The 54716-nt window shown below is 27.8% G+C and carries 80 protein-coding genes and 3 pseudogenes; 5 read left to right on the top strand and 78 right to left on the bottom strand.

The window, feature by feature from the left end; all coding sequences use genetic code 11:
* Positions 1-333: 333 nt before the first annotated feature.
* The 35 genes and pseudogenes from I2A75_RS11170 to I2A75_RS11000 form a co-directional block, all read right to left on the bottom strand.
* Complete coding sequence (locus I2A75_RS11170) at positions 334-747, bottom strand: hypothetical protein (RefSeq protein WP_142691636.1); 414 nt, start codon at positions 745-747, stop codon at positions 334-336.
* Between the two features lie 58 nt (positions 748-805).
* On the bottom strand, positions 806-943 hold the full coding sequence (locus tag I2A75_RS11165; RefSeq protein ID WP_195264543.1) for a hypothetical protein: 138 nt from the start codon (positions 941-943) through the stop codon (positions 806-808).
* Positions 944-980: 37 nt separating this feature from the next.
* Positions 981-1424, bottom strand: coding sequence for a hypothetical protein (locus I2A75_RS11160; RefSeq protein ID WP_195264542.1), 444 nt, complete (start codon positions 1422-1424; stop codon positions 981-983).
* 57 nt (positions 1425-1481) lie between these two features.
* Positions 1482-1712 carry a hypothetical protein gene (locus I2A75_RS11155; RefSeq protein ID WP_195264541.1) on the bottom strand — a complete coding sequence of 77 codons (231 nt, stop codon included), beginning with the start codon at positions 1710-1712 and terminating at the stop codon, positions 1482-1484.
* Positions 1705-2070 (bottom strand): hypothetical protein, encoded by a 366-nt coding sequence (locus tag I2A75_RS11150; RefSeq protein ID WP_195264540.1) that lies wholly within the window; start codon positions 2068-2070, stop codon positions 1705-1707. Before I2A75_RS11150 ends, I2A75_RS11155 begins: the two co-directional genes overlap by 8 nt.
* Entirely contained in the window at positions 2071-2370 is a 300-nt protein-coding gene (locus I2A75_RS11145) for a hypothetical protein (RefSeq protein ID WP_195264539.1), read from the bottom strand.
* Positions 2371-2372: 2 nt separating this feature from the next.
* Positions 2373-3176 carry a hypothetical protein gene (locus tag I2A75_RS11140; protein WP_195264538.1) on the bottom strand — a complete coding sequence of 268 codons (804 nt, stop codon included), beginning with the start codon at positions 3174-3176 and terminating at the stop codon, positions 2373-2375.
* Positions 3177-3184: 8 nt separating this feature from the next.
* Positions 3185-3358 (bottom strand): hypothetical protein, encoded by a 174-nt coding sequence (locus I2A75_RS11135; protein WP_195264537.1) that lies wholly within the window; start codon positions 3356-3358, stop codon positions 3185-3187.
* A gap of 68 nt (positions 3359-3426) precedes the next feature.
* Positions 3427-3768, bottom strand: a pseudogene (locus I2A75_RS11130) (single-stranded DNA-binding protein); the annotation flags it as partial.
* Complete coding sequence (locus I2A75_RS11125) at positions 3768-3929, bottom strand: hypothetical protein (RefSeq protein WP_195264535.1); 162 nt, start codon at positions 3927-3929, stop codon at positions 3768-3770. The pseudogene I2A75_RS11130 and the gene I2A75_RS11125, both read right to left, overlap by 1 nt.
* Positions 3930-3932: 3 nt before the next feature.
* Entirely contained in the window at positions 3933-4223 is a 291-nt protein-coding gene (locus I2A75_RS11120; protein WP_195264534.1) for a hypothetical protein, read from the bottom strand.
* The gene (locus tag I2A75_RS11115) at positions 4210-4497 is read right to left on the bottom strand and encodes a hypothetical protein (RefSeq protein ID WP_195264533.1); all 288 of its coding nucleotides are present in this window, start codon (positions 4495-4497) and stop codon (positions 4210-4212) included. The genes I2A75_RS11120 and I2A75_RS11115 overlap by 14 nt, the downstream gene beginning before the upstream one ends.
* Positions 4490-5164: a hypothetical protein gene (locus I2A75_RS11110; protein WP_195264532.1), complete on the bottom strand. Its 675-nt coding sequence runs from the start codon at positions 5162-5164 to the stop codon at positions 4490-4492. The genes I2A75_RS11115 and I2A75_RS11110 overlap by 8 nt, the downstream gene beginning before the upstream one ends.
* Positions 5157-5480: a hypothetical protein gene (locus tag I2A75_RS11105; RefSeq protein ID WP_195264531.1), complete on the bottom strand. Its 324-nt coding sequence runs from the start codon at positions 5478-5480 to the stop codon at positions 5157-5159. Before I2A75_RS11105 ends, I2A75_RS11110 begins: the two co-directional genes overlap by 8 nt.
* 21 nt (positions 5481-5501) lie before the next feature.
* Positions 5502-5795 carry a hypothetical protein gene (locus tag I2A75_RS11100; protein ID WP_195264530.1) on the bottom strand — a complete coding sequence of 98 codons (294 nt, stop codon included), beginning with the start codon at positions 5793-5795 and terminating at the stop codon, positions 5502-5504.
* 98 nt (positions 5796-5893) lie between these two features.
* A complete protein-coding gene (locus I2A75_RS11095) occupies positions 5894-6295 on the bottom strand; it encodes a hypothetical protein (RefSeq protein WP_195264529.1) in 402 nt (133 codons plus the stop codon).
* 12 nt (positions 6296-6307) lie between these two features.
* Positions 6308-6652: a hypothetical protein gene (locus I2A75_RS11090; RefSeq protein WP_195264528.1), complete on the bottom strand. Its 345-nt coding sequence runs from the start codon at positions 6650-6652 to the stop codon at positions 6308-6310.
* A 1-nt stretch (position 6653) separates the two neighbouring features.
* On the bottom strand, positions 6654-7109 hold the full coding sequence (locus I2A75_RS11085; protein WP_195264527.1) for a YopX family protein: 456 nt from the start codon (positions 7107-7109) through the stop codon (positions 6654-6656).
* Positions 7075-7506 carry a hypothetical protein gene (locus I2A75_RS11080; RefSeq protein WP_195264526.1) on the bottom strand — a complete coding sequence of 144 codons (432 nt, stop codon included), beginning with the start codon at positions 7504-7506 and terminating at the stop codon, positions 7075-7077. The genes I2A75_RS11085 and I2A75_RS11080 overlap by 35 nt, the downstream gene beginning before the upstream one ends.
* The gene (locus tag I2A75_RS11075; protein ID WP_195264525.1) at positions 7499-8068 is read right to left on the bottom strand and encodes a hypothetical protein; all 570 of its coding nucleotides are present in this window, start codon (positions 8066-8068) and stop codon (positions 7499-7501) included. The genes I2A75_RS11080 and I2A75_RS11075 overlap by 8 nt, the downstream gene beginning before the upstream one ends.
* 12 nt (positions 8069-8080) lie before the next feature.
* Complete coding sequence (locus I2A75_RS11070; protein ID WP_243242150.1) at positions 8081-8851, bottom strand: ATP-binding protein; 771 nt, start codon at positions 8849-8851, stop codon at positions 8081-8083.
* Positions 8787-9575, bottom strand: coding sequence for a phage replisome organizer N-terminal domain-containing protein (locus tag I2A75_RS11065; RefSeq protein WP_195264524.1), 789 nt, complete (start codon positions 9573-9575; stop codon positions 8787-8789). The genes I2A75_RS11070 and I2A75_RS11065 overlap by 65 nt, the downstream gene beginning before the upstream one ends.
* Positions 9575-10198: an ERF family protein gene (locus tag I2A75_RS11060; protein ID WP_195264523.1), complete on the bottom strand. Its 624-nt coding sequence runs from the start codon at positions 10196-10198 to the stop codon at positions 9575-9577. Before I2A75_RS11060 ends, I2A75_RS11065 begins: the two co-directional genes overlap by 1 nt.
* Positions 10199-10208: 10 nt before the next feature.
* Positions 10209-10352 carry a hypothetical protein gene (locus tag I2A75_RS11055; RefSeq protein WP_195264522.1) on the bottom strand — a complete coding sequence of 48 codons (144 nt, stop codon included), beginning with the start codon at positions 10350-10352 and terminating at the stop codon, positions 10209-10211.
* 2 nt (positions 10353-10354) lie between these two features.
* Positions 10355-10864 (bottom strand): host-nuclease inhibitor Gam family protein, encoded by a 510-nt coding sequence (locus I2A75_RS11050; RefSeq protein ID WP_195264521.1) that lies wholly within the window; start codon positions 10862-10864, stop codon positions 10355-10357.
* 13 nt (positions 10865-10877) lie between these two features.
* A complete protein-coding gene (locus I2A75_RS11045) occupies positions 10878-11405 on the bottom strand; it encodes a hypothetical protein (RefSeq protein WP_195264520.1) in 528 nt (175 codons plus the stop codon).
* 12 nt (positions 11406-11417) lie between these two features.
* Complete coding sequence (locus I2A75_RS11040) at positions 11418-11720, bottom strand: hypothetical protein (protein WP_195264519.1); 303 nt, start codon at positions 11718-11720, stop codon at positions 11418-11420.
* A 61-nt stretch (positions 11721-11781) separates the two neighbouring features.
* On the bottom strand, positions 11782-11937 hold the full coding sequence (locus tag I2A75_RS11035; RefSeq protein WP_195264518.1) for a hypothetical protein: 156 nt from the start codon (positions 11935-11937) through the stop codon (positions 11782-11784).
* Between the two features lie 27 nt (positions 11938-11964).
* A complete protein-coding gene (locus I2A75_RS11030) occupies positions 11965-12333 on the bottom strand; it encodes a hypothetical protein (protein WP_195264517.1) in 369 nt (122 codons plus the stop codon).
* A gap of 44 nt (positions 12334-12377) precedes the next feature.
* The gene (locus tag I2A75_RS11025) at positions 12378-12722 is read right to left on the bottom strand and encodes a GTP-binding protein (protein WP_195264516.1); all 345 of its coding nucleotides are present in this window, start codon (positions 12720-12722) and stop codon (positions 12378-12380) included.
* A 249-nt stretch (positions 12723-12971) separates the two neighbouring features.
* Positions 12972-13190, bottom strand: a complete 219-nt coding sequence (locus tag I2A75_RS11020) for an AbrB/MazE/SpoVT family DNA-binding domain-containing protein (RefSeq protein ID WP_195264515.1) — start codon at positions 13188-13190, stop codon at positions 12972-12974.
* Positions 13191-13202: 12 nt separating this feature from the next.
* Complete coding sequence (locus I2A75_RS11015) at positions 13203-13391, bottom strand: hypothetical protein (RefSeq protein ID WP_195264514.1); 189 nt, start codon at positions 13389-13391, stop codon at positions 13203-13205.
* 12 nt (positions 13392-13403) lie between these two features.
* Complete coding sequence (locus I2A75_RS11010; RefSeq protein ID WP_195264513.1) at positions 13404-14135, bottom strand: ORF6C domain-containing protein; 732 nt, start codon at positions 14133-14135, stop codon at positions 13404-13406.
* Positions 14136-14195: 60 nt separating this feature from the next.
* Positions 14196-14336, bottom strand: coding sequence for a hypothetical protein (locus I2A75_RS11005; RefSeq protein WP_195264512.1), 141 nt, complete (start codon positions 14334-14336; stop codon positions 14196-14198).
* A gap of 61 nt (positions 14337-14397) precedes the next feature.
* Positions 14398-14643 carry a helix-turn-helix transcriptional regulator gene (locus I2A75_RS11000; protein WP_195264511.1) on the bottom strand — a complete coding sequence of 82 codons (246 nt, stop codon included), beginning with the start codon at positions 14641-14643 and terminating at the stop codon, positions 14398-14400.
* A gap of 262 nt (positions 14644-14905) precedes the next feature.
* Between I2A75_RS11000 and I2A75_RS10995 the strand changes: the two genes are divergently transcribed.
* Both I2A75_RS10995 and I2A75_RS10990 read left to right on the top strand, forming a co-directional pair.
* The gene (locus tag I2A75_RS10995; protein ID WP_195264510.1) at positions 14906-15316 is read left to right on the top strand and encodes a helix-turn-helix transcriptional regulator; all 411 of its coding nucleotides are present in this window, start codon (positions 14906-14908) and stop codon (positions 15314-15316) included.
* On the top strand, positions 15316-17016 hold the full coding sequence (locus tag I2A75_RS10990) for a recombinase family protein (RefSeq protein WP_195264509.1): 1701 nt from the start codon (positions 15316-15318) through the stop codon (positions 17014-17016). The genes I2A75_RS10995 and I2A75_RS10990 overlap by 1 nt, the downstream gene beginning before the upstream one ends.
* On the opposite strand, the pseudogene I2A75_RS10985 reads toward I2A75_RS10990, so the two are convergent.
* The 3 genes and pseudogenes from I2A75_RS10985 to I2A75_RS10975 form a co-directional block, all read right to left on the bottom strand.
* A pseudogene (locus I2A75_RS10985) lies at positions 16996-17784 on the bottom strand (FAD-dependent oxidoreductase); the annotation flags it as partial. The gene I2A75_RS10990 and the pseudogene I2A75_RS10985 sit on opposite strands and share 21 nt — an antisense overlap.
* Positions 17784-18776, bottom strand: coding sequence for a sulfide/dihydroorotate dehydrogenase-like FAD/NAD-binding protein (locus I2A75_RS10980; RefSeq protein WP_195264609.1), 993 nt, complete (start codon positions 18774-18776; stop codon positions 17784-17786). The pseudogene I2A75_RS10985 and the gene I2A75_RS10980, both read right to left, overlap by 1 nt.
* A 386-nt stretch (positions 18777-19162) precedes the next feature.
* Positions 19163-19927: pseudogene (locus I2A75_RS10975) on the bottom strand (D-alanyl-D-alanine carboxypeptidase family protein); the annotation flags it as partial.
* 250 nt (positions 19928-20177) lie between these two features.
* Between I2A75_RS10975 and I2A75_RS10970 the strand changes: the two are divergent.
* Together I2A75_RS10970 and ytfJ are read left to right on the top strand one after the other, a co-directional pair.
* Positions 20178-20777, top strand: coding sequence for a DUF2953 domain-containing protein (locus I2A75_RS10970; RefSeq protein WP_195264507.1), 600 nt, complete (start codon positions 20178-20180; stop codon positions 20775-20777).
* Positions 20778-20788: 11 nt separating this feature from the next.
* On the top strand, positions 20789-21271 hold the full coding sequence (gene ytfJ, locus I2A75_RS10965; protein ID WP_195264506.1) for a GerW family sporulation protein: 483 nt from the start codon (positions 20789-20791) through the stop codon (positions 21269-21271).
* A 41-nt stretch (positions 21272-21312) separates the two neighbouring features.
* Here ytfJ and scpB read toward each other — a convergent pair whose 3' ends face one another.
* The 40 genes from scpB to I2A75_RS10765 all read right to left on the bottom strand — a co-directional run bounded on the left by scpB (position 21313) and on the right by I2A75_RS10765 (position 53592).
* Positions 21313-21921, bottom strand: coding sequence for an SMC-Scp complex subunit ScpB (gene scpB, locus I2A75_RS10960; RefSeq protein WP_195264505.1), 609 nt, complete (start codon positions 21919-21921; stop codon positions 21313-21315).
* Positions 21914-22660 carry a segregation/condensation protein A gene (locus tag I2A75_RS10955; RefSeq protein WP_195264504.1) on the bottom strand — a complete coding sequence of 249 codons (747 nt, stop codon included), beginning with the start codon at positions 22658-22660 and terminating at the stop codon, positions 21914-21916. Before I2A75_RS10955 ends, scpB begins: the two co-directional genes overlap by 8 nt.
* Positions 22661-22979: 319 nt before the next feature.
* A complete protein-coding gene (locus tag I2A75_RS10950; RefSeq protein WP_195264503.1) occupies positions 22980-24200 on the bottom strand; it encodes a D-alanyl-D-alanine carboxypeptidase family protein in 1221 nt (406 codons plus the stop codon).
* 88 nt (positions 24201-24288) lie between these two features.
* Positions 24289-25593 (bottom strand): pyrimidine-nucleoside phosphorylase, encoded by a 1305-nt coding sequence (locus tag I2A75_RS10945; protein ID WP_195264502.1) that lies wholly within the window; start codon positions 25591-25593, stop codon positions 24289-24291.
* A 198-nt stretch (positions 25594-25791) separates the two neighbouring features.
* Complete coding sequence (locus I2A75_RS10940) at positions 25792-26670, bottom strand: tyrosine-type recombinase/integrase (protein WP_195264501.1); 879 nt, start codon at positions 26668-26670, stop codon at positions 25792-25794.
* Positions 26671-26740: 70 nt separating this feature from the next.
* Positions 26741-27376 (bottom strand): stage II sporulation protein M, encoded by a 636-nt coding sequence (gene spoIIM / locus I2A75_RS10935; protein ID WP_195264500.1) that lies wholly within the window; start codon positions 27374-27376, stop codon positions 26741-26743.
* 161 nt (positions 27377-27537) lie between these two features.
* Entirely contained in the window at positions 27538-28056 is a 519-nt protein-coding gene (locus tag I2A75_RS10930; protein ID WP_195264499.1) for an NUDIX hydrolase, read from the bottom strand.
* Positions 28057-28282: 226 nt separating this feature from the next.
* Entirely contained in the window at positions 28283-29191 is a 909-nt protein-coding gene (locus I2A75_RS10925) for an alpha/beta hydrolase (protein ID WP_195264498.1), read from the bottom strand.
* A gap of 315 nt (positions 29192-29506) precedes the next feature.
* Positions 29507-30313, bottom strand: coding sequence for a sporulation transcription factor Spo0A (gene spo0A / locus I2A75_RS10920; protein WP_195264497.1), 807 nt, complete (start codon positions 30311-30313; stop codon positions 29507-29509).
* Positions 30314-30653: 340 nt separating this feature from the next.
* Positions 30654-31844 (bottom strand): SpoIVB peptidase, encoded by a 1191-nt coding sequence (gene spoIVB / locus I2A75_RS10915; RefSeq protein ID WP_195264496.1) that lies wholly within the window; start codon positions 31842-31844, stop codon positions 30654-30656.
* Between the two features lie 182 nt (positions 31845-32026).
* A complete protein-coding gene (gene recN, locus I2A75_RS10910) occupies positions 32027-33727 on the bottom strand; it encodes a DNA repair protein RecN (protein ID WP_195264495.1) in 1701 nt (566 codons plus the stop codon).
* Positions 33728-33745: 18 nt separating this feature from the next.
* A complete protein-coding gene (locus I2A75_RS10905; RefSeq protein WP_195264494.1) occupies positions 33746-34195 on the bottom strand; it encodes an arginine repressor in 450 nt (149 codons plus the stop codon).
* A gap of 1 nt (position 34196) precedes the next feature.
* Positions 34197-35048, bottom strand: coding sequence for an NAD(+)/NADH kinase (locus tag I2A75_RS10900; RefSeq protein WP_195264493.1), 852 nt, complete (start codon positions 35046-35048; stop codon positions 34197-34199).
* Between the two features lie 100 nt (positions 35049-35148).
* Positions 35149-35958 carry a TlyA family RNA methyltransferase gene (locus I2A75_RS10895; RefSeq protein ID WP_195264492.1) on the bottom strand — a complete coding sequence of 270 codons (810 nt, stop codon included), beginning with the start codon at positions 35956-35958 and terminating at the stop codon, positions 35149-35151.
* Between the two features lie 2 nt (positions 35959-35960).
* Positions 35961-37829, bottom strand: coding sequence for a 1-deoxy-D-xylulose-5-phosphate synthase (gene dxs / locus I2A75_RS10890; protein ID WP_195264491.1), 1869 nt, complete (start codon positions 37827-37829; stop codon positions 35961-35963).
* A 19-nt stretch (positions 37830-37848) separates the two neighbouring features.
* Positions 37849-38724 carry a polyprenyl synthetase family protein gene (locus tag I2A75_RS10885; protein ID WP_195264490.1) on the bottom strand — a complete coding sequence of 292 codons (876 nt, stop codon included), beginning with the start codon at positions 38722-38724 and terminating at the stop codon, positions 37849-37851.
* Entirely contained in the window at positions 38717-38929 is a 213-nt protein-coding gene (xseB, locus tag I2A75_RS10880) for an exodeoxyribonuclease VII small subunit (protein ID WP_195264489.1), read from the bottom strand. The genes I2A75_RS10885 and xseB overlap by 8 nt, the downstream gene beginning before the upstream one ends.
* Before the next feature lie 15 nt (positions 38930-38944).
* Entirely contained in the window at positions 38945-40144 is a 1200-nt protein-coding gene (gene xseA / locus I2A75_RS10875; protein ID WP_195264488.1) for an exodeoxyribonuclease VII large subunit, read from the bottom strand.
* Positions 40134-40982 (bottom strand): tetrahydrofolate dehydrogenase/cyclohydrolase catalytic domain-containing protein, encoded by an 849-nt coding sequence (locus I2A75_RS10870; protein ID WP_195264487.1) that lies wholly within the window; start codon positions 40980-40982, stop codon positions 40134-40136. The genes xseA and I2A75_RS10870 overlap by 11 nt, the downstream gene beginning before the upstream one ends.
* Positions 40983-41003: 21 nt before the next feature.
* Positions 41004-41408, bottom strand: a complete 405-nt coding sequence (nusB, locus tag I2A75_RS10865; protein WP_195264486.1) for a transcription antitermination factor NusB — start codon at positions 41406-41408, stop codon at positions 41004-41006.
* A 126-nt stretch (positions 41409-41534) separates the two neighbouring features.
* Complete coding sequence (locus I2A75_RS10860) at positions 41535-41921, bottom strand: Asp23/Gls24 family envelope stress response protein (RefSeq protein ID WP_195264485.1); 387 nt, start codon at positions 41919-41921, stop codon at positions 41535-41537.
* 84 nt (positions 41922-42005) lie between these two features.
* Positions 42006-42533, bottom strand: coding sequence for a SpoIIIAH-like family protein (locus tag I2A75_RS10855; protein ID WP_195264484.1), 528 nt, complete (start codon positions 42531-42533; stop codon positions 42006-42008).
* Between the two features lie 39 nt (positions 42534-42572).
* Positions 42573-43181: a stage III sporulation protein AG gene (gene spoIIIAG / locus I2A75_RS10850; RefSeq protein ID WP_195264483.1), complete on the bottom strand. Its 609-nt coding sequence runs from the start codon at positions 43179-43181 to the stop codon at positions 42573-42575.
* Between the two features lie 13 nt (positions 43182-43194).
* The gene (gene spoIIIAF / locus I2A75_RS10845; RefSeq protein ID WP_195264482.1) at positions 43195-43773 is read right to left on the bottom strand and encodes a stage III sporulation protein AF; all 579 of its coding nucleotides are present in this window, start codon (positions 43771-43773) and stop codon (positions 43195-43197) included.
* 8 nt (positions 43774-43781) lie between these two features.
* The gene (spoIIIAE, locus tag I2A75_RS10840) at positions 43782-45011 is read right to left on the bottom strand and encodes a stage III sporulation protein AE (protein WP_195264481.1); all 1230 of its coding nucleotides are present in this window, start codon (positions 45009-45011) and stop codon (positions 43782-43784) included.
* Between the two features lie 8 nt (positions 45012-45019).
* Positions 45020-45403, bottom strand: a complete 384-nt coding sequence (spoIIIAD, locus tag I2A75_RS10835) for a stage III sporulation protein AD (protein WP_195264480.1) — start codon at positions 45401-45403, stop codon at positions 45020-45022.
* 8 nt (positions 45404-45411) lie between these two features.
* Positions 45412-45609 (bottom strand): stage III sporulation protein AC, encoded by a 198-nt coding sequence (spoIIIAC, locus tag I2A75_RS10830; protein WP_195264479.1) that lies wholly within the window; start codon positions 45607-45609, stop codon positions 45412-45414.
* A gap of 14 nt (positions 45610-45623) precedes the next feature.
* Positions 45624-46142: a stage III sporulation protein SpoIIIAB gene (gene spoIIIAB / locus I2A75_RS10825; protein WP_195264478.1), complete on the bottom strand. Its 519-nt coding sequence runs from the start codon at positions 46140-46142 to the stop codon at positions 45624-45626.
* Positions 46130-47053 carry a stage III sporulation protein AA gene (gene spoIIIAA, locus I2A75_RS10820; RefSeq protein WP_195264608.1) on the bottom strand — a complete coding sequence of 308 codons (924 nt, stop codon included), beginning with the start codon at positions 47051-47053 and terminating at the stop codon, positions 46130-46132. The genes spoIIIAB and spoIIIAA overlap by 13 nt, the downstream gene beginning before the upstream one ends.
* A 426-nt stretch (positions 47054-47479) precedes the next feature.
* Positions 47480-47842 carry a CD1247 N-terminal domain-containing protein gene (locus I2A75_RS10815; protein WP_195264477.1) on the bottom strand — a complete coding sequence of 121 codons (363 nt, stop codon included), beginning with the start codon at positions 47840-47842 and terminating at the stop codon, positions 47480-47482.
* Positions 47843-47986: 144 nt separating this feature from the next.
* Positions 47987-48544, bottom strand: a complete 558-nt coding sequence (efp, locus tag I2A75_RS10810) for an elongation factor P (RefSeq protein WP_008679144.1) — start codon at positions 48542-48544, stop codon at positions 47987-47989.
* Positions 48545-48702: 158 nt separating this feature from the next.
* Positions 48703-49059 carry a hypothetical protein gene (locus tag I2A75_RS10805; protein WP_195264476.1) on the bottom strand — a complete coding sequence of 119 codons (357 nt, stop codon included), beginning with the start codon at positions 49057-49059 and terminating at the stop codon, positions 48703-48705.
* On the bottom strand, positions 49056-49469 hold the full coding sequence (locus I2A75_RS10800; protein WP_195264475.1) for a hypothetical protein: 414 nt from the start codon (positions 49467-49469) through the stop codon (positions 49056-49058). Before I2A75_RS10800 ends, I2A75_RS10805 begins: the two co-directional genes overlap by 4 nt.
* Positions 49447-50076, bottom strand: coding sequence for a hypothetical protein (locus I2A75_RS10795; protein WP_195264474.1), 630 nt, complete (start codon positions 50074-50076; stop codon positions 49447-49449). Before I2A75_RS10795 ends, I2A75_RS10800 begins: the two co-directional genes overlap by 23 nt.
* Before the next feature lie 4 nt (positions 50077-50080).
* Positions 50081-50521, bottom strand: a complete 441-nt coding sequence (locus tag I2A75_RS10790; RefSeq protein WP_195264473.1) for a hypothetical protein — start codon at positions 50519-50521, stop codon at positions 50081-50083.
* Entirely contained in the window at positions 50512-51033 is a 522-nt protein-coding gene (locus I2A75_RS10785; protein WP_195264472.1) for a prepilin-type cleavage/methylation domain-containing protein, read from the bottom strand. Before I2A75_RS10785 ends, I2A75_RS10790 begins: the two co-directional genes overlap by 10 nt.
* On the bottom strand, positions 50990-51430 hold the full coding sequence (locus I2A75_RS10780) for a type II secretion system protein (protein ID WP_195264471.1): 441 nt from the start codon (positions 51428-51430) through the stop codon (positions 50990-50992). The genes I2A75_RS10785 and I2A75_RS10780 overlap by 44 nt, the downstream gene beginning before the upstream one ends.
* Positions 51427-51903 carry a type II secretion system protein gene (locus I2A75_RS10775; protein ID WP_195264470.1) on the bottom strand — a complete coding sequence of 159 codons (477 nt, stop codon included), beginning with the start codon at positions 51901-51903 and terminating at the stop codon, positions 51427-51429. Before I2A75_RS10775 ends, I2A75_RS10780 begins: the two co-directional genes overlap by 4 nt.
* Positions 51903-52955 (bottom strand): type II secretion system F family protein, encoded by a 1053-nt coding sequence (locus tag I2A75_RS10770; RefSeq protein ID WP_195264469.1) that lies wholly within the window; start codon positions 52953-52955, stop codon positions 51903-51905. Before I2A75_RS10770 ends, I2A75_RS10775 begins: the two co-directional genes overlap by 1 nt.
* Entirely contained in the window at positions 52930-53592 is a 663-nt protein-coding gene (locus tag I2A75_RS10765; RefSeq protein ID WP_347707766.1) for an ATPase, T2SS/T4P/T4SS family, read from the bottom strand. Before I2A75_RS10765 ends, I2A75_RS10770 begins: the two co-directional genes overlap by 26 nt.
* A 300-nt stretch (positions 53593-53892) precedes the next feature.
* Here I2A75_RS10765 and I2A75_RS10760 point away from each other — a divergent pair, with 300 nt between their 5' ends.
* Positions 53893-54351: a DUF3888 domain-containing protein gene (locus tag I2A75_RS10760; RefSeq protein ID WP_195264468.1), complete on the top strand. Its 459-nt coding sequence runs from the start codon at positions 53893-53895 to the stop codon at positions 54349-54351.
* The last annotated feature ends 365 nt before the right edge of the window (positions 54352-54716 follow it).

Below are 54716 nucleotides of genomic sequence, written 5' to 3'. Positions count from 1 at the left end.
ATATAATTATAAATTCCTTCAAAAAAGCACCTGTTAAATAGTTGTTTTACAACTATAACAAGTGCTTTACTATAAAAGGGTATTGAGAATTTATGAGAGAGATTTTAGTGTATTTGGATCACCAACGGTTATCACACTCAGCACCTATCAATTAAGTTAATTCCATAATCTCGAAGGTAATCAACTTAACCCACCTGCAACCGCAAGCCCCAGAATGGATTTAAATTGCCATTCACAATTTCTATAATACTATAATAACACCTTTAATTTTAGATTACTTATAGCAATTATATAGTTTTTCTATAATTTTCTTTTATGTTCTCTAAATTCTCTCTATGCTAGATACTTCTCCATCTTCTTTATTGCTTCTCCTTCAATCTGTTTTATCCTGGAGTATGTCCTATTATATTTAATCTCTAATAATCCATATTTCTTTTGCTCTATCAATGCAGTTTCTACTATATCTCTTTCCTCTTCTTTTAATATAGTTAAAGCATTATCTATTCTTGCTATTTCTCTTTCCTTACTAGCTTTTAATCTTAACAACTTATCCTTTTTATCTAAGTGTTTCTCTGATTGTGTTTCTACACTAGAAGTTATCTTATATGTCTTTCCTGTTCTTTCTTCTAATCCTGCTCCTGTTATTCCTAGCATATCCTCTTCTAACTCTTGTAGCTTTATATCTATATCAACTATATCTGCTTTTAATTCTTTATATTTCTTTATTCTCTTTGCAGTATTCTTCATTTAATCCCTCCTATAGAGTGGACCATATAAGATCCACTCGTAATATATTTTTTATCATCTATATACCTAAATAGCTTTTTATTAGCTGCCATATTCCAAACTGAACTATAAAACCATCATCGTTCTTCTTAATCCTTAATGTTAAAAGTATTACAACAATACAAATGATAACTATAGATTTACTTATCTTTCCCATACCTTCTCCATCCTTTGCAATATTTCTGAATGACGCACTATTTATCAGAAATATTATTTCCACATTCATTACAAATTCCATCTTTATTTTTATAATCATTAAGAGTTATTACACGCTCACAAATATCACATTTATATACTCTTTCACCTTTTAAATTTATTAAAATTCCATCTTGTATCTCTACAGTTTCATCGCCATCTTTAGTATCATAATTTTCAAGACTCTCACAATCTGCATAATATAATGTTTCAACTGAAGCTCCACAATCTGCCAACCTATATAAGTATTCTCCTTCTAATGGTTCATCTACAGATAGAAATATATCTGTACCGACTTCTTCAACTATGCAACCATATCCAGTTAGTTCTAAATGCTCTTTATTAACTTCTTTGATAAATTCTTTTTCATTTACGAAAGCACTCTTTATCCCCCAAACTCTATCACCATCTTCGTTAAACCATATACTATTTATTCTCTTCATTTTCTTTACCTCCATTTATTTTATTTCGTAATATTTACAATTTACTCGTTCACTTTCTCAAATCCCGAACTCTTCTTTAAGCTCCTTTAAAACTTCTACAGTATTAAAATACCTTTGTTCTATCAAGTTAGGATTTTTTAATATTAACTTCCTTATATCATCTTTAAACTTACTTGTAGCTTCTAATTTAGATTCTATATCTTCCTCAAATTTATCTATATTGCAAAAGTACTTACTATCTACTGCTCCAGTTTTAGCAACTTTACCATTCTTAGCATATCTACTCATTTAGTTGCTCCTTAAACACATAACCTCTTTCATTCATCTTCTTTATATGTTTGTCCAAATCTCTATAGATCATATCCGTTGGTATTTCAATCATATTCATGCAGTTAAGTTTTGTTTGTACACTGTCCCAAAATTCCTCAATAGCATTATCAATATCTTTTTTCATTACAGCTTCATGAAATTCTTCATCTTCCTCGTAAGACTTTCTCATTTCATCATGTAAAGTTACATCTAGACTAGACTTTTCCATATCTAAAGGCTTTAATAATGCAACGCTTTCCTTTTCACTTGCTCCTTTTAAAAACATAATTATTAATATGACTGCTATTACCCATACCCCTATACCAATTAGAAACATTTACATCACTCCTCTATATAATTTAGAATCATCTATCATGAAGAAACTTCTCTTTCTACCCTTGTAATAATCCTCTCCAACCTTAATTTCTTCCTTCTTTATTCGCTCTTTCAATTTCCTTTTAGCTTCATCGTATTTTTCTTTTATAACCTCATTGAAAATATTTTTTATTGTGTTATGGCTTAAACTAGTTTTTCTTCTTAAATTGCTTATTATCTCTTCTCCTGTTATTACTCCTAAGTTAATTTCTATATATTCTCTTGCTATGTTTGAAGCGAACTCATTCCCTATCTTTGGCATGCTTATATCCTCCCAAACACCTTTTTAAATTCATCATAGAAGCTTTCTAATTCTGTTATATCTTTAAATGCAAGTTTGTACCCTTCATTCTCCAACGCTACTCCTACACCTGTTTTTGCTTCATACACACCGTTTCTACCTTTTAACTTAACTTCTTTTATGACAACTTCCTCTAATACTTCTAAAGTATCTGATTCTTTTGCTTCTGCCTTTTTGACAACATCGGTAATACGATCTTCTATTGATACTTCCTTCTCTAATTGTCTTGCTACTTCTGCTGCTATCTTCTTTGCATCTTCTTTTTCTATAGCTTTTTTAATATTCTTGTTATCTTCTAAAATATAAGCTGCTGCATCTTCTAACACTTTTTCATCATCTATCTCACCAAATATTCTATTAATCATATTCTTAGTAGCCTTAGGAAATTTAAATACAGTTTCCTCGATAACTTCCTTCCTGTTCTTTCCTTGTGCTATTAATCCCTTCATAAATTCTCTAACTTCCTTTTGTAACTTAGTCATATCAACATTCTCCTTTTCTAATATTTTCATTTTCTCTTTTTCATCTAGTATAAATTCTGTCATTAATATCTGAACTTTTCTTATTTCTTCAAATGTACATCCTTCACTTACTAAAACCGATATAAAGCTTCCATATATCAAATTTATAGCTTGCTCTGCCTTATCTTTTGTTATCTTATCTATAATTTCATTCATTCTCTTACTTTCATTTGCTGACAACTTCTTAACAAAATCTTTATCCTTATCTATTTCTCTATCTCTTTTTCTTCTCTCTTGCCTATTCATACTCCCTCCTATAGTCTTTCACACCGCTCTTTTAACGGACCATAAAAAGTACCATCTAGTTCTATAATGTAGTTATTCTCATGTTCAAATAAGAAGTTCCATACAGAACCTAAAGTAAATTTACTATTAAGTTCTGTACATTCTTCCTTGAATCTAATAAAACTAAATCCTAACTGTTCCATCAGAAAGGACAATCTTCTGTGTATTCTGGTGTCATATCATCATAAAAACCACCTTGATTATTTCCATCATTATTTGTTGGTCCGTCTTGCTTGTTATTGCCTTGTCCATTTCCTATAAACTCAAATGAATCTACTACTATATCAGTTGTATATCTCTTAGTTCCATCTTTAGCATCATAACTACCTGTTCTTATACTTCCTGTTACTGCTAGTTGCCTACCTTTAGTTAAATATTGTGCTATTGTTTCACCAGTTTTCCCAAAGGCTATACAATTTATAAAATCTGTCTCGTCCTTTTTAAAAGGTCTTGTTACTGCTAACCCAAATCTGCATACTGCTGTTCCAGTTCCTGCTGCAAAGTTTAATTCTGGATCCTTTGTTAATCTTCCAATAAGTATTACTTTATTCATTAATTACAATTCCTTTCTTCTATCTCTATATCTAAATTTTCACCTATAAAATCTATCAATATCTTAATCTCACTTAAATCTTCCACACATACAATTTGAGTTTTATCTTCAATCTTTACTTCTGCAAAGTCATAATAATAATCAACAATTATTTTTCTCATTACTTATTTCCCCCTTCTTATTCTCAGTGAAGCTTTTTGTTGCATTCTCTTTACATTATTTGTCCACTTTTTAAAGTCCTTATTTTTCCTAACTGCAAATATCTCTATTTTTAACTCTGCCTTACTTCTTCCACAAGCTATTATGTGATTAGTTCCCCTTTGCACTATTACATACTTAAACCATGGAAAACATAATCTAAGGTATGTTCTAAAATCACAATCTCTATAATTAACATCTTTTTTGTTTTTTCTTCTAATGTATGGCTTTAAATATGCACTTCTATACTTCCTCATTGGTTAGTTCCTCCTTATATGCCTTCCCGCAAAACGGACAATATCTATGGCTTACATTAGCCTTGCTTTTCTTTTCTTTAATTTCACCTTTTTTATTTTTATACTTCATATGCAATTGAATTTCTGAAACTGTTTCTAATACCACCTTATTTCCTTCAAATATAAAAGCTCCTGATAGAAATTCAACCCTTTCTATTTCCTTGCCCTCATAGTCCTTATTCTTTTCTGGTAACTTTTTAAAATCTTCTTGTATTTGCTTTATGCAATCACACATTATTCTCAATCTCCTTTTCTATTCTTTCAAACTCTATTACCCATACCCATGGATTGGCTTTATAAGAATAATTATTATAATCACTATCTTTTATTGTGCTGTTCCATAACCCTATAAATCCACCTCTTAATACATCTGGGGTATATTTATCATTAACATTAGGGAATCTTTGAATTACTCCTTCTTTTAAGGTCTCTTCTGTAGTAATATCTTGTAGCCTTTCTACTCTTACATTAGTTACCTTTAAAAATATTCTTGCTGCTTCTTTAGGCATATGAATACTTGGTTTCCAGTTTCCTTCATAAAACTCTGATGGATTACCTCTCTTATCCTCATCTGCTTTATATCCATAAAATTCAGCTATTCTGCAATTTTCACCTTTGCCTATTCTTTTTGTGTACTTCTTCCATGTTTCTCTTACATAAAGAATATCTCCTACTTTATAAGGTGGTCTTACATATTCATCTATATTTGCATTGCCTATATCTTCTAAACTTCCCCTACCAAAAGCAACTTTACCTTCATCCCCTTTAGGAACTGAACATGTTACAAATCCTATGAAGTCTTTGTTATTAGTTTTCTTAATAATTCTTCTAGTAACTGTCTTTCGTCCTTCAATTATTGCCTTAACCATTTCTGTGTTGAATAATATTGGTTTCTCACTCATTCTCTAAATCCCCCTTGTACAATTTCATCCATTCATCCAAGGTCATTGTTACTAGCCATTCTGACCTATCTTTTCTATGGAATACTGCTCCTAATTCATTCTCTTTCTTGTCTGCCTTAGCTTGGCTTATAGCATCATATATATTAAGTCTTTCTACTCTCTTACATTCAATGTGTATTCCAGGTAATCCAACTACATCTGCATCACCATTAGCACCACAATATTGTTGACCTCTTCTTGTTTGGTATCCATATTCTTTTAGCTTAGAAGATAATTCTCTTTCTCCTCTAGCTCCTTTTTGCTTACTATTAGTCACCTAATCACCTCTCTTAGTTCTTTATCTAACATATATAGTAATAGGTCTATATCCCAATCTTTCTAACCTTCTTATCTCAATTACAAAATCATCATATTTTTGAAAATTATCGTGGTTGCAGCTCTTTCCGTATAAGGGAAAGTTATAACCATTATTCATAGCTTCTTCTAATGTATATCTCTCACACTTATTGATATCTCCTGTATATCCTCCGAAACTTCTTTTCTCCTTATCTTCTGTTTTTTGTCCCCAGAACAATAAACCTCCATATATACTCTTATGTCTATTACACACAATTACATAATTCCTATCCATCTACTCACCTTCTTTATTGAAATTGACTATTATATGAGAATAGGAATATATAACTATGTTGGATTTACTCCTATTCTCCCTTATGTTTGAATTGCTAATTAAAGTTTTATTGCCTGTAATGGTTGCTTTACTCCTGCTGAATATGTCACTTCTACTTCCCTGCTCCATTCCAAAGTAGCTCCACAACCACAACATTCAAGCTCCCCACTATCGTCACTATATTCCCAACTATCACTGATTTCATATCCACATATAGGACATTTAATTTCATCTTCTCCACAATTCTCATCTTCTTCAGGATTAAATTGTTCAAGTTCTCTAATTATATATTTATTCCCTTGTGAGCAACATATCGAATAGAACTTACCTTCTAAATTTATTGCCCTTCCCCACAAGTCAATATCATCAGCTACAGACAACGTTTTATAAACTTTTACTTCATCCCAATCTTGAAATATATCTTTAAAATCATCATCCAAATATAGTTCAATCTTCTTCATTCCTATATCCTCCTAACTATTCTTTAACTCTACTCTTAACCATGTTAATTGTGATCTAATACAATCTATTTCTATCTTTAAGTTATCCATAGCATTTAAACATACATAGTAAGAATCCTTTGCTATATCTCTTTCTAATCTTAATTTAGCAACTGTTTCTTCTCCCTTTGCTAAATCACTTATTAGAGTTGTCTTATATCCTGCTAACTTCAAATTAAGCATTTCTTTTCTTAAAGCAATTCTATACTTATTCTCTGTATCATCTTTCTTTAAGGCTAATTGCTTTAATTGTGTATTTCCTCTACTAAGTGCTGCTATACATTGTTCTAATCTTTCTACTAATCTTTGAGGATTCATATTAATTACCTTCTAACAATTCTGGATTTTCATATATATTGCCTATTACTTCACTTCTGTATCCCGCTACATTTTTATAACCATCAAGTTTTACAAGTTGGTCTATTTCAACTTCATACATCAAAGGTTTCTTTATACATACTCCACTTGATATTAGAACAACTTCACCTATATGGTAGCCTTCAAAATTTTCTTCATTATCCCCATATCCTATTGTCTTATGATATGTTTGTTTAATTACATCTCCCTCGTATATTTCTTTTCCATTCTTATCTTTAAGTCCTGTATATTGCAAAGATTCATAACTTCTTTTGTACCAGTTCCAATTATCAGAAACAGAATTATTTAATACTGGTTTCATTTTCCCATTTACAATTGCTATTTCTTCAAAGTTCTCTATCCAATGATGCATACATTTATTTTCAACATCCCAGAATTTGATTTTTATATCCCTCATTATTTACACCTTCCTCTATAATCAATCTACCACCCATGCATTGCCTTATTACATCTTCCCTAACATATTTACCCTTCTGTAATGTTAAAAGCTTTAAAAGCCTATTTACTGCCTTATCTGATATTTGTAATACTTGATTTATTTCTTCTTTAGTTAAATACTGCTTGTCCAGTACTACTTCTAATTTATTTTGAAATTCTAGTTTAAGTTTTCTATTAAGTTTTGCCCCTTTACTTCCATGTACTCCATAAGTTCCTCTGTGGTGCTCCTGGCATAGATAAGCATAATTTAATTTACATCTTTCTAAGTTTTTATTTTCTGACCTGTAGATTATGTGATGTAGTTCTACTCCATAGCTTGAATAACATTCTCTGCAGAAATGTATTTCTCTAGTCATTTATATACCACTTGCCTTTTATTTCATCCACGTCAAAGGTATCATTATCTATCCATTCTTTTTCAAGTTTTGAATAATATTTATCTTGCTCATTTATTATTTTATATCTATAACTTATACTCTCTATTTCTTTACCTTCTTCATATGCCTTAAATGCTTCTTGGAAGATGTATTCTTTTCTTTGAAGTATGAATGTATCATCATTATCTATAGCAAAACTTCCCCTATCTGTATCTGTAAATACAAATCTTATTAATCTTCCTTTTCTATTTATTTCTTTTAAATTTCTAGCTAAACTTGCATTCTCCCAAACTTCACCCTCTTTTATATTTGCTACAACCTCTTTGAATGTTAGTTCCACTTCTTTTATCTCCTCAAAATAACCTCGAAGATTTACATTATGTTTAAAAAAATCTTCTGCTGAATCATAGCTAAAACTTTCACTTCCATTCTCCCATGTAGTTCTTCCATCTTCAAAAATATAAATCTTACCTTTGTATGCACTAGCTCCTGGTGCAATTGGTGAATTTTTAGTTTTTATGCATTTCAATTTAAAATCCATTTTTATCTCTCCTTATTCCTTCATAAATTTTTTCAATCTATAATTACAATCTTCCTTAAATGTAAGGCTAAATCTTTTCCCTGTAGTTTCTAATATCCTTCCTCCTAGTGCTTCATCTAACTCTAAAAGCATATTAGGAGTACATTCACTTGATATTATTGTTGGAAGGTAATTTAAATATCTATAATTAAGTATTGGATATATATGCTTCATATCTGTTTCACTTAACTCTGCTGCAATTCTTCCCTTTTTAACTTTATCTTTAAATAGATCATCTATTATTAAAACTTTGGCCCTAGTATATCTACTTAATAACTTCTCGTAATCTTCCTGGTACATTGCTAATGCTTTAAGTTCTTTTATAACTTCTAAATAAGGCATATAAACCACAGATATTTTCTTCTCTAATAGTGCCTTGCCTATAGCTAGTACAATATGAGTTTTCCCTGCTCCTGGTTGTCCAAGTAATGCAAAACCATTTTCTCTTGTATTTTTTATTTCATCAAAATTTCTTATATACTCTGCCGCTTTTTCTTTAACTTTCTTAGTTGAATCATTATAAGGCTCATATTCTCTAAGGAGTTTAATATCTTTTAGTTTTACACCGAAGTTTTCCCACAAGCTTTCTACATGCGCCAGTTCATAACATTCACATCTTTTATAACCTTCTTCTCCAGCTATCCAAGTTGTATCTTTGCATTTAAGGCATTTATACGGATTACTCGAACTCATATTTATCCCACTTGCTCGCATTTGACTTAATATCCTGTCTAGTGCTTCCATCTGCCCCCTCCTTGTAACCTTCTGTTTTCCAATTCTCTAATATCCCTTTAAGATAAGAATAAGTTCTCTTGCTTCTTTGATTGCCTATCTCTATAGCCTTAGTTACCCACTCTATAGAATAAATCTCAACATCAGCTAATAATTTATCTAATAAAGTTTTATTTAAAGTTCCATAACCATTACTGGTCCAGATAGACGACAACTGACGACATATATTCTCTATCTCTCTTTCTTTATCTTCTTCTTTATCTTTATCTCTTTCTTTATCTCTTTCTTCTTCTTTATCTATTGCGTTACTTTCCGTTACTATGTCGTTACCTGTAACGTTACTATCTAATAACTTTTGTTTTTCTCTGTATTTAGCAACCCTTTTTCTATTTTGCTCTCTGATTTTTTCAAGTCCTTCTATGTTCTGGTGCTCCTCCCATCCAGTTACATAAAGATTGCTTTCATCAAGATTTATCATTCCTAACCTCATTAGGGAAGTTAAAGCTAGTTGTATAGTAGTTATTTCAAAGTCAAACTCTGCTGCTAACATATCCTGAGTATAAGGAATATTTTCTGTTAGAAAGATATATCCGTTTGCATTACATTTACCAGCTTTAGCAAGTAACATTACCCATATTAGAACTATCTTATCTCCTTCTGGTAAAGTCCTTAGATACTTAATCTTTGCATTATCAAACATATCTGTGTTAAGTTTTATCCATTTTACTTCTGCCATTACTTGCCTCCCTTTTTCTCATAGCCATTACAAACTATGTCATACTCCTCCTTAGTTAAATCCTGTATCTTTTTATTAAATTTACTTAGTATTTGCTTATCTACATTAGCCTTATCATATCCAGCCTTAAATCCTAATGCATATCCTCTTTTAACTTGCGCTTCACTTAATCCTTTTTTATTGCCTTTTCCTCTACCAGATGTATCTCTACCATCTGGATCATCTACGTCTGTTGGTGCTTGGAAAAATTTTAATATAAAATATCTTTCGGCATAAGTTAATCCACTTCCAAAAGCCTTGGATATATCGTCTTGAGCTCCATATAATTGCCATGGTACTATTAATGTTTCTTCTGGATTCTCTGCATTAATCCACTTATAAGACATTTCTCCGCTTATTATATGGTCAGTACATTCTTTTCCTTTAGCGTTAACATAATCATAAGTGCTTGATATTGTGTTTTTAACTTCTGGAACTAATAGAACTCCTAAACTATCCATTTTTTCTCTTATCTTCGCTATAGCTTGGCTACCACTTACATACTTATATCCATATCCTTCTGTGTCTTTACTAAAGTTGATAACATCTTTTCTGATTTCAACTAATTTCTGATATAAATTCATTTCCTACCTCCTAGAATGGTATTATTAATCCTTTCTCTATCTCATATAGTAAACTTCTTAACTGCTTATCTACTCCTTCATAATCCTCATTTTTAAGGTATTCTAGAGTTAATCCAAGCCTAACTATTAATGCAAGTTTATTATCTTCATCCATGACTACTCCACCTTTACTGTTATAGTTTCAGTTTCTTCTATTCTTACACCAGGAATAACTTCTCCTGTTTCTGTATTTACTCCATCCTTAAATGTTTTCTTAAGTTCTGTTTTATCAACTTCTTCTTTAACTCTTATGCAGCATGATCCATTTTCTTTAAGGTAATCTAGTAACCCCTTCTCATCATCATAGAACCATTTACTAGACTTCCTAGCTGTAACTTTTCCATATGGTGTAGATAGTTTAAATTTCTTATCCTTTGCTTTTTCAGCTCTATAAAATTCTTCTAGTAAGTAGCTAAAATATTCTTTGTCCTTTGCATATTGTTCTAGTTCTTTTTCTTTCCATGCATTAACTCTATTTATTTCTTCTTCTGCTATAACCTTCATTTCAGCTTCTTTATTTTCTATTGCTCTAAGCTTTCTAAATGCCCATGTAGCACCTTCTAAATTTTCTATTTTAAAACCTTCTCTTTGTTCTACTAAATCATTTTGTAATAATGTGTTTTCCATTCTTAAATCCTCCCTACTTTCTCTCTCCACATACAAATAGCTTTGATTTATCTATATCAGCAACTAATGCGTTCATTTCATCTTCTTTTAAGCTAGATAGGTCGAAACCTAATCCTTCTAAGTATTCAGCTATCTTTTTTGAACTGCTCATACTCTTTGATACAACATAAACTTTATGATAATTAGCTTTTACTTCTTCGATTTCTTTTTCTCTTTTATCCTTAAGTTTTTGTACTTTTCCTTGAAAATCACAGCTATAAACTATATTTCTTTTGATATCAGATAATCTATTTAAACTTGTATTTATATCCCAATTACTAACATAAGCAACTTGCATATCTTCCTTCATATCTGTAAGCAAATTAGTTAAATTTGTTGAAAATCTATTAAATGTATCTTGAAGCATGTTAATGCTATCCTCATATTTAGATAAAACTTCTTGTTTCTTAACTTCTATCTCTTTATCAAATCTAGCTTCTACACTAGATATAGCCTTTCTCTCAACTCTTTCTATAAACTCTAATAAATCTTTCTTTAACATTCTCATATCCTCCTATAAATCTCTTAATACTTGTCCATTTTCCTCTATATAAATTTGGTCATTGTCTATATCTGTTCCTGGTGGTATAATCTTATTTAGTAGTTTCATAGTCTCATTCTCTATACTTTGGTCGGTTAGGGAATGAGCTTTTTTATACATTTCTTTAACTTGTCTTAATGCCGCTTGATAGCTTAATCCTTCTCGCATAAGCAAATCTACTTCTTTAGCCATATCTAACTTAATATCATTTTCTATTTTGGCTAATCTCTTTTTATAAGCGTCCATCTTAAGAATTTCTTGCATAAGCTTACCCAAGTTCTATTCCTCCTTTCTAACATAATTCCATTACTGTTAAGTAGTAACTGCTTGTACATACTTACCTCCTTATAACAACTTCTTTTTCTTTTTTAATATGATAGAATTTATAATAATCTGCTGCTGTTCCTAGAGATAAAAACTCTTCTGGATTCAATCCTTGCTCTTTAAGAAATCTCTTTTGCTTTTCTTTTAATTCTCTGCAATTTACTAACATATAAACCTCCTATTTCTGAATTGTGTACTACTCGCTCCAACTACTTAATTCTTCTTCTAAATTTGCTACAAACTCTTCTAATGTTGTTGCTCCTTCTATACGCTTTATTTCTTCTATAACTTCGTCAGAATAGCCACATCTTCTAAATTCTTCTTCTAATCTTATTAACTCTTCCTCATAGGATATATTCTTTTGTATTTCATCTAACTTTTTATACTCTTCTTGGTTGCTTTGAAAATCATCTATATATTCCCCATGTGAAGCTGCATATTCCTTTTTAGTTTCATTCCAACAATATTCACACATCATTGCTATATCTGCCATAAAAGGTGTAGGTCTAACTATTTCACCTTTATTATCACAATAATCACATTTCCCTATTTTATAAATTCCCATAATAAACTCTCCTCACTTCGTCATATTTCTGAATTACGTATTAATCAAATATCAATTTCTACTTTTTCACGTGCCGTATAGGCTATATTTTTACTCCTACTCAATATCTTATCTAAGATAATTTGCAATTCTTTTATATCTTCTTCTGTTACGTCGTCCCATATATCTTGATACCAATCTTCATACATATTATCAGCTTCACATTCTAATGCACTATCTAACATATCCTTGGCATCAATATTTGCTTTATATTCTGTAGTTGTGTATACTTCATACTCCTTATAGTCTTCTAAATCTTCTAAATAATCTTCTTTAGACATAATTGAATTATAATCATCCTCTATTAATAATATTTCATTATCTTTTAATTCACTTAACTTTATACACATTAATTCTCTTCTCCTTTATTTCGCAATAATTACAAATTTCACATTAAGTACCTTCTTAACTTCCTATACCCTTTTGTAAATATAGCCTTATCCTCTTTTAGATAAGCTATTAAAGCCATAATTAACAAAGATACTATTAAACACATTCCTATTTCGTAACTTATCTTAAGTAAAGTTAAAAGGTATATCTTAGATACATACACTTCTATCTCAACTCCTCAATCATCTTCATAGCTTTTATAAATTTGTTTATGCACTTATCGCAAAGTTTAACCCTTGTACAGTCGCAACTGCTGTATCTCCGCAGCAATGACAACCTGGTTGGTATTTCTTTAATATTATTGCTTCTCCTTCTGTATAAATTTCTAGCGGTTGTCCTTCTTGAATGTCCATTGATTTTCTAAGCTCCTTTGGTAATACTACCCTTCCTAGTTGGTCTAAGTTTCTTACTACTCCAATACTTTTCATTTTTATATCCTCCTAATAATTAGTTTCAATTCCTAACTCATATAATTTTTCACTAGCTGTTTCCCAACAACTTTTCATAAAATCAATCTGATCTTGTGGTGTTACTTCCTGGTCAACACCATCAACTTTTACCGATATTACTTCTCTTTCTAATAACTCCGAAAACTCTTTTAGTATTTGTTCTATCTTTTCTTTATGCACTTAAATAACCTCCTACATTCTTATTTGTGCATTGCACCCTCTAATCATTAACTCCAATTCTCTACCTGGCTTCCAATCTATAATTACTTTTCTAGCAAAATCAAAATCTTTGATAGCTGTATCTTTATAAGAAGCAACTCCAACTATTCTTTTAAAATCTTTCCAGCATTGACTATATGCTTTCTTACTTAGTTCTTTATATGCTGGTGTATCTTTTCCACCTAGTACAGCCATAATCTTTTTATTCACTAGATCACATAAAGTCTTTTGTGCTCCTGTTTCTATTGTCATTCTTTCTTCTAAAACAGTAATTCTGCTATCTACCTTTTCCACCTTTTCTTTAACTTCCTTAGCATATTTGAATTGAAGTTCTAACATCTGTTCTGTAGTTAATTTCAATGGTTGTCCTTTTAATGAGTTCTCCATTTCTTCAAATTTAGTTACATATTCAGCTGTAAATAAAACTCCCTTCTCTCCTGTCATTTTATTTGCTACCATATCGCAGCCTTTTCTAGTTAATAAGAAACAATCATATGTTTTATTATTTCCTTCAACTTTATAAGTATCTTTTATAAAGAAATCTTGAGAACGGAAATTTCCGTTTTCTAAATGCCCTATATATCCTTTAATACTCTCTAGTAAATCTGAATGTCTTTTATCAACCATAATAGCAACTTCTCTGCTATCTACAACAGGAACTGCTTGTCCTCCAATGTTAATTTGTTTAACAGTTATATTATTCATATTATTTACCCTCCTTTTATTCTGTTAAGTTTTAATTGACGGGCAATTCAGCCCTGCAATCTATTTGTTTTCCAATCTCTTTAGAAGTTCTATTTTTTCTTGTTCATTTAATCTGTTATTAGCTATTTTAGCTAATGCTTCTCCAAGTTTCTTTTCTAACTCAGTAGTATCTTTAGGTAAAATCATAACTATGTCGTACATACTAATCATCCCCCCCGTTATACTAAATTATTTTATGATTTTATCTTTAGATTCGTTACTTTTATCTCTTATTTGTTTTTTTACTTTTAAAATCACCCTCTTCATTTAAATCCTCCTGATAACATATATCTTCTAAACTTAATCCCAATGCTGTTGCTATCTTAGTCATTGTATTTATTCTTGGGTTTTTAGCTTTATTGTTTATAATGTCATATACCGTTGCATATGCAACTCCACTTTCCTTAGATAAAGCTAAAATTGACTTATTACTCTCAAGCATTTTTTCTTTAAGCATGTCCAGTTTCATTTATTCACCTCCTATCGGCTAACCGATTTAAGTTTATTATATATCGATTAACCGATAATTGAAATTCTGAAATTCTTTTATATTTTATCGCCTTACCAATATACCTCTCAAACCCTTTATTTATCTAAGTTTTTCTTTTAATAACTCTATTTCCCATAAATATCCCCTTCTATTTTCAATATTTTTTTAACTTTTTATATTGCAAATTATCGGTAAACTGATATAATAAATTTGTTAATTCAAAGTTGGAGGATATATACATATGGAAATATCGATTATAGGAAAAAACATAAAGAAGTTTAGAGAAAATAAAGGATGGTCACTTACTAAATTAAAAAATGAATCTGGAGTTGGTTATGCTACTTTACATGATATTGAAAATGGGAAAACACAAAATCTAAATTCTAAAAATTTAGAAAAAATAGCTTCGGCTCTTGATAAAACGCCAGATGAGTTACTTGGAATATTAGATTATGAGGTTATAGAAGTTGAAGTAGGTGATCTTGTTAGTTCAATAAATGCTATATTTGAATCTGATGAATTGGAACTAGATGGTGTTCTACTTAGCGACTTTGATAAAAAATTTTTGCTAGACAATTTTATGAATAATATTAATTCATTAAGAAATATTAGAAATTATAATATTACTAAGGAAAGGAATGATAGCAAGTAATGAAAAGAGTAGCTATATATAGTAGAAAATCAAAATTTACTGGTAAAGGTGACTCTATAGAAAATCAAATAGAAATATGTAAAAACTATATAAACACTTCTTATGGTGCTGACGTTGAATTTAATATATATGAGGATGAAGGTTATACCGGAAGTAATTTATTTAGACCACAATTTTCAAAATTGATTAAAGATATAAAATCATCTAAAATAGATATTCTTGTTTGTTATAAATTAGATAGAATATCAAGAAATGTATCAGATTTTTCTTCAACATTAGATATGTTAACTCAATATAAGTGTTCTTTTATAAGCGTTTCTGAACAATTTGACACTAGTACTCCTATGGGAAGAGCAATGATTTATATAGCTAGTGTATTCGCACAACTTGAAAGAGAAACTATTGCTGAAAGAGTAAAAGATAATATGTTGGAGATGGCTAAGAATGGGAAATGGACTGGTGGAAAAACTCCATTAGGATTTAAATCTGAAAAATTAAATTACATTGATGAAAATGGTAACAAAAGGGAATACACTAAGTTAATTCCCGATAAAGAAGAAAGTAAATTTGTAGAATTTTTATATAATAAATACTTAGAATTAGGAAGTCTTCATAAATTAGAAATTTTCACTTTTCAAAATAATTTAAAATCTAAAAATAATACTCTAATTGAAAAATCAAGTTTAAGTCTAATTTTAAAAAATCCTATTTATGTAAAATCTACTGATGAAGTTATTAATTATTTAAAGGAAAACAATTGGACGGTTTATGGTGATGCTGATGGAGTTCACTCGTTATTGACATATAATAAAACTCAACAAATTAAAAAGAATGGTAAAACTACAAAAATAAAAAAACCATTAAATGAAAGAATTGCAGCTATGAGCTCGATAGATGGCTTTATTGATGCGGAATTATGGCTAAAAGTACAACACCAAATAGATGAAAATAAGGATAAATTCCCTAGATTAGGAAAGACAAATAATGCCTTATTGACTGGTAAGCTTCGTTGTGGCAATTGCGGTGAGTACATGTTAGTTCAACATGGAAAAGTATCAAAATCTACAGGACTAAAATTATTTTATTATGTATGTTCATTAAAAAGAAAATCAAAGTGTAAGTTATGTAATAATAGCAATGCTAGCTCTGCCCAAATTGAAGAATCAGTAATTTTTGCACTTAAACAATTAGCAGCCAATAAAAAAACATTTATAGATGAGTTAAAAAGAGATTTCAAATTTTCTAATTCTAACATGCAAAATGAAAAGTTATCATTAGAAAAAACTATAGTTCAAAAAAAGAAACAAATTGATAATTTAGTTAATAAATTGTCTTTCGATGAAGATATTGATACTATTTTAATGGATAAGATAAAATTGTTAAAGATAGATATTTCCGAATTAGAAAAAAAGGTATTAGATTTATCTTCTGAAAAAGAAAATAATATTATTAATAACCTTAATATTGGGTTGATTGAGAGTTTATTAAATAAGTGTGAGAATATAGAAGAATTAACTAGAGATGAGCAAAAAGAATTAATTGCTCTTCTTATAGATACAATATATTGGTATGGTCCTGGTAATGATCCAGACAGCAATAATAAAAAAGGTTCTATTAAGATAAAATTTTCTGGTAATAGCGAAAGTGAACTAACAGAAACTAGGTTGCAGTTTAGTTCACCTAGCATGTCCAGTATCTAGAAGTATTATATTTTCTGCAAATTCTTTTAAGGCATATTGTTGACATACTTTGGCATTAAGCTTATCATAATTTACATCTTCCTTTGGAACTTCCAAAATAACGCATCCAGTCTTGTCTAGTTGTTCGACTATTTCCTTTGATAAACTTTCCTTAGCTAATTTACAAGATCCTGAAAAAGCACCTAATGTATCTTCATCTCTTTCTCCTTGTATATCGGCTACTCCACATCTTTCACTTATACTAAGTCTTGGTCCAAAAGCTGGACATCTTAAGACGCACATTGAACATCCATTTCCATATCTTAAGCAATTTCCCATTGGACCTGTTGTTCCGGTAGTTTCAATAAATACATCTCCTTCTTCATAAGTACCATCACTAAGATATATTCCTTTTATCTTACTTCCTTCCAACTTAACATCAGTAACTCTGCTTTCTATATGAATATTTATACCCATTTCCTCTAAATATTTACTTACTTTACCTTCAATTAAATTTACGTCATATAATGTTGCATGCTTATGACCTGGAAATTCTATATTTTTATGCCTTGCAGTATCATCTACAATATTAATTAAATCTCCAGCCCCAAGCTCTATTAATTCTTCTGAAGCTGTCCATCTTCCGTTATTTCTCATTATCCCCCCAACATTTCCAAGACCTAATAATAAATCTGTCTTTTCATATAAATGCACTTCTGCTCCTGCCTTCTTTGCAGTGATAGCTGCGGCGCATCCAGACCAACCTCCACCGACGATAATTGTCTTTATCATATAAATCTTCTCCCTTCAAATACATTCCTTGGATCAGCTTGAACTTTACAAAAACGTTTTACTCTATGCCCAGAAAATCTAGCTGTACAACTGCCACATACTCCTTCTCCACAGCACATTTTTATATTATTGCAACAAGATAATTGAATATTTTCTCCTTGTATCGTATCTAAATATTCAATTATTTTTACAGTTAATATATCTGCTCCAGCAATGTGAATATAGTTTACATTTTTATCTCTTATATAAGATTTTATAAGAACCTTTACTTCATCAGTTAATTGCCCCTTATCTAGCACTGATTCTTCTATCATATTCAAATCATATTCTGATAAAAATTCTTGAACATAATTATCTTTATATGGCGCCTTATCTAGAATTAAATTTATATTATTATTATTTAAAGACAACTTTCTAATTACTGGCATCACAGGAGCCATTCCAATCCCTCTAGCTATTACTAATACATTATTATTAGTTTGCTTATTTAAATTTTTAAGTCCAAATACTCCATTCCAGTATGGACCTCTAATAGTTATTTCTTCACCTTCTTTTATATCTAATAATTTCTTTGTTTTAATTCCCCTTATTTCAATCATTATAGTTACTATATTTGTTTCTATATTAGATTCTAAAATAGAAATAGGTACATCAAAATAAACATTTTCGTTTGTTCTTATAAATATAAAGCTTCCAGGCTTAACTAAATCAATTGCTAATTTATGTGGAGCTTTGAATTTTATTAAAAGAACATCATCTTCATAAAGAGTCTTTTTTTCAACTAAACAATTATATGTTTTTCTTCCCTCTTTTGCCTTAGATCCATTATTTATAAATTCATGATATATACATACTCCATTCCAATTTAAGCAATCACAAAAGCAGCTTCCTTGTAATTGAGAGCATAATATACATTCATTTGATTCCGCCAGATGACAAGGACAAAACTCTGTTCCAGCATCTATACAATCAACAGCTTCTTTCATTATTTGAATCTCCCCACTAGATTTCTTACATATTAATAGATTATTTTCTATTTTTTATTTTGTTACACTATATTTATATATAATAAAAAAAGTAGAAGATACCTCTTCTACTTTTTAAAGATTATATTTTCAAACTCTTCTTTACTCATATTTATATTGCTTATTAACGGAAATTTATTTTTTTCTTGTTTTTCATCTTTTATTGATATTTTCCCTAGTATATCTCCAGTTTCAACATCCGAAGTCCTATTAAACACCTCTACTTCAACTATATCCTTTTCTTTATATCCATAAGTTATATCTTCTTCTTGTATTATATTACCCAATCCTGCAAGATTTTCTTTTTGTAATATATCTTTATTAGATATTTCTGCAAAAGTATTTGTGCTTATAACATAATTAAAGATTTTTTCTGTTACATTCCATCTATCTACACAATTTAAAACAACAATAATAATATTTCTTCCATTGTGGTTAACAGATGAAACTAAGCATTTCCCTGCTCCGCCTGTATATCCTGTCTTTACCCCATTTGCACCAGGTATTCTATACAATATTTTGTTTATATTTTGATAATCTCTTGTAAAATTATATTTATCTTTATATATAACTTTTTCTCCTACAATTTCTCTAAAAACATCATATTCCATTCCCTTAGCTGTTAAAATTGCTAAATCATATGCCGAAGAATAATGTTTTGCACTATCTAGTCCATGAGGTGATTCAAAATGTGAATCTATAATTCCTAAACTTCTTGCAAAATCATTCATTATATTAGAAAAATTTTCTACTGATCCGCCTATATCTTCTGCTATTGCAATCGCAGCATCATTACCAGATCTAAACATTAATCCAAATAACAATTCTCTCATTGTTATTTCTTCACCAGCTTTATATCCTACAGTTGAACCCCTAATAGATGAAGCATTTTTACTGATGGTTACTATTCTATCTAAATCTCCATAATTTATTGCTATAAGGGATGTCAAAATTTTAGTAGTACTGGCCATTGGAACAATTTCATATCCACTTTGATTCCATAGTACTTGCCTACTTTCTGCATCTATAGCTATGGCATTTCTAGCCGAAACCCTTAATGGAAGTTTACTGTCAACTTTATTTCCGTCAATATCAATATAATCTTCATCAAGCATTTCTACTGTCTCATCATCCATATCTACATCATCATCAATAAATGCTTTTACTGAATAAATATTCCATTGTAATGTCAATAATACTAATAAAATAGTAAAAATAACTTTTTTTAAAACTTTCATAAAATCACCCTCTACACTAACCATCTATGAGTAGTTTGTTCTAAAAGTTATTTTTTAAACATTTTTTTGTTATTTTTTTATTTTTAATTATAGTAATTATTAGAATAACATAGAAAGGAGTGTGAAAATGGCTTTAATATTAACACTTTTAATTATTATATTACTACTGATTTTTCCTATACCAATGAAGATTGAAATTAGTTTTAAGGAAGGTATATTTAAATTAAAATTGTTTAATTTAAATATTTTTTCATCAAATAACGGTGTTGAAAATAAATTATTAAAAAAACTAATTAATAAAACTAATATAGATTTAAAAAAAGAAACTACAATAGAATATAAAAATAAAAAAGCCATTAAATCCTCACCCCTTAAACGTAAAAAAGTTATGAAGAAAATATCGATACGAAAGTTATATACCAATATTTCTTGTAATAAATTTAAACCATTTATAAAAATAAATGGGCACTTAACTTTTGGTATTGATGATGCTGCATTTTGCGCAATTCTTTATGGATTATTATGTAATACTCCAACATTACTTAGATTAATATTAGAAAAAGTATTTAAAGTTAAGGATATAAAACTTAATATTACTCCTAAATTCAATGTCAATACCATATATTTTGGTATAACTAGTATATTTTACTTTAATGTTGCTAATATTATATATATATTATTTTTAATATATAAATCTTTTGAAATTAAGGAGGTGACTCCCGAATAGGGAGATATATTATGTCAAATGAACATCCTGTTGAAAATTTAATGAGAAGTACCATGGAAAATCTAAGAGATATGATAGATGTTAATACAGTTATTGGGGAAGCCGTAGAAACACGTGATGGTAGCTATATAATCCCAATATCAAAAGTAACCTTTGGTTTTGCATCTGGAGGAAGTGAATTTGGAAATCAATGCAGTCCAGCTCCTGATAAAGAAGCTAAGCACCCTTTTGGTGGTGGTTCTGGAGCTGGTGTTACAGTTAAACCTGTTGCATTTTTAGTTCTTAGAGATGATGCCGTAAGGCTTCTTCCTGTTGATCAAAATAATACATATGATAGAATCGTTGATTCTGTCCCTCAAATCCTTGATATGTTTAAAAACTTCTTTAATAATGATAAAAAGAAATCAAATTCTCAAAATTCTAATGTTGAAGATACAGTATGTAATTGTAACCCATGTGATGATAGTGATTCATCTTCTAACAATCTGTTCTAGAAATTTATAAGATATATTTTAGAAAAATTCTAAAATATATCTTATATTTCTTTCATCATATCATTCATAATCTCTACTGTTGCTTCATCATTTTCTGAATACAAGTCTAAAGATGGCAATTCATTTAATTCTTTTAATCCAAATTGTCTTAAAAATTCTTCAGTCGTTCCAAATAAAATAGGTCTTCCAGGAACATCTAATCTTCCAACTTCTTTTATTAAATCTTTTTCTAATAATTTATTAATAGCACTTTCAGATTTTACTCCTCTTATTTCATCTATATCAACTCTAGTTATAGGTTGCTTATACGCAATTATAGCTAAACTTTCTAAAGAAGCTTGTGACAAAGATTGTCTCTTATTCTTTTTTAGTAACTTTTGTATATAATCACTATTTTCAGCCTTACTAACTAGTTGATATTCACCATTTATTGATATTAATTTTATTCCCCTTTTTTCTTCTTCATAATCTAAGATCATTTCATTTAAAATATTTGATATTATTTTAGGTGAAACTTCTATAGAATTACTTAAATCCTTAAGAGTTAAAGGTTCTCCACTTACAAATAATAACGCTTCTATTGCAGATTTTATTTTAGGCTTTGATGAAATTTCTTCAAATTCATATTGCCCAATTTCAGTTTTATTCACTTAATTTTCTCCTTTCAATTAATATGTCATCAAAATTGTCATTTTGATAAGCTTTGATCATTCTAAGCTTTATAAGTTCAAGAAGAGCTAAAAATGTTACTACAGCTTCTAACTTACATTCGCTTTCTCTTATTATATCTCTAAATTTAACAATTTTTTCATTTTCAATATTACGTAATAGCTCGTCCATTTTATCTTCAATCTTATATTTATCTACATAAATTTTTCTTTGAATTACATTTTCTTTATTTTGTTTCATAAGGAAATTTTCTATTAACTTATTATAAATATTGTAAAGATCAAGTAACGTAATATTTTTAAATATATCTTCTTCTTTTTTATCACTTTTGATTTCTTCAATTATTTCTGGCTTTTTTGTATATATATCTCCAGAATTTATGTATTTTTCTCTAAAGAATAAAGCAGCACCTTTAATTTTCTTGTATTCTATAAGCTTTTCCATAAGATTTTTTTCTATGTCTTCTTCATTTTCTTCTGAAACCTTAATATTAGGCAATAGCTTTTTAGATTTTATTTCTATAAGAGTAGCTGCAACTACTATAAATTCTGATGTAATCTCTAAATCCATAATTTTCATATCATCTAAATATTTTAAATATTGACTAGTAATTTTATATATCTCTACATTGTAAATATCCATTTCATTTTTTTTAATTAAATGCAGCAGCAAGTCAAATGGACCTTCAAAGTTTGCTACCTTTACTTTTGGCATTTCCATAAATATCATCCGCCTTTGATAATGCTATATTCCTTCTAATATATAATATCAATTTTAATAGTAAAGAACAACCTTTGTTTAAAATTGCAAAGCAATTTTAAAGTGAAAAGTTAAGAATGAATAATGAAACGTTTATGATGTTTTGCTACACGGAACTTAAATTATATATGAAAAATACTTTTATTTAAAAACCCAACAGGGATTTTCTCCTTAATTCTTTTGCTTTGCAAATGATAGAAAATATAAAATATCGGATATAAGTATTTTCACTTAATATCCGATATTTCATTATGTATATTTTAAAATATAATTATTTTTACTATACTCCTTTTTTAAACATGTTTTTCATATTGAATTTGAAGTTTTCAAATATTCCACCAAGTTTTATATCTCTATCTGAATATAATTCTACTTCTCCAATCTTTTCTTCTCCTAGATAAACTTCACATTTACCTACGACATCTCCTTGCTTATATTCCTTTTTAACTTCATCTATTACTATTCTCTTTTCTAATTCTGTATTTGTTCCCTTTGGTACTATTGCAACTAAATCTTCCTTTGCTCTAGCAACTAAGAACTTATCAGTTTGTTTGCTTAAATAAATATTCTCTACATCTTCATCCTTGGATAAAATCTTTTTACCTTCAAATTTAGAGAATCCATAATTTAAAAGCATTCCTGCATCTCTATTTCTTACCTTATATGTTGGTGCTCCCATAATAACAGATAGCATTCTAACACCATTTCTAGTTGCTGTTGCAGAAATACAGTATTTTGCTTCTTCAGTATATCCTGTTTTTAACCCATCGCAACCTTCAAAAAATCTTACAAGCTTATTATGATTAACTAATTCTATAGGTGATTTTCTTCCTTCAGATATAGTTTCCATATAAATTCCTGAATATTTTAATATTGTTGGATGTTTTAAAAGCTCCAAGGACATTATTGATATATCTCTTGCTGTAGATAAATGACCTTCTGTAGGTAAGCCATTACAATTTTTAAATGTTGTATTAGCCATACCTAATTCTTGAGCTCTTTTATTCATCATTTCTACAAAAGCTTCTTCTGTTCCACCTAAATATTCAGCTAATGCTACAGCAGCATCATTCCCAGATGCAATGGCAACACCTTTTAATAATTCTTCTACTGTTCTTATTTCTCCTGTATCTAGGAGCATTGTGCTTCCACCCATTTTCTTAGCATTTTCGCTACATGTTACCTTATCTTGTAATGTTATCTTTCCGCTATCTACAGCTTCCATAGTTAAAAGCATAGTCATTATTTTTGTTACAGATGCTGGAGCAAATTTTTCATCGATATTTTTCTCATAAAGAATTTTTCCACTTGTTGGCTCTATTAATAATGCTGATCTCGCATCTACATTTATTCCTTCATCACTAAAAACCTCTGTAGTCCATTCTTCATAAGTTTCTATAGACATATCATATGGTTCTATATCTGCCTTTACTGGAACTACAGATATAGATAATAAACTTAAAACAATTGCGACAACTTTATTCATAAATTTTTTATTCATTATATTGCCTCCCTTCAAAGCTTATTATTACCAATAAAAATAAAAATATGATAAAAAGAACTAAATTCTTCTTATCATATTTTTTTATTTATTCTATAACATCATATATTAGAGGAATTTCCTTATCTAGAGAGTTAGATATAATCATGTTCTTAATTATATCATTCTTAGCTTTTTTTATGTTACTTTCATCATTACTATGAATATAAGCTAGTATATCCCCCTCTTTTACTTTTTCACCTCTTTTTTTATTTAAAACTATACCTACAGATAGATCTATTGTACTTTCCTTAGTTTCTCTTCCTGCTCCAAGTTCCATTGCAATTAACCCAAAGGCTTCTGCATTTATTTTTGAAATCACACCCTCTTGAGTGGCTTTTACTTCAACTATATATTTTGCTTTAGGGAATTTATTAGTATCATCTACAAAACTTTCATCTCCACCTTGGGCCTTAACAAATTCCTTAAGTTTTTTTAATCCCTTACCATTATTAATATTTTCTAGTAATAATGCCTTACCTTCTTCGAAGTTTCTTGCTTTATTTCCACAAACAAGCATATAACTACCTAAAGTTAATGTTAATTCTAATAAATCTTTAGGTCCATTTCCTTTTAATAATTCTATAGCTTCTTTAACTTCAAGAGAATTACCTATTGCATATCCTAAAGGTTGATCCATATCTGAAATTATACCTATAGTTTTTCTTCCTACTGAACTTCCTATATCAACCATTTCTCTTGCTAGATCTTTAGCATCTTCAGGAGTCTTCATAAATGCTCCATCTCCAACTTTTACATCTAATACTATAGCATCTGCTCCTGAAGCAATTTTTTTACTCATTATACTTGATGCTATTAATGACATATTGTCTACTGTTGCTGTAACATCTCTAAGGGCATATATTTTCTTATCAGCTGGAGCAATATTTCCTGTTTGTCCAGTTAATGCTATCCCTATTGTATTTGAATTTTTTATAAATGTTTCTTCAGAAAGTTCTACCGAAAATCCATTAAATGCTTCTAATTTATCAATAGTTCCACCAGTATGCCCTAACCCTCTACCAGACATCTTAGCAACTGGAACTCCAAGTGATGCAACTAATGGTGTTAAACAAATGCTGGTCTTATCTCCAACTCCACCAGTAGAATGCTTATCTACCTTTACTCCATTTATTGAAGATAAATCAATTTTATCTCCTGAATCGACCATTGCCATAGTTAAATCTGCAGTTTCTCTTTTATTCATCTTATTAAAAAATATAGCCATAAGTAATGCTGATGCTTGATAATCTGGAACTTCTCCATTTGTAAATCCATTTACAAAAAACTCAATTTCTTCTTTAGATAATTCTAGACCTTTTCTTTTTTTTAATATAATGTCATACATTCTCATAAGAACATGACCTCCTACTTTAGTATATTATTTTAAAATTTTTATCTATTTAATTTGCTATATTGCAATAATAAATTTGCTTTTCTTAATTTCTAGAAGCTACTTTACATTCTTTTTGTATTTTAAAATTCTTAATTTAATACTTTTAATTTATCTAACTTCTTAAATTATATTATTTCATATAAATATTCCATATTATTATGCTCTAGGATGGGAATTTTTATATACAATATTTATTTTATCATTATTAATTATTTCATAATATGTGTCCATATAAGTTAGAACTTGATTTCCTAAAAGTTTTTGCACAGCTCTTACATTAGCTCCATTTTGTAATAAATGTACCGCAAAAGAGTGTCTAAAAGTATTTAAATTAACTTCTTTTTTAATTCCTGCTTTATGGGAATATTCTTTTACTATTCTCCATACACCTTGTCTTGTTAAATGATTTCCATTTAAATTAACAAATAGGGTATCAACTCCTGCAGATGCAATTTGATCTCTTATTTTTAAATATTCCTTCAATGCTTCTGTAGCACTTCTTCCAATTGGAATAAGCCTCTCATAATTTTTATTATCATGACATTTTACAAAGTTTAATTCTAAGTTAACATCCTCAACATTTAATCCAATTATCTCTGAAACCTTCATTCCAGTAGCATACATAAGTTCCAATAAAGCATTATCCCTTATTCCCTTATTGCAATCTTTATCTACAATTTTAATTATTCTGTCTACCTCATCTATAGTTAATATTTCAGGCAACTTTTTAGTTGTAGTTGTATTCTTATAATATATCTTAGGTATTTCACTTACAACTTTTTGATCTTTCAAATAATTATAAAAACTTCTCAGACTTATAACTATTCTATTTATCGATCTTTCAGACTTACCTTGACTAAGTAAGTATTGTATATATCCAAGTACTGATACATTATCCGTTTCATCAATACTCATATTTTTACTCTTTAAATACTTAACATATAAGTTTACATCAGTTACATAGGCATAAACAGTGTTTTCACTTTTATGACTTTTTAATAAAGCTTCCTTATAATTATTTACAATTTCTTTCATAATTCTCCCCTATCCTAATACATTATTAATTCGACAAAAAAATTCTTATTCCTTCTTTATTTTCATTGGATTAGGTTAATTTATAAACTTTCGTTACTACCATTTTTATTAACCCTGGGCTCATATAGCACTCAATTATAACCCCTATGGCAAATAGGATAACAAAGAAACTTAATTTCATTACTAGTCCATTAAACATCAACTTACTACTTCCAATTCCATTAAAAAACTTTTCTTTTAACTTTACTGAAGATAATTCTAAAGAAATAATACTTATACCTATAAAGAAAGGTATATAAAATATGTTTTGCGGAACTGTCGATGCTAGAGCAAGCCAAACACCTTTACCTTCAAAGGTAGTTAATAAAAAACTAAAGGTATAACCTAAAGTAAATCCCTTTATTAAATCTATTATTAAAATTATAGGTGCTCCAAAGACAGTAAATCCTAGTGCTATTATAAGTAAAATAATCACTATATTATTTTTTATTATGCTTATAAGCAATTCATTTGTTTTTACCTCTTCAACATTTATACTTTTAATGAATCCTGTAAAGTAATCAGCTAAATCCTTTGCATCTACTCCATCCATATATTTTATGGTATATGAACCTAGTAGTATACCTACAAAGAAAAAAGTTAATACAAGTAAATAAAATATTTTATTTTCTCTAAAGTTTGAATTCAACTTTTCTATTAAATTCATATTATTCCTCCTCCATAGTTGCTATAGAACATAATATGTTTAAAGTTTCCTCATTATTCATAATTGAATATATGTAAAATATTTTTTTATAAAAAAAATAAAAAAATAGAGATAAACTACAAGTAATAGTTTATCTCCATTTATTTTTATCATATTAAAGTTTATAAGTATGAAAATACACTTATGGTTTTACCATCAATTATTTCACCTTTTTTTATCATTTCTTTAACATTATTTATATTTAATATTTTTACACTTGTAAACTCGTCTTCATCCTCATTTTTTTCACCTAAAGATAAATCCCAAGCCTTATATAAATGTATAATTTCATCACAAAAACCAGGTGCTGTTGCAATAGAACCTAAAAATTCTATTTCTTTTGCAATATATCCAGTTTCTTCTTGCAATTCTCTTTTTGCACACTCCATTGGATTTTCATTTTTATTAAGCTTTCCTGCTGGTATTTCTAATAATATCTTATTTAATGGTAATCTAAATTGTTCTACTAATATTATATTTTCAGAATCTAGAAATGCTATAACTGCACAAGCTCCTGGATGTTTTATAATATCTCTATTGCTATTTTTACCATTAGGTAACTCTACATCAATATTTACAAAATCTATAAAATTTCCTTTATGAATTAATTTTTCATTTAATATCTTTTCAGTTAAATCCATTATATTTCTCCTCATATTCATAAAAATTTTCTTAATAAAATTAATCATAGTAATTCTAGGCTAATTACTGCTGCTTTGACTAGTTAATTATTTAAATAATTCATTATATTTATATGTATAATTTTAATTCTACTTTAAATTAACCATTAACAAATTATTATAATAATTTAATAAAATCTTTAATATCTTCGACTTTCTCTTTAAAAATCATACTTATTCCGAACTCTTATTTATTGGTATATTTTCTTAAAAAACTAATAATTATATCAATTGTATCTTTGCAATAAAACAAACTGCCGCCATGATCTGCATCATCTACACAATAAAAATCTACATTCTTATTATGACTTGAACACTTTTCGTACAACTCAATACTTTGTTCAAATGGAACAACTCTATCTTTATTGCCATGAATTATTAATAGTGGATCATCATTTGAATAATCATTAATATAAAAAATAGGTGAAGCTTGTAATGCTAAATCCAAATTATCTGAAAGACAATCAACCCCAATTATATCAGTTGCCGGTGAATTTCTTTCATGATCAAAAGCTGAACAATATTTATTCATAGTAGCCAAATTACTTACTCCATACAGATTTATAAATCCCCTTACGTCACATAACAGTTCATTTGTATAATCTATTTTATAATTATTCCAAGTTGCCCAACATAAAGAAGCAGTATGTCCTCCGCTTGAATCACCTGATATAAATACATTATTTATATCAATATTTAACTCATTACTATGCTTTTGAATATATCTCATTGCACATTTTGTATCTAATACTTGTCCTGGAAATAATGCAACATTACTTGGACGATACTCAACAATAGCTAATACATATCCACTAGTAACAATATCTTTAAAATCCAAAACATGCTCATTTAAATCTTGTTTCATCCATGCAGACCCTTGAACATGAAGAAATAAAGGATACTTTTCATTTTCTTTAAGCTGTTCTGGATAAATAAATCTTAATTTTAATTCCATACCATCTTTTTCACAGTAAACTATATCCTTTCCAATAAACGCTCTTACATTTTTTTTATCGCCTTTTATTACCTTTGTTCTTCTTGGATAATTTGTTACCTTTGGCATATCATCATATGTATATTTGATAATTGAATCCATAACATTACCTCTCATAATCTGACTCACTTCCTGTGAGCCTTTAATTTACTCATAGTATTAGTATATCATTTATTTACAAAAATTTAATAAATAATTATAATATAAATGTGCATTTTCTTTCCAAGCTCTAGAATTTTATTAAATAAAAAACACCTCCTAAACAGTATGGAATAAACCCAACTGATAGAAAGTGTTCTGTCTACTTAAGTTAATATTAATTTATTAGTATAAAATATACTTTGTTGCTATAAACAACATAGATTTAACTTTTTCAAATTACTTGTTCAACAGCCATTTTACTGACTTTAATAAGTATTAGCTAACTTTATTCTTAAGTCTTAGCTTGTCAGCTATGATTGCTATGAATTCACTATTAGTTGGATTACCTTTTTCATTGTGAATTGTATATCCAAATAGCTTGTTAATAGCATCAACTTGGCCTCTTCCCCAAGCAACTTCGATAGCGTGTCTTATTGCTCTTTCAACTCTTGAAGCTGTTGTGTTATACTTTTTAGCTATTGATGGATATAATTCCTTTGTAACAGCAGACAATAATTCCATATCGTTAACAACCATTGTAATTGCTTCTCTTAAATACATATATCCCTTAATATGAGCAGGCACCCCAATTTCATGGATTATGCTTGTAATTTCAGTTTCTAAATCTACTGGTCCTCTAGATTGATGCTTAACTTCTTGTTCTATTACAGTAGATTGTTTCCTAATTACTTCGTTTGAAGATCCATTAAACATTTCTCTTATTCTCTTAGTGAAAACATCCATATCGAAAGGTTTTACAACATAATAATCAGCACCTAAAGTAATAGCTCTTTGCGTAATTTTATCTTGTCCAACTGCAGAAAGAACTATAATTCTTGGCATTTTTTCTAAATTCATTGAGTTTAATTTTTCAAGCACTCCTAGACCATCTAAATGTGGCATGATTATATCTAAAACTACTAAATCTGGTTGTTTTTCCTCTATAAGAGCTAAGGCTTCCCTTCCATCCTTAGCAACTGCAGTAACTATAATATCTCTTTGATTTAATAAATAATCGTTTAAGATACTGCAAAACTCCTTGTTATCATCAGCTATTAAAACTGAAATTTTTGAATCATTCATACTTTTCTCCCCCATCTTCCCAAAATACTCGAATTAATCCGAGTACATACTAAGTTCTTTTAAAAATTTATCTTTTAAAATTCATCTATAAATATTATATATAGACATAACAGAAAAAAACAATCCTTTTCAAGATTAATTAATATCATTATAACACAATTTATTTGATTTTAATAGTTTTTTTACATTTTTTTCAAAATTTTATTATAATATTTATTTTTTATATAGATAAATTTCATTTTTCTGACAGCAAAAATGATAAGAGTACTAATATACCCTTACCATTTTATATAATTATAACACTAAAAGTATTATAAAACTATTCAAATTTACTAATATTTTATTCAATTATCCCTGCATCTTTTAGCATCCATTCAATATATATTCCATAACCTACATCTGGTTTATTTATTAATACATGAGTTACCGCTCCAACTAATTTATCATTTTGAATAATAGGGCTTCCACTCATTCCTTGAACTATTCCACCTGTTTTTTCTAGAAGTTCTTCATCTGTAACTTTTATTACCATACTCTTAGGTCCAGGTTCCTCTTGAGGTAATAATTTTACTATTTCTATATCATACATTTTAGGACCATTTTCATCTATTGTTGTTATAATCTGTGCTGCTCCTTCTTTTATCTCATTTCTAAATCCTACTTTTAATGGTTTATTAAAACTTTCATTAACCAAGTCAATACTTGCTTCACCAAATATACCCGCTTCTGTATTCTTTTCTATTTTAGCTAAACTTTCTTTTTCATTCACAAATAATCCTTTTAATTCTCCTGGTGAGCCTTTTTCTCCTTTTCTAACACTTATTACTGAAGAATTTAATAAATCTCCATTTCTTACTGTAAAAGGTTTATTAGTATCACCATCTGTTATAGGATGCCCTAAAGCACCAAATATTGAAGTATTTTTATCATAAAATGTTAATGTTCCTATTCCTGCAGTTGAATCTCTAACCCAAAGCCCTAATTTATACTCATTATTTTCTTTTTGTAAATCTATTTCTTTGCTTTCTATATTACCATTTCTAAGATAATCAACATTTATTTTAGAATTATCTAGATTTTTAATTTTTTTTGATAAATCCTTTGAGCTTTGTATTTCCTCTCCGTTAATCTTTATAAGTACATCTCCAAGTTCTATACCTGAATTTTTGGCAGGACTTTCAACCTTACCTTCTAATGATTCTATATCAGAATGTCCCACAACTAAAACACCTTTAGTTGATAACTTTATTCCAACACTTGTTCCACCTGGATACACCTCTAAATCATTCACTTTAGATACTGCAACAGACTTAATAGGAATAAGACCTAAAAGTTTTACTTGAAGCTCATCCTTCTTTATTTTGCTGTTCTTCATAAATATATTATCTGATAGTACTACATCAGAAGTTGAAGAAGCTTCATTTACATATATTTTTTCTGGAATACTACTTAAGCTAAAGAAAGTAATTAAACCCAGAATCAACATTGGAGTTATTATTACGCCTAAATATTTTAACTTTTTCATCCTCATATCATCTCCTCCTTTGCTTCTGTATTTAACTTTCCCTCATCTACATTCTTATATGCTGTATTAAGTTTGTTAAAAACGTTAAAAATTTTAAAGATATAACTACAAAAATATAAAAAAATAAAATCATGGTAAATAACCATGATTTTAGTGTATTCATTTTTTTATTAAGTTATGTATCATATTTATGAATAACTTTTTAATATTTCTTGTTTTTTTAACTCTGCAAAAGCGACCATTTCTGAAGCATTTTCTAAAGTAACATCACTTACTTCATCTCCACTGGTCATTTTTGCAATTTCTTTAACTTTGTCATATTTATCTAAAGTTCTGATTTGTGTAAATGTTTTTTCATTTTCAACTTTTTTTGATACAAAATAATGACAATCAGAAAGTGCTGCTATTTGAGGTAAATGCGTTATACACAACACTTGATGTTTAGTAGAAACTTCATACATTTTTTCTCCAACTCTTTTAGCTATAGTTCCACTTATTCCAGTATCTATTTCATCAAAAATAAGAGTTGGTATTTTATCCTTATCAACAAAAACACATTTAAGTGCTAACATAATTCTTGAAAGCTCACCACCTGAAAGAACTTTTTCTAGTGGTTTTAAAGGTTCTCCTGGATTTGTAGAAATCAGAAATATAACTTCATCAAATCCTCTAGAATTAAATGACTCACATTTTTCTATTGATATTTTAATTTCTGCTTTTTCCATTCCAATATAAGATAGCTCATACTTTACTTTTTCTTCAAGATTCGCAGAATTTTTTTCTCTTATATTATGCATTTCTTCAGAAACTTGTCTCATTTCTTCTTCTAATTTTTCTTTTTTTAAATTTAATTCTTTAATTATTTCTTCAGAATTAATTAGTTCATCATATTGTAATTTTAACTTTTCTAAATAACTCAAAATTTCTTCTACTGATTCCCCGTATTTTTTCTTATATAAACTAATTTCATATATTCTAGAATTTATCTTTTCTAATTCAAATTCATCATAATAAATTTCAGATGATAAATCTCTTACTTCTCTTGAAATTTCCTCTAAAGTGTAAAGGGCTTCTTCCATTCTTTCTCTTTTATCTATTAATTTTTCAAAATGCTTTTCAACTATTGATAATTCATTAACAGCTTTTGATATTCCTTCAATAACTGAAATACCTTCCATTGGATTATCTAAAACAGAATAGGTTTTACTTAGAGCTAAAGAAATTTTTTCAGCATTTGAAAGCAAATTAAATTCCTCATTTAAACTTTCTTCTTCACCAACTTTTAATTTAGCTTTTTCTATATCATCAATTTGAAATTTTATATAATCCACTAACTTTTCTCTATCTGCATTACCATTTAACTCTTTTATCTTTTCTAAAATCAAATTTTGTTCTTTTCTTAAGTCTTCAAACTTTTCTAAATATGGATTTAATTCTTCTCCTATAAAATCATCTAAATAATATATGTGAAACGCTCTATTTAGTAAATTCTGATTTTGATGTTGCCCATGTATATCTAATAGTTTTTCTCTTATTTTCCTTAGATATGAAAGTACTACTGATTTTCCATTTACTTTTATTATGCTTTTACCAGATAAAGTTGTTTCTCTTGAAATTATTAATATTTCTTCATATTCAATATCTAGCTCTTTTAAAACTTCAATGATCTCTTCATTTTCAAGTGAAAATATTGCTTCAACAAAAGTTTTCTCTTCCCCATATCTTATTAAATCCTTTGAAAATTTTCCACCTAAAACATAATCTATAGTATCAATTAATATAGATTTACCAGCACCTGTTTCTCCTGATAATATATTAAAGCCTTTTCCAAATTCAACACTTAATTCCTGAATTAAAGCAAAGTTCTTTATATTTAATTGTAATAACATATTATATCACCTTTAATTTTATAAAATCATTTTTCTAACTTTCTCTACTAATTCTTCAGCTTTATCTAAACTTCTTACTAAGATAAAGATTGTATTATCTCCAGCAATTGTTCCTGCAACTTCTGTATCAAATAATGTATCTATTGCTTCAGCAACTGCCATAGCAGATCCAGTTAGTGTCTTTACAACAACAAATTTATCTACATTTTCTACTGATACAGCAGCATTTGATAAAATGCTCGATAACTTATCATTTATATCCTTTGATTCCTTAGATGATGCAACATATCTGTAATTTCCTGAAGCCCCTTGCATCTTTATTAACTTTAGTATTTTTATATCTCTAGAAACTGTTGCTTGCGTTACATCAAATCCTGCCATTTTTAACTCTTCTGCAAGCTCTTCTTGTGTTTCTATATCTTTTTCACTAATTATCTCTAAGATTTTATTATGTCTTTTTGATTTCAAATTAATCACCTTCACATTCTTTCCAGTTATTTAGAATTTTTGCCCGTAGTACTTTAAAATAATCATAATCATCAAACAAAACTATATTTGCATATTCTTCTGCTTTTTTTATTTTTATTATAGTTTGATTTGTTGTTTTTATAGCTTTTTGTCCATCAAAAGTTATATATACTTCTTCTTCTTCATTTTCTGCTTTAATTTCAATTTCGCTACTACTATTTAAAACAATTGTTTGCATTCCTTTGGGATGAGGACAAATTGGAGTTAAAGTTATTACATCTACATCTGGATAAATAAAGGGACCTCCAGCTGAAAATGAATATGCCGTTGATCCAGTAGGTGTTGCTATAATTAATCCATCACCTTTAAAATTATAATATCTTTTACCATCTATAAATATCTGAAACTTTACCATTCTTGATAATGTTCCTCTTGCTACAACTATATCGTTTAGAGCCAATGATTCATTTTTTATGCCTTCTAGAGGTAAATCGCATGTTAAAAGCATCCTTCTTTGAGAAATATAATCCCCTTCTTTTAGTTTTATAAAAGCTTTATCCATTTCAGAGACTTCTATACTTGATAAAAAGCCCAAATTCCCAATATTAATCCCTAAAATAGGTACATTTAATTTTCCATTTATACCTCTAGCAACACTTAAGATAGTTCCATCTCCACCTAAAACTATTATAAGATCAAGCAGCTCCTTAAATTCATATTTTATTATATCATAACTATTTAACATAATTATTTCTACATTATTAAAATATTTATAAAGCTTTTCTTTTACTTTCATAGCAATTTTATTATTTTTATCTTTAGATGGATTGATTGCAATGGCAACTTTCTTCATAATCACGCCCCCTTATACTGTATTAATATCTCATATAAATTTCATTTAAGACTTCAAGTATTATCCTGAAGCCTTAAACAAAAACTATTTTAAATATATTTTATAGTGAATTATGAGATTCATTTACTATTTTTTCTATATCATCTAATGTAAATGTTGATTCTTTCTTTGTGTCTTTAGTGAAATAAACTAAATATTCAATATTTCCCTCTGGTCCTTTAATTGGAGAATAACTAACTGATAGAATATTTAGGTTTTGACTAATTAAAAATTCTACTATGTCTAAAACTACTTCTTTATGAACATTAATATCTCTAACTACACCTTTTTTTCCTACTTTTTCTTTTCCAGCTTCAAATTGAGGCTTTATTAATGCAACAACTTCTCCACTTTCATTTAATAAACTTAAAGTTGCAGGCATTATTTTCTTTAGTGAAATAAAAGATACATCTATAGAAGCAAAATCTGTTAGTTCTCCTAATGTTTCAGGCGTTACATATCTGATGTTAGTACGTTCCATACAAACAACCCTAGGATCTGTTCTAAGCTTCCAAGCAAATTGCCCATATCCAACATCAATTGAAAACACTTTCTTTGCATCATTTTGTAACATGCAATCAGTAAATCCTCCAGTAGAAGCTCCTATATCCATACAAATCTTATCTTTTAAGTTTACTCCAAATTCCTTTACAGCTTTTTCAAGCTTTAATCCACCTCTACTTACATATGGTATCTCCTGACCTTTAAATATAATATCTGCATCGACACTAACCTTTTCTCCAGCTTTATCAACTCTTTGCCCGTCTACAAATATTTTACCAGCCATTATGTTAGTTTTAGCACGTTCTCTTGATGTGAATATGCCTTTTTCAACTAAAAGTATATCTAATCTTTCTTTTTTCCCAGACATCTTTATCTCCTTTTTTTGTTAAGTTCTATGATAACTTCTGCTATTCCTTCTGGATCTAATTTATTTTCTTTATATAATAAATCTACATTTCCTTGTGGAATAAATTTATCTTTGAATCCTAATGCTTCAAATTTATTTCTAAAGCCTAGCTCATATAACTTCATTAGAACATAGCTACCAAATCCACCATTAGTTATATTATCTTCAATAGTCACTATATCATAGCCTTCTTCTACTAAACTCTCTAGCATATTATTATCCAATGGTTTTACAAATGTAGCATTTATTATTGTAGGATTAATTCCATTAGCTTTTAATATGTCTTTAGCTAGTAATGCATGTTGAAGCATTTTTCCTACTGCAATTATAGCAATCTTTTCTCCACTTATAATTTTTTCCCACTTACCATAACTTATTTTTGTTAATGGATTCATTTCAGTACAACAATCTGCACCCCTAGGGTATCTTATAGCTACTGGTCCATTTTGTGTAAGAGCCCACTTTAACATAACCTTTATTTCATCTAAATGTTTTGGCGCCAATACAGTCATATTGGGAACTTGAGATAAATAGGATAAATCAAACATTCCTTGATGTGTTTCTCCATCCTCTCCAACTAATCCTGCTCTATCTATTGCAAAAATAACTGGCATATTTTGAATACACACGTCATGAATTAATTGATCGAAGGCTCTTTGCAAGAATGTAGAATATACAGCAAAAATAGGTTTTAAGTTTGCACTTGCAAGACCTGCTGCAAGTGTTGTTGCATGTGCTTCAGCAATCCCTACATCAAAAAATCTATTTGGAAACTCTTTTGCAAAACTCTTAAGTCCTGTTCCATCAGGCATAGCAGCAGTTATTGCAACTATTCTATCATCTTCTTTTGCTAAATCTATCATAGCATCACCAAATACCTTTGAGTATGATCTTTCGCTAGGAATATATGCTTCTCCACTTTCTAAATCAAAAGGGCTTACTCCATGGTACTTATTTGGGTTTTTTTCTGCTAATTCATAACCTTTTCCTTTATTTGTAACCACATGTATTATAACAGGCTCATTAATTTGTTTTGCCTTTTCTAATACTTCCGTCATCATTTCTATATCATGTCCATTTATAGGTCCTATATACTTTAATCCCATATCTTCAAAAAGCATAGATGGCACTACAAATTGTTTAATACTATCTTTAAATCTTGATATACAACTTGCAATTTTTTTACCTGCTTTAGAATTACTTAAGGTTTCATTTATATTTGATTTTAGTTTATTATATTTAGGTTCCATCCTTAAGTTATTTAAATGTGTTGATAATCCACCAACATTAGGTGATATAGACATTTGATTATCATTTAAAATAACGATCATTTTTGTCTTATTAAATCCTACATCATTCAATGCCTCTAAAGCCATTCCACCTGTCAATGCTCCATCACCTATAACTGCAATAACTTCATTATCTTCATTTTTAATATCTCTAGCTCTTGCCATTCCTAGTGCAGCAGATATTGATGTGCTACTATGTCCTGTATCAAAAGCATCATATTTACTTTCACATCTCTTTGGGAATCCACTTAATCCATTATACTGTCTAAGATTATTAAATTGATCTTTTCTACCTGTAAGTATTTTATGAACATAGCTTTGATGACCAACATCCCAAACTATTTTATCTTTTTCTAAATTAAAACTTTTAAATAGACTTATAGTCAGCTCTACAACTCCTAAATTAGAAGCTAGATGTCCTCCTGTTTTAGATACACTATCTATTAAAAATTCTCTAATTTCTCCAGCAAGTACTTCTAATTCAACATTTGATAACTCTTTAACTTCTTTTGGAGAAGTTATCTTATCTAACATTTTACCCATAATTAAACCTTTCTTTCTATTAAAATTCTCTATTTAATAAATCTAAAGTTATTGTTTCTAAATTTATCGATTCTACAGAAAGGCCTTTCAACAATTCAATACATTCTTTTGTTAAATTTTCACATTCTCTTTTACAATATTCTAACCCAAATAAAGATATAAAATTGGATTTATTATTATTTTCATCGCTTTTAGTGTTTTTACCAAGCTTTGAAATATCCCCTGTTATATCTAAGATATCATCCTTAATTTGAAATGCTAAACCAAGCTTTAATCCGAAATCATTTAAAATTTCTATATCTTCTTTAGGAGCATCTGCAAGTATAGCTGCTGCTACAATAGATACCCTTATTAGTTCTCCAGTTTTTTTACTATGCATATAAAGAAGTTCTTCTTTAGATATTAACTTTCCTTCATTTATAACATCTACTATTTGCCCGCCTATCATTCCTTCTGGCCCTGCTGCTTCTGCTATTTCCCTTGATGCTAATAGTGCTTTAGAACCATTTTTTATAGAAAATTTCATCATTAAACTCATTGCCTCATTTAATAGCATATCTCCTGCTAATACGGCTATATTTTCACCAAATTTTTTATGATTAGTCGGCATTCCTCTTCTTAAATCATCATTGTCCATACATGGAAGATCATCATGTATAAGAGAATAGGTATGAATCATTTCTATTGCTGAGGCCATTTCTATTATGTCTTTATAATTTTCTTTGTATAATTCATAAGTCAATAAAAATAATATAGGTCTTATTCTTTTGCCTCCTATATTTAAACTATAACTTGCTGAATCATATATAATTTTATTATAACTTCCTTTGTCATTAAAATATACATTTAAATACTCATTTATAAAATCTCTATGTTTTTCTATAATATTACTCATTCTTTAGCTCCACTTCCATATTCTCTTTTATTGTTGTTAGCTTTCCTTCTAAAGAATTTAGTGTCTTGTATAATTTATTAATAAGTTTAACTCCACTCTCGTACTCTTTCATTAACTCTTCAAGCGGAAGTTCATTATTTTCCATATTACTCAAAATAGTTTGTAGGCCTTTAACCATATCATCGTAAGATTCTTTCTTTGCCATAAACTCTTCAACTCCTTAATCCATGGAAATAATTTTTCCTTTAACTTTTCCATCTTTAAATATTATATTAAATTCATCTAAATCCTTTATATCTTCTTTAGATGAAATTATATTCTTTTCATTATCTTCAATAAATGTATATCCTTTTTTTAACACATTTATTGGGTTATGAGCCTCTAAAATATCATTTAACGATTTAATTCTAATCTTTTCTTTTTCCATTCTACTGAAAACTAATTTTTTCATTCTATCTTCTATTCTATCTAGTTCCAAATAAGAATTAGATAAAATTACTTCTGGACTATTTAAAGATAATATTTTTTTATAATTCGATAACTTTTCTTTTTCATAACTAAATTTATTAAATACTATTTCATTTATTCTTTTGTTATAGCTATCTATTTCATTTATTATATCAATTTCTAGTGGCACAGCAATTTCTGCAGCCTGAGACGGAGTTGATGCTCTATAGTCACTTACAAAATCAGATATTGTAAAATCAACTTCATGCCCAACAGCTGAAATTATAGGTAGCTTAGATTTGAATATTTCTTTAGCTAAAGCTTCCTCATTAAAATTCCATAACTCTTCTATTGAACCTCCACCTCTACCAATTATTATAACATCCACACTTTTAGTATCATTGAAATATTTAATTCCATCGATTATTGTTCTGTAAGCGCCTTCACCTTGAACTAGAGCAGGATATAATACAATATCAATTAAACTACTCCTTCGCTTTGATACATTTATTATATCCCTTATAACAGCCCCAGTTTCTGATGTTACAACCCCTATTCTCTTTGGCATTCTAGGTATTGTTTTTTTATACTTCTCATCAAAGTAACCTTCTTCTTGAAGCTTTTTCTTAAGTTTTTCAAATTTTATATGTAGTTCACCAATACCTTCTTTTTGTAACTTTTCTATATATAATTGAAGTGATCCAGTTCCTGGATAAATTGAGCACCTAGCATTAGCTACAACTTCCATTCCTTCAGTTAATTTAAAGTCTAAATCCACGCTATTACTTTTAAACATAACACAATTAATTTTACTTACTGAATCTTTTAAAGAAAAATATATATGTCCACTACTATGATATTTTAAATTTGATATTTCTCCCTTTACTAAAAGATTGTTTAAAATAAAATCATTATCTAATGTCTTTTTGATATAGTTATTAAGTTCACTAACTGTTAAAGTTTTAATTCTCATTGTTCTCTAACGCCTCACATGAATTTTTTATAAGTAGCGTCGTAGTTAAAGCTCCAACTCCTCCTGGAACTGGTGTTATCTTTTGTACAATCGGCTCTACTTTATCAAAATCTACATCTCCAGTAATTTTACCATTTAAAGATGAGGTTCCAACATCAATTATTATAGAATTACTATTTACATATTCATCAGTTAAAAATTTAGGCTTTCCTATTGCTACTACAATAATATCTGCTACTTTACAAACTTCTTTTAAGTTGTTAGTTTTTGAATGGCAAATTGTAACTGTAGCATTTTTATTTAATAATAATTGTGATACTGGTTTTCCTACAATATTACTTCTTCCTATAACTACAACATTTTTACCCTCAAGTTCAATATTTGATCTCTCCAATATTGTTATTATTGAATTTGGGGTACAAGGCAAATATGTTTTTTCATTACAATATAATTTGCCTTGATTAATATATGTTAAACAATCTATATCTTTTGCTGGGGAAATGGCATTTATTATTTTCTTCTCATTAAATCCTTGCGGAAGAGGAAGTTGCAATATTATTCCATCTACTTTTTCATCAGAATTTAATAGTTCTATTTTTCTTAATAGTTCCTCTTCTAATATATCTTCATTAAGTAATAGTTTTTCAAAATTACAACCAAGTGAAGTTGCTACTTTTTCTTGACTATTAATGTAGTAGACAGATCCACCATCATTTCCTACTAAGATTGATACTATCTTTGGAGGTCTAAGCCCTAACTCTTTTCTTTTTAATATGTACTCTTTTATTTCTTCTTTTACATTATTTGAAATTTCTTTACCATTTAAAATTTTCCCCATGAAAAATACCCCCATTACATTTTATAAACTCTTAAATGCTTTATCTAAAACTCCATTTACAAATGAAACACTTTTTTCGTCTGAATATTTTTTTGTTAATTCAATTGCTTCATTTATAGCAACCTTTTCTGGAACGTCTTCTACATAAAGCATTTCTGCAATTGCTAATCTCAATATTGAAAGATTAACCTTTGATACTCTATCTAGCTTCCAATTTGTTAATGCTTCTTCTATTTTTTTATCTATTACAGTTATATTTTCTTCAACCTTAGCTAAAATCCCTTTTATGTATTCTAAATCTATAGTTTTTAAATTCATTTCATAATCTTCTATAAATGTTTCTATTGTTTCCTCTAATGTATTTTTGCTTAAAGTCATCCCAAAAAGTAATTCCATGGCTATTTCTCTAGATCTTTTTCTATTCATCTTATCCTCCTAAGTGTTCTTACTACTAATATTATTAACCTTCTAAAACTTTCTAATCATAAATATACTACAACAAATTTATTTAAAGCACAAGGAAAACACCCTCTGAAAAATCAGAGGGTGAAATTAATTTTCCTTACTTTCTTCTTTTTCAGTTTTTGGTAAGTAAATGCTTTGAACATTTATATTAACATATTCAACATTCAATCCAGTCATTGCTTCAACAGTCTTTTTAACATTTTCTTGAACTGCATTTACTACTTCTGGTATTTTTACACCATACTCTACTGCTAAATTTAAATCTATTATAGCACTATTTTCGCTTAATGTTACTTTTACATTTTTTCCCACATTCTTCTTACCTTTTAGCAATTGTGATATGTTGTTACCACCCATTTGTTGTAAGTCTTCTACGCCTTTAATTTCTTCAGCTGCAATTCCTGCTATTACACTAACAACTTCATCAGAAATTTTTACTATCCCTAGATTATCATCATAGTTTTTATTTTCCATGTACTTACCTCCTAAGCGTTTTGATGACAAAACTCTTTTTTTCTTATGTTTATTATATCAAACCAATAATTATATTACAATGAATTATTTCTTTGATTCTATTATCACATCACTAATCCCAGAAACATTTTCAGCTATTTCTTGAATTGCTGCACTATCAGCTTCTGTTACTTCATCAGCTTTAACAACTATTCTAACTTTATTACCTTCTATTGAGCATAATGCATCTTCAAATCCTTGATTTTTAACATTTACTTCTATTCTACTTTCTTTATCTATAAGCATAGTCTTTTCTCTTAATTCATTATCTGCAAGATCTTTTTGTTCTTGAGATGTATTTACATCATTTTTTAATGAAGTTAATTGTTGGATAGTTGCTGCGTCCTTTTGATCTCTTTCACTTCTTAAGCTATAGAAATAATCTTGAGTTCCTAAGGTTTCTTTATCATCTTTCTTTTCATTATCCTTATCTTCTTCTGTTCCTTGTGATATTACTTGGCTAAAATCTGTTGGATCATTTAACCCCGTCTTATTTAATTTTGCTGCAATAACTCCTACACATACTATAAGAGCCATTAGTGTGAAAATAATACCAAATTGTTTTTTTGTCATTTTAATTTCCCCCCATCTTTTTTTCATTTTAATTATATGCTAATTTTTCATAGGATATACATTAACCTTATCTATAGAAATTCCATATAAACTAGACACAGCTACCTGTATATCATATTTAACTTTACTACTGCTTGCGCCTTCGGCTACTATAACCACTCCACTAATTTCTGGCTTATTAGTCTGTAAAATATATGGTTCATTTTTGCTTCCATCACCTGCCATAACAACTTTACTTCCACCAGTTTGCTGAGTATTCGTTCTCTTTCCACCTTGATTATCTGTTTCTTCTGTTGTTGCTTCTTGGGTAGTATTTTCTGTTGCTGGAACCTTTACTTCTCCACTTTTAAAGTAAATCATAACCTCAACTTCTCCTACGTTCTCTATTTTTGTTAAAAGATTTTTCAACTCTTTTTTTTCTTGAGCTTCATAACTATCCATTATTTCATCTGATTGATTTTGTAAATCAGATGAATTTTGCGTAGTAGTGTTTACACTTGTTGGTTTTGTTTCTTTTTTTCTGCCAGTTGTCAAAAAGCTAATAGCTAATAAAACAAAAGCTAAGACTAATGCAATACAAACTGCATTTAAAAACTTTTTATCATTTATAACGTTAGCTAGCTCTTTTTTCCAATCACCTTTCCCCATTTTCTCACTCCCATCAATTTACTTTATACACTTCTATTTTATCTTGAGAAACATTTAAAGCTTCTGCTAAGTAACTTATTATTTCATCTTCGTTATTTACTTTTCCATCCTGAGAAGATACGCTTTGACTGTCTTCCTGTGCATTTATAATTATCTTTTGTACTTTCGAAACATCTTTATTTTTAACCCCTATTTGAACTTTTTCAATAGAGTAGTTAATGTTACTCATATCAACTTTACAATCTATGTCACTAATAAATTCTTTATCAGAAAACTTTTCTTTTAAAAGTCTATTACAATTTTGCTCTAAATTTTCCTTAAATGCATTTTCATTATTAATCTTATAATTCTTACTTACTTCGACACTTTCATTTTCGCTAAGCTCTATATAATTTTGTATCTGTAAAGAAATACTTTCTTCACCTTTACTAAACAAAGAAATTATTGGAGATAACATAACAGATATAAGAATTAAGCCTAAAACAAATTTTAAGTACTTTTTCATATTGTTATCAGGAGCTATAAATTCAATTGCCGTCATTAATATAAGCATAGTAACTAGGGTTATTACAAATCCTTTTATTTCTTCCATATCCCTCTTTACCCTCCTATAACAAATTTGCCTGCTGATGCCATAATTCCAAGTAATACAAAGAACATGAGGCTTACCGATAATACACATGACATTATAAGTATCAATGAATCACCTGCTGATGCTATTGAACTTGTTATTCTTTTATCGCTTATTGGCTCTATAATTGCTGCTGTCAATTTATATACAAATGAAATTAATACTAACTTTATTATAGGATATAGCATCATAAGTATTATTATGATTAATCCAATAGAGCTTACAGCATTTTTTATTATTAGTGAATATCCTGCTACAGACGCTATAGCATCTGAAAAAGCTTTTCCTACTATAGGTATAAAATTATCTATAGCAAATTTAGCAGTTTTTAATGTAACAGCATCAATAGTTGATGATGTTATCCCCCTTACCGTTAATAATCCTATGAAGATAGTTAGAATTATACCTTGAAGCCATATAGTAATTTGCTTTGTTAATTTACACAAATTACTTATTTTATGTTCCGTAGAAATATTGTTTGCAAATTCTAAAACAAAGGTAATAAGTATTAATGGTATTATTACTGTTGTATATATTCTTGGAATAATTAATGTTGCTCCAACTACTATAGGATCCATAGTTGCTGCTTGTGTAAATCCTCCAATTGTTCCAATCATCATAACTAATACAGGTAAAACAGCACTCATAAAATTTGATAAATCTTGTATTATATTAGTTGCTATATTTATAGAAACTATGAAACTTCTAGATAATATAACTATCAGTAAAGCATAACATGCAAAGAATGCTATATTTGATATTCCTTCATTTGAAAATGCTGTTTGTAAATTTTTAAGTAGTGCACATATTATTGCAATTACTATTATGCTTATTGATAATGCAAGTACTGTTTTAACTTCCTTAAATAAGAAACTTATAACAGCATCGCTAATAGTTTTAAACGATAAATTTCCTTCTCCATTTTTTATATATCCCTTAATATAATCAACTGGATCTAGGTCATTCATTATCTCAATATCTAATTTCATATTATTTATATAGTTATATAGTGAATCTAATTTATTATTGACTTCCTCATTTTCTATCTTAATTTCTTCCTTAGATGTTTGATTATTAATATTTATACTATTAATATCATTTTCATTAGCTAAAGCACTTTTACTAGGAAGAACTACAAAAGCTATAATAATTATACTTATAACTAATATAATTCTCTTTGTGAAAATATTTTTTATCATAAAAACACCTACAATATTTGTAAAATTGATTGAAGGACAGCCATAAGTATTGGTATTGCTAATGTTAATATCAAAATTTTAGCCGAAAATTCAACCTTACTAGCTATACTAGCAGCTCCTGCATCTTTGCATATTTCACTGCAAAATGTGGCTAAATATGCTATAGCTAGTATTTTTAAAACAACTCCTATATATACCATATCAATATTAGCTTTATCTGCTATATTCTTTATAAAGTAAATTACATCATTAAGTTGTGTAATTACAACTAAGAAAATTATAGCTCCTGCAGATAAAGATATTAATGTTGATATATCGCTTCTTTTATCTTTAAAGAGAAGAAACATAAATAATGCAGCAAAAGCAAATGCAACAATCTTAATAATATCCATAATAACACCTATAACATAAACATAGTTCTTACAGTATTAAATAGATCTCCTATAAGGCTTATTACTGTAATTAGAATTATTACTATCCCTACAATATTTGCTATTGTTGCAATTTCATCTTTACCACTAGCTTTTAATACTTTCTCTAAGACTACAAGAAGGACACCCATAGCCCCTATTTTAAATATAATAGTTACGTCTAGCATTTATTACCCTCCTACTAAATTAAAAAAATCGAAATCATAGCGCCTATACATACCCCTATAGCTCTATACATCTTTACATTTTTCTTTGCTAATTCTTCAGCAGATTTGCAGTTTAATTTCATATTTTCTATTGTTAGGTTAAATAATTTATCTTGTCCGTAAACTCCTGATTCCCCAAGTGATCTCAAAAAATCTTTTATTATTCTTTTATCCTCTTCATTTAAATTAAATTCTGATTCATTGTTTTTGTACTCATTTTCAAAGGCTTCATATACACTTGTACTTTCTCCATTCAAAAGCTTATCTGACACAGCTGATAAAATAGAATTTATAGGAGCTTCAACCTTTAATGAAATATATTTTAAAGCTTCAGGAAGAGGTGTATTTGCATATATTACCTCATTATTTAAAAACAAAATTGATTTTAATATCGAATTAAGTTGCTTACTCCTCTTTTTAAAATTTTCACCATAGTAAAATCCTATATAGGTACAAGATAAAAATATAATGATAACTGCTGTTATCTTAAGCACTTAAATTCCCCCTCCAATCCTATTGAATATATTTGCTCAATTGTTCCTACGCCATTTCTATTGCTTAAAATTACTATTCTATCTAAAATAGAATTTTCTAATAAATCTTTAAAAACTTTTCTTTTATATATATCATCTATACTATATCCATGAATAGTAACAATAATATTAACTCCAGAATTAAATGCCATGTGAAGAGCCTCTATATCCCCATCAGTTCCTATTTCATCACAAATCAGTATATCTGGAGATAGGCTCCTAATAGCCATTATCATTCCATCTTTTTTTAAGCAATTATCTAAAATATCACTTCTAATCCCAACATCTAATTGTGGAACTCCATTAAAACAAGCAGCTATCTCACTTCTTTCATCTATAATCGATACTTTTTTCCCTTTCAAATTTACAATAGGCATCCCAGTTGAAATGTTTTTAGCTATATCTCTTAAAATAGTTGTTTTACCACATTTAGGTGGAGATACTATCAAGGTATTAAATACTCTGTCTTCTTTAGTTATGTACTTCATAATTTCATTTGAGCATCCTATTACTTCTCTACATATTCTTATATTTAAAGAAGATATATTTCTTATAGTTCTTACCTCTCCATTTACTAAAACACATTCTCCAGCTATTCCTATTCTATGTCCACCTTTAATTGTAATATATCCTTGCTTTATTTCTTCTTCATAAGCGTATAATGAATAATTTGATATCTTCACTAAAATTTGTTTTATATCATCAACTGTAGTTACATATTTTAATATTATTTCCTTATATGCTAAATTAACTATTATCGGCTTATGAGCTTTTATCCTTATTTCTTGGACAGGTTCTTTTAAAAGTATTTCTCTTAGTTCATTACTAATCTTTAAAGGCAATACCTTTAAAATCTCCTCCTCATTTCTCACTTCATCACTTCCTTTTCTAATGTTATATATCAAACTTGTTTCTCTCTATAAAATAATATTCATACTTATAATAAAATATGTAAAATATTTTTAATTAACTAAAAAAAATTAAAGTTAATTATAGAGATATGTTTTTTATAAATATCTATTAGTTTAATTAATATTTTAAAATTCTCTCTTGTATTCGTATATTTTTTTATATTTACTTAAGTTAATTATTTATATAATTAAAATCAATATTAATATACTTATTAGATGAGATATTAAATACTTATTGTAACTCACAAATCAATATTATTTTGCTATTAAGCTGTAATATAAGTTATTTTAAATTTCATTCTCAATATAAAATCTTATTAAAACAAAAAAACTATCAGCTAACCAACTGATAGTTTTTTTGATAATAATTTCTTATTCTTAATTTAATTAAATTGCTTCTTCCTGACAAAATGGACAAGGTATTGATTTATTGTTATCTATAGCATCTTTTTCAACAAAAAGTGGCTTATTGCAATTTTTACAATTTACTTCGATATATTCATCTTCCATTTCTATAAGATCTTCTATTGAAACTTCTTCAAATAATTCATCTTGTAAACCTGTAAGATCTTCATCTATGTATTGCACATTTTCTTCTAAATAATCTTGTCTATTATTCATATCTTCAATTACATCTGACATTTCATCTAAAACTGATAAAATACTGCTAAAAATATTTTGATATTTATCATCACTTATGTTAGTAACATTAGTTTTAATATTTTCTATTTTATCTTTTATATCCTTCACATCTTCACTTCCTTTTAAATAGAAATACTGTCTATTCAAATTATACCCTAATATTGGATATTTTATATATAAATTTATGTTTATTTAACTTTTATTGTAATTTTTATAGAATAAAAAAGCTAAGTAAAAACTTAGCTTTTGTTATTATACTCTTTCCATGTATTCACCAGTTCTAGTGTCTACTCTGATTACGTCTCCTTCATTAACGAACATAGGAACATTTACAACTGCACCTGTTTCTAATGTAGCAGGCTTCATTGCATTTGTAGCAGTGTTTCCTTTTATTCCTGGGTCTGCTTGAGTTATTAATAATTCAACAAAGTTTGGAGCTTCTACTGAGAAAGCTTCTCCTTTATAGAACTTTATTACAGCAAACATATTTTCTTTTATGAACTTTATAGCATCTTCTACTTTTTCGTAGTTTAATGGAATTTGTTCAAAAGTTTCTTGATCCATGAAGTAGTATAGTTCTCCATCTGAATAAAGGTATTGCATTTCTTTTCTTTCAATTACCGCTTCTTGTAATTTAGCTGTTGGGTTAAAAGTTGTATCAGTAACACCACCAGAAATAACATTTCTTAATTTTGTTCTTACAAATGCTGCACCTTTACCTGGTTTAACGTGTAAGAAGTCTATTACTGTATAAACTTGTCCTTCATGCTCGAAAGTAGTACCTTTTCTTAAATCTCCTGCTGATATCATTAAATATCCCTCCAAAAACTTTATTCCATATATTTAGTATAACTCTTTGTTACCTAAATAGTCATAACTTCAACAATGTTTATGACATAACAAAAATATTTTATCAAAATTCACAAATAAATGCAATTACTTATAATAACTTCTAAAAAATATTGTCATTATTTACTTTTTAACTCCATCTCTAGTAATATATTTTCTTTGTCATAATTTAAATTATAATTATTTATATAGTAATCATCTAATTTATTTAATGCATCTAGAATCTCATTTTTATCACCTTTTAAGACGCATTTTACTATCCAATTACTTTCATCTATCTTATTATAACTTAATATCGTTGAATTATTTACATCATTAAATTCATTCTCTATATCTTTTATATATTTAACATTTTTCACTTCCGTTATACATGGTACAACTTCTTTAGATAAATCTTTTTTATAAAAAATTAATAGACATACTTGGATAATTGTTATAACTATAACTATCAAATGCAGTGTTTTAATTCTTTTCATATACTAACCTCTAATGTGAAATCATTTTGTTCATCTTTAATAATGGATTTTATCTTTATTATACCTTTCTCTTCTATTATAAAAACATTTTCTTTTCCCTTCACCTTAATGGATCCATTATTATTTTGTATATTCATACTTAAAATATTAGGTAAGATATTATTTATCAATTCCTTTATATCTTCTTTTTTAAAACCTTTTTCAGTATTTATATTATCATCTAAATTATTATTATATACTTCTACATTTTCTTTATTATGTAAAACTCTATTTGCTGATGTAGGAATAACTATTATATTTAGCATTAATAGTATTAATATTAGTTTGTTATTTTTCTTATTTTCATTTATACCTATCTTCTCTATAAACTCATTTGGTATAAAGTTCTTATTTTTTAAATATTTTTTCATAAATTTTTTCTCCTATATTTATAATATAGTCATAATTATTATCAGTCACATCTTTTATACTTTTATCAATAATTAGCTTTTTATTTTGAGTTTTATACTCTATTATAAATTTCTTTATATCTTCAGCATCATTAGTTATATAAGAATTTTCAAGAGCTCCATTTTCTATATTTATTAAATGAAATAATCCCTTAATTCTATATATTATTATTGATGATTTGCTTCCCTTTATCTTTTTTATAATATATTCTTTTACTAAAAATTGTACTGGCTCTACCTTAAGATAATTAATATCTTTACATAAATCAAGTAAGTTTTCACATCTTATAGAATAGATATAAAGAATCTTTGAACTTTTTAAAAATTCATAATGAAATAATAAATTTTTCTTATCTGAGAAATCCTCTGATATCTTCTTTTCAATGAATCTATCAACATTTATTCTTTTATTATAAATTTCATATTTCTTTATAAATATTTGTTGTGATAAGATTAATAATTTTCTTTTGCTACCTAGCTTTTCTAACAATGAATTTATATTATAGCACTCATACTCATATCCATTGCAATAATACTTATTTTCAAATATACCTATAGAATTAACCATTTCTTTACTCCTTTATATAAATATATTTAGTTTTATAAGTAGTTGGGGTAAAATAAGTTTTATTATCAACTTTATTTTCATTTAATTCAATATACATAGCTGAATTTTCCTTTTTCTTTTTTAAGTAATAGCTTCCATCTTGGTATATGAATTCTACTTTTGTTAATTCAGGATAATCTTCAGACTTTTTTTTATTCACTTCCTTTAAAAGTTTTTCCTGATCTAGATTATTACCTTCTGCCTTAGTATTTATAATTTCTAAAACCCTTTCTTCATCTACTTCTAGAGTATACAAATCCTTATATGTTAAATAATTTTGAGATTTTAAATAGTTATTGTATATTATTTTTATTGAAAGGTTTACAATAAAAATTACAAATAAGAACACTATTAAGCTTTCAATAAATGCATATCCTCTTTTTTTAAACCCATTTTTTATATGCATATTACTCTTTCCTCACCACTAAGACTATTTATCTTTAAATAATATATTTTCTCTTTCTTCGTTATTATAAAACTAGACACTTCTCTCATTATTATGTTAATACCTTTTCTTTTGCCATCTTTATATGTTTCTAAAACTATTTTTCTATTTACATTATCTAAAAAAATTCTTTTATCTTTAACTTCATTTTTATTGTGATCAATTTTGTATGTTATTTTTATCATAGCATTATTATTTAAGTCACTCTCTTGAATCTCTATTGATTTAACCATTTGTGTTTTTAGCAATCTATCGATATTCAATATTGCATCATCAAAAGAATCTTGTGATAATGCATCTTTTATTAATTTTGTATAGTTTTTATTAGCAGTTAAGGCAATTTTAAAAGATAAACTAAGTAAAATTAATTGGATAAACATAACTAAAATAAGTTCTATTAAAGTAAAACATCGCTTTCTTTTATTACTTTTACTTCTTTTCCATCCAATAAGATTTAATAAATTCTCTTTCACATAAAATCCCTCCCTCTTCATCGCTAACTCTTATTTTTAATAAAATTGCTTTTGAAGCTTTTTCACCAGTAAAAATGGAATTATTTAACTTCTCCACTGTAATACCATTCCCCCTCTCTATCTCTAGTATAGGTGTGGTAATAAGTTTATTTAAAATATCTTTTGAGTAGTTATACGATAATTTGCCTCCATTAAAAGCTCTATTTAGTTCTTCTAATGTAACATTATATTTTATTTCACTTTCTATTGCATAAGCTACTCTATCTGCTTCATTTTTTATATTTCTTATTTTTCTAGACTTAGCAGCAACTATTCCAATTTCTACTGCTAAAGTTGCTGCAATTAATAAAATTCCAAGTGCTACTATACTTTCAACCAAAGTACTTCCTTTTTTCAATCTATTATATCTCCTTCATTTTCATCTATATCATTTCCTCTTATAATATCATTTCCAACAGATACTGTTATTTCAATAAATTTATTATTTTTATATGATAAACTTATAGTTCCTGCTGTCTTTATAAAACCTTCTCTATTAATATTATTAATTCCACCTTGAAAATTTGATGATACATTAATATCATTATCCAGCTTTAATATCTTTGTTAATTTATGATTTAATTCAAGCACTTCAAATACAACTTCTTTCTTGTTCTTATTTATAGCTATATTTCCAACCACTTTATTTTTCCTACAATAGCTCTTTGCAAAACTTAACAATGCTCTAACTTCATACACATTATTTTGAAGTTTTAAACTTTCACTTTTATCCTTAAAATATTTAACACCACTAAAGCCAACTGTTGCCAATAATGCAATTATTGATAACACTATTATCAATTCTATAAGTGTATAACCACCTTTTTTCATTATAATCCACCATCTAATAATGAACTAAATAAAGGAACAATAAATATCATCAAAAAAATTATTACAAAAGCACCCATAATTAAAATTGATGCTGGTTGTAGAATTGCCATATATCTATTTATATCTGATAATAATTTCTTTTCTAAATGAGTAGAAAGGGATTTTAATCTTTCATCCATAGCTCCACCTTCTTCTCCCAGCTTTATTATAGAAATTGTATAATTGGAATAGTTACCTTGTTTCTTTAAGCTCTCAGATATTGTTTCACCTTTCAATATACTTGAATTTAAGAGTATGAATTTTTCTTTTAAATTTGAATTTTTAAAGCTTGTTGCAGAGTACATTAATCCATTTGACAAATTCACACCACTTCTAATTATTATAGATAGAAGTGAAATAAAAACAAATTCGTTAAACTCTCTAATTATTTTTATTTTATTAAATAACACTTTGATATACTCTTTTAAATAAAACCTATAGATTATATATGGTAGCAAAATTCCCCAAGAAAGAAAGTATATCAAAGAATATATTGGATTAGTTTTTATATAATTTACAATATTATAAAGAAACTTACACACACTAGGTATTTCTATGTTTAAGTTAAGATAAAAATCATATAAACTAGGTATGGTTACAAAAGCAATGAATATAAAAACTGTAATAATAGATAAGAATAATAAGATTGGATATGATAAAACATTTTTAATTGTAGATTTGATAAAGCTAATTTTATCATAATACTCTTCTAAACCCTTTAAAACTTCCGATAAATTACCACTTTTTTCTCCCATAGAGACCATTCCAACAAAAAACTCTGGATACAAATCATTAAATTCGTTAAAGCTTTCATTTAACGATTTTCCTTCAACAATAAAGTCTTTAATATTTTTCATACTTTCTCTATAAGATTTTCTTAATGGTAATTCCATAATTAAATCTATCATAATTAAAAGAGAAATTCCTTCTTTATGAAGCATTGCCATATTCCCTGATAATAAGCTTAAACTATTAAAATCGGGCTTATTAAATATCAATTTTATTTTCTTCATAACTAATACCTTCTTCTATTATGAAATTATTGTAATCTGTAACAGATATTTTTCCATCAGTTAATAGTTCATTTAAGTTATCTATCATTTCTTCATTATTTAGACCTCTTATTTCCTGGAAAATATTTGAAATATCTTTTTTGATTTCTTTATCAATAAATATAACTGAGCTCACTACTTTTCTCCCTTTATAACCTGTATAGTTACAATTACTGCATCCAATAGATTTATAATTTATTACTTCTTTTCCTTTAAAATAAAATTTTATGTCTTCTCTTTTGCAGTTATCACAAAGTACTCTTATCAACCTCTGTGAAATTATTCCAATCAAAGAATCCTTAATTAAATATTGTTTTACCCCCATATCTTCAAGTCTAAAATATACTTCTTGGGGAGTCTTTGTATGAATTGTAGAGTATACTTTATGTCCAGTTAGAGATGCAGTAACTGCCATATTAGCAGTTTCTTCATCTCTAATTTCTCCAATCATTAGAACATCAGGATCTTGTCTTAATATACTTCTTAGTCCAGTTGCAAATGTAATGTTTGCTTTCCTATTTAAACTAACTTGATTTATACCCTTAATTATTACTTCCACTGGATCTCCTATCGTTTTTAAATAGCAATTATTTTTGATATAATTCGCATATTAAAATATACTATATAAATGTAGGAATTTTTTAACACAAACAAAAGATACTAGGAATTTTATTCTTAAGACCTAGTTTTTTAAAATATAAAAATAATCAAAAGACCATATTTAAAAGATATAATATAGTCTTTTGATTATTTCATATTGATATCCTTATTATCAATTTTCTTTTCATATCTTTATTAAGTAATTTTTCTGAATGACGCATTAAAAAAATCTAGCTTTAGTAATTAAGTAATTTTTAGGTATCTGTAGAATACTATAACCATTGGATGGTGATTAATTATGAAGAAACTATTATTTGTTTATCTACTGCTTAATAATTTACTTATTTCTTTCCCAATCTCAGCCTTTGCCATTGAACCAATTCATAATGCTACTGAAGGGTTACATTATGAGCATGCTCCTAGTGAAGGTTCTATAGAAGAACTATACAAAGATATTATAGTAACACTACTTGAACCTGTAATTACCAATGAAGTAACAATTCATTATGGTAAACCTCTTCTATATGATTTATTTGATATAGCTTTTCTAAGTATAGAAAGACCATCTTATAGATCATTTACTTTTGTAATAAGGCTTAAAATTAGACCATTTGTTGGCGCACATAATACAATAGGTATTGATGAAATCACTATAAGGGTAAGTCTAGGAGAAACTAAGGTTGAGGAATTTAAACATATAGAAAGCTTTCCTATGCCTCCCAATTTAAAAGAAGATTACAAAGATTTAAAACTTTAATATATCTTAATTAACAGTAAAATATATTAAGTATTTATTATCTAGTCAGTAGATTAACTTAGATTTAATAATTATTTTTTATATTTCTTAGAAATATATTCCAATTACTTATTTATTTTAATTGTGCACTAAAAACACCGTATATTTACTTTTAAATAATACGGTGTTTTAAATAATTTTAAATTTAATTTATTGCATTTTCACTAGAAAATACCTCTATATTTTTATACTTCAAGTAGTATAGCTTTAAATTTACTTATTAAGTCAACTTTCTATCTACTATACTCATTTTCTTGCTATACTTTTCTATACCAAAAAATATTTTCAATAAAACTATTATCATAATATAAGTCGTATAAAACTCT

It is taken from the genome of Clostridium sp. 1001275B_160808_H3 (assembly GCF_015550425.1).
Taxonomy (GTDB): domain Bacteria; phylum Bacillota; class Clostridia; order Clostridiales; family Clostridiaceae; genus Clostridium.
This window is presented reverse-complemented; position numbering and strand designations above follow the sequence as displayed.

Excerpts from the sequence above, each read along its gene's own strand:
- I2A75_RS11045 (WP_195264520.1), bottom strand. The coding sequence starts at position 11,405 with ATGTTAAAGAAAGATTTATTAGAGTTTATAGAAAGAGTTGAGAGAAAG.
- I2A75_RS11000 (WP_195264511.1), bottom strand. The coding sequence starts at position 14,643 with ATGAAACTGGACATGCTTAAAGAAAAAATGCTTGAGAGTAATAAGTCA.
- spoIIIAC (WP_195264479.1), bottom strand. The coding sequence starts at position 45,609 with ATGCTAGACGTAACTATTATATTTAAAATAGGGGCTATGGGTGTCCTT.
- I2A75_RS10775 (WP_195264470.1), bottom strand. The coding sequence starts at position 51,903 with ATGAAAAAAGGTGGTTATACACTTATAGAATTGATAATAGTGTTATCA.
- I2A75_RS11165 (WP_195264543.1), bottom strand. The coding sequence starts at position 943 with ATGGGAAAGATAAGTAAATCTATAGTTATCATTTGTATTGTTGTAATA.
- spoIIIAF (WP_195264482.1), bottom strand. The coding sequence starts at position 43,773 with ATGGAAGAAATAAAAGGATTTGTAATAACCCTAGTTACTATGCTTATA.
- I2A75_RS10895 (WP_195264492.1), bottom strand. The coding sequence starts at position 35,958 with ATGTCTGGGAAAAAAGAAAGATTAGATATACTTTTAGTTGAAAAAGGC.
- I2A75_RS11120 (WP_195264534.1), bottom strand. The coding sequence starts at position 4,223 with ATGAGGAAGTATAGAAGTGCATATTTAAAGCCATACATTAGAAGAAAA.
- I2A75_RS11150 (WP_195264540.1), bottom strand. The coding sequence starts at position 2,070 with ATGTTTCTAATTGGTATAGGGGTATGGGTAATAGCAGTCATATTAATA.
- I2A75_RS10940 (WP_195264501.1), bottom strand. The coding sequence starts at position 26,670 with ATGAAAGAAATTGTAAATAATTATAAGGAAGCTTTATTAAAAAGTCAT.
- I2A75_RS10995 (WP_195264510.1), top strand. The coding sequence starts at position 14,906 with ATGGAAATATCGATTATAGGAAAAAACATAAAGAAGTTTAGAGAAAAT.
- I2A75_RS11110 (WP_195264532.1), bottom strand. The coding sequence starts at position 5,164 with ATGAGTGAGAAACCAATATTATTCAACACAGAAATGGTTAAGGCAATA.
- I2A75_RS11070 (WP_243242150.1), bottom strand. The coding sequence starts at position 8,851 with ATGGAAGCACTAGACAGGATATTAAGTCAAATGCGAGCAAGTGGGATA.
- I2A75_RS11075 (WP_195264525.1), bottom strand. The coding sequence starts at position 8,068 with ATGGATTTTAAATTGAAATGCATAAAAACTAAAAATTCACCAATTGCA.
- I2A75_RS10955 (WP_195264504.1), bottom strand. The coding sequence starts at position 22,660 with ATGGAAATGCCAAAAGTAAAGGTAGCAAACTTTGAAGGTCCATTTGAC.
- I2A75_RS11125 (WP_195264535.1), bottom strand. The coding sequence starts at position 3,929 with ATGAGAAAAATAATTGTTGATTATTATTATGACTTTGCAGAAGTAAAG.
- I2A75_RS11160 (WP_195264542.1), bottom strand. The coding sequence starts at position 1,424 with ATGAAGAGAATAAATAGTATATGGTTTAACGAAGATGGTGATAGAGTT.
- I2A75_RS10795 (WP_195264474.1), bottom strand. The coding sequence starts at position 50,076 with ATGGTTAATTCTATAGGTATATTTGAAAATAAGTATTATTGCAATGGA.
- I2A75_RS11035 (WP_195264518.1), bottom strand. The coding sequence starts at position 11,937 with ATGTTAGTAAATTGCAGAGAATTAAAAGAAAAGCAAAAGAGATTTCTT.
- I2A75_RS11085 (WP_195264527.1), bottom strand. The coding sequence starts at position 7,109 with ATGAGGGATATAAAAATCAAATTCTGGGATGTTGAAAATAAATGTATG.
- I2A75_RS11080 (WP_195264526.1), bottom strand. The coding sequence starts at position 7,506 with ATGACTAGAGAAATACATTTCTGCAGAGAATGTTATTCAAGCTATGGA.
- efp (WP_008679144.1), bottom strand. The coding sequence starts at position 48,544 with ATGATATCAGCAGGAGATTTAAGAAAAGGTACTACTTTCGAGCATGAA.
- ytfJ (WP_195264506.1), top strand. The coding sequence starts at position 20,789 with ATGTCAAATGAACATCCTGTTGAAAATTTAATGAGAAGTACCATGGAA.
- I2A75_RS11030 (WP_195264517.1), bottom strand. The coding sequence starts at position 12,333 with ATGGGAATTTATAAAATAGGGAAATGTGATTATTGTGATAATAAAGGT.
- I2A75_RS10805 (WP_195264476.1), bottom strand. The coding sequence starts at position 49,059 with ATGAAAAGAATTAAAACACTGCATTTGATAGTTATAGTTATAACAATT.
- I2A75_RS10760 (WP_195264468.1), top strand. The coding sequence starts at position 53,893 with ATGAAGAAACTATTATTTGTTTATCTACTGCTTAATAATTTACTTATT.
- spo0A (WP_195264497.1), bottom strand. The coding sequence starts at position 30,313 with ATGAATGATTCAAAAATTTCAGTTTTAATAGCTGATGATAACAAGGAG.
- I2A75_RS10925 (WP_195264498.1), bottom strand. The coding sequence starts at position 29,191 with ATGGATTCAATTATCAAATATACATATGATGATATGCCAAAGGTAACA.
- I2A75_RS10930 (WP_195264499.1), bottom strand. The coding sequence starts at position 28,056 with ATGGATTTAACTGAAAAGATATTAAATGAAAAATTAATTCATAAAGGA.
- spoIIM (WP_195264500.1), bottom strand. The coding sequence starts at position 27,376 with ATGAATTTAATAGAAAAGTTGAATTCAAACTTTAGAGAAAATAAAATA.
- I2A75_RS11115 (WP_195264533.1), bottom strand. The coding sequence starts at position 4,497 with ATGTGTGATTGCATAAAGCAAATACAAGAAGATTTTAAAAAGTTACCA.
- I2A75_RS11170 (WP_142691636.1), bottom strand. The coding sequence starts at position 747 with ATGAAGAATACTGCAAAGAGAATAAAGAAATATAAAGAATTAAAAGCA.
- I2A75_RS11140 (WP_195264538.1), bottom strand. The coding sequence starts at position 3,176 with ATGAATAGGCAAGAGAGAAGAAAAAGAGATAGAGAAATAGATAAGGAT.
- xseB (WP_195264489.1), bottom strand. The coding sequence starts at position 38,929 with ATGGCAAAGAAAGAATCTTACGATGATATGGTTAAAGGCCTACAAACT.
- I2A75_RS10885 (WP_195264490.1), bottom strand. The coding sequence starts at position 38,724 with ATGAGTAATATTATAGAAAAACATAGAGATTTTATAAATGAGTATTTA.
- spoIIIAG (WP_195264483.1), bottom strand. The coding sequence starts at position 43,181 with ATGGGGAAAGGTGATTGGAAAAAAGAGCTAGCTAACGTTATAAATGAT.
- I2A75_RS10970 (WP_195264507.1), top strand. The coding sequence starts at position 20,178 with ATGGCTTTAATATTAACACTTTTAATTATTATATTACTACTGATTTTT.
- recN (WP_195264495.1), bottom strand. The coding sequence starts at position 33,727 with ATGTTATTACAATTAAATATAAAGAACTTTGCTTTAATTCAGGAATTA.
- I2A75_RS10950 (WP_195264503.1), bottom strand. The coding sequence starts at position 24,200 with ATGAATAAAAAATTTATGAATAAAGTTGTCGCAATTGTTTTAAGTTTA.
- I2A75_RS10990 (WP_195264509.1), top strand. The coding sequence starts at position 15,316 with ATGAAAAGAGTAGCTATATATAGTAGAAAATCAAAATTTACTGGTAAA.
- I2A75_RS11155 (WP_195264541.1), bottom strand. The coding sequence starts at position 1,712 with ATGAGTAGATATGCTAAGAATGGTAAAGTTGCTAAAACTGGAGCAGTA.
- I2A75_RS10945 (WP_195264502.1), bottom strand. The coding sequence starts at position 25,593 with ATGAGAATGTATGACATTATATTAAAAAAAAGAAAAGGTCTAGAATTA.
- I2A75_RS11060 (WP_195264523.1), bottom strand. The coding sequence starts at position 10,198 with ATGAATTTATATCAGAAATTAGTTGAAATCAGAAAAGATGTTATCAAC.
- I2A75_RS10790 (WP_195264473.1), bottom strand. The coding sequence starts at position 50,521 with ATGCATATAAAAAATGGGTTTAAAAAAAGAGGATATGCATTTATTGAA.
- I2A75_RS11095 (WP_195264529.1), bottom strand. The coding sequence starts at position 6,295 with ATGAAGAAGATTGAACTATATTTGGATGATGATTTTAAAGATATATTT.
- I2A75_RS11100 (WP_195264530.1), bottom strand. The coding sequence starts at position 5,795 with ATGGATAGGAATTATGTAATTGTGTGTAATAGACATAAGAGTATATAT.
- I2A75_RS10860 (WP_195264485.1), bottom strand. The coding sequence starts at position 41,921 with ATGGAAAATAAAAACTATGATGATAATCTAGGGATAGTAAAAATTTCT.
- I2A75_RS11055 (WP_195264522.1), bottom strand. The coding sequence starts at position 10,352 with ATGGATGAAGATAATAAACTTGCATTAATAGTTAGGCTTGGATTAACT.
- xseA (WP_195264488.1), bottom strand. The coding sequence starts at position 40,144 with ATGAGAATTAAAACTTTAACAGTTAGTGAACTTAATAACTATATCAAA.
- I2A75_RS11020 (WP_195264515.1), bottom strand. The coding sequence starts at position 13,190 with ATGAAAAGTATTGGAGTAGTAAGAAACTTAGACCAACTAGGAAGGGTA.
- spoIIIAD (WP_195264480.1), bottom strand. The coding sequence starts at position 45,403 with ATGGATATTATTAAGATTGTTGCATTTGCTTTTGCTGCATTATTTATG.
- nusB (WP_195264486.1), bottom strand. The coding sequence starts at position 41,408 with ATGAATAGAAAAAGATCTAGAGAAATAGCCATGGAATTACTTTTTGGG.
- I2A75_RS10770 (WP_195264469.1), bottom strand. The coding sequence starts at position 52,955 with ATGAAGAAAATAAAATTGATATTTAATAAGCCCGATTTTAATAGTTTA.
- I2A75_RS10855 (WP_195264484.1), bottom strand. The coding sequence starts at position 42,533 with ATGACAAAAAAACAATTTGGTATTATTTTCACACTAATGGCTCTTATA.
- dxs (WP_195264491.1), bottom strand. The coding sequence starts at position 37,829 with ATGGGTAAAATGTTAGATAAGATAACTTCTCCAAAAGAAGTTAAAGAG.
- I2A75_RS11065 (WP_195264524.1), bottom strand. The coding sequence starts at position 9,575 with ATGGCAGAAGTAAAATGGATAAAACTTAACACAGATATGTTTGATAAT.
- I2A75_RS11135 (WP_195264537.1), bottom strand. The coding sequence starts at position 3,358 with ATGGAACAGTTAGGATTTAGTTTTATTAGATTCAAGGAAGAATGTACA.
- I2A75_RS10800 (WP_195264475.1), bottom strand. The coding sequence starts at position 49,469 with ATGAAAAAATATTTAAAAAATAAGAACTTTATACCAAATGAGTTTATA.
- I2A75_RS11145 (WP_195264539.1), bottom strand. The coding sequence starts at position 2,370 with ATGCCAAAGATAGGGAATGAGTTCGCTTCAAACATAGCAAGAGAATAT.
- I2A75_RS11090 (WP_195264528.1), bottom strand. The coding sequence starts at position 6,652 with ATGAATCCTCAAAGATTAGTAGAAAGATTAGAACAATGTATAGCAGCA.
- I2A75_RS10870 (WP_195264487.1), bottom strand. The coding sequence starts at position 40,982 with ATGGGGAAAATTTTAAATGGTAAAGAAATTTCAAATAATGTAAAAGAA.
- I2A75_RS11050 (WP_195264521.1), bottom strand. The coding sequence starts at position 10,864 with ATGGAAAACACATTATTACAAAATGATTTAGTAGAACAAAGAGAAGGT.
- I2A75_RS11005 (WP_195264512.1), bottom strand. The coding sequence starts at position 14,336 with ATGTACGACATAGTTATGATTTTACCTAAAGATACTACTGAGTTAGAA.
- I2A75_RS11025 (WP_195264516.1), bottom strand. The coding sequence starts at position 12,722 with ATGTGTATAAAGTTAAGTGAATTAAAAGATAATGAAATATTATTAATA.
- spoIIIAE (WP_195264481.1), bottom strand. The coding sequence starts at position 45,011 with ATGATAAAAAATATTTTCACAAAGAGAATTATATTAGTTATAAGTATA.
- I2A75_RS11010 (WP_195264513.1), bottom strand. The coding sequence starts at position 14,135 with ATGAATAATATAACTGTTAAACAAATTAACATTGGAGGACAAGCAGTT.
- spoIVB (WP_195264496.1), bottom strand. The coding sequence starts at position 31,844 with ATGAGGATGAAAAAGTTAAAATATTTAGGCGTAATAATAACTCCAATG.
- I2A75_RS10900 (WP_195264493.1), bottom strand. The coding sequence starts at position 35,048 with ATGAAGAAAGTTGCCATTGCAATCAATCCATCTAAAGATAAAAATAAT.